The organism is Flavobacterium sp. MEB061 (assembly GCF_000834715.1).
GTDB classification, from domain to species: Bacteria; Bacteroidota; Bacteroidia; order Flavobacteriales; family Flavobacteriaceae; genus Flavobacterium; species Flavobacterium pectinovorum.
In genome coordinates, this window is record NZ_JXQR01000006.1 from 1 (window position 1) to 57,671 (window position 57,671).

49 protein-coding genes and 1 pseudogene are annotated in these 57,671 nt (G+C 32.7%); 22 read left to right on the forward strand and 28 right to left on the reverse strand.

What is annotated here, in order from left to right:
• Together RT99_RS02525 and RT99_RS02530 are read right to left on the reverse strand one after the other, a co-directional pair.
• Positions 1 to 485 (reverse strand): annotated as a pseudogene (locus tag RT99_RS02525) (SGNH/GDSL hydrolase family protein); the annotation flags it as partial.
• 250 nt (positions 486 to 735) lie between these two features.
• Positions 736 to 2,307: a murein L,D-transpeptidase gene (locus RT99_RS02530; protein ID WP_042563169.1), complete on the reverse strand. Its 1,572-nt coding sequence runs from the start codon at positions 2,305 to 2,307 to the stop codon at positions 736 to 738.
• Between the two features lie 342 nt (positions 2,308 to 2,649).
• Here RT99_RS02530 and RT99_RS02535 point away from each other — a divergent pair, with 342 nt between their 5' ends.
• The 3 genes from RT99_RS02535 (at position 2,650) to RT99_RS02545 (ending at position 9,127) form a co-directional block, all read left to right on the forward strand.
• Positions 2,650 to 6,090: a methylmalonyl-CoA mutase family protein gene (locus RT99_RS02535; RefSeq protein ID WP_042563170.1), complete on the forward strand. Its 3,441-nt coding sequence runs from the start codon at positions 2,650 to 2,652 to the stop codon at positions 6,088 to 6,090.
• Between the two features lie 146 nt (positions 6,091 to 6,236).
• Positions 6,237 to 8,228 carry an AAA family ATPase gene (locus RT99_RS02540; protein WP_042563171.1) on the forward strand — a complete coding sequence of 664 codons (1,992 nt, stop codon included), beginning with the start codon at positions 6,237 to 6,239 and terminating at the stop codon, positions 8,226 to 8,228.
• Positions 8,225 to 9,127, forward strand: coding sequence for a hypothetical protein (locus tag RT99_RS02545; protein WP_131494891.1), 903 nt, complete (start codon positions 8,225 to 8,227; stop codon positions 9,125 to 9,127). The genes RT99_RS02540 and RT99_RS02545 overlap by 4 nt, the downstream gene beginning before the upstream one ends.
• A gap of 193 nt (positions 9,128 to 9,320) precedes the next feature.
• On the opposite strand, the gene RT99_RS02550 is transcribed toward RT99_RS02545, so the two are convergent.
• Positions 9,321 to 9,644, reverse strand: coding sequence for a hypothetical protein (locus tag RT99_RS02550; protein ID WP_042563173.1), 324 nt, complete (start codon positions 9,642 to 9,644; stop codon positions 9,321 to 9,323).
• Between the two features lie 208 nt (positions 9,645 to 9,852).
• On the opposite strand from RT99_RS02550, the gene RT99_RS02555 reads away from it, so the two are divergent.
• Complete coding sequence (locus RT99_RS02555) at positions 9,853 to 10,260, forward strand: helix-turn-helix domain-containing protein (RefSeq protein ID WP_042563174.1); 408 nt, start codon at positions 9,853 to 9,855, stop codon at positions 10,258 to 10,260.
• A 77-nt stretch (positions 10,261 to 10,337) separates the two neighbouring features.
• Here the strand turns inward: RT99_RS02555 and RT99_RS02560 are convergent, their stop codons facing one another.
• The 4 genes from RT99_RS02560 to RT99_RS02575 all read right to left on the reverse strand — a co-directional run bounded on the left by RT99_RS02560 (position 10,338) and on the right by RT99_RS02575 (position 13,189).
• The gene (locus tag RT99_RS02560) at positions 10,338 to 10,730 is read right to left on the reverse strand and encodes a hypothetical protein (protein WP_042563175.1); all 393 of its coding nucleotides are present in this window, start codon (positions 10,728 to 10,730) and stop codon (positions 10,338 to 10,340) included.
• A gap of 360 nt (positions 10,731 to 11,090) precedes the next feature.
• On the reverse strand, positions 11,091 to 11,495 hold the full coding sequence (locus RT99_RS02565) for a T9SS type A sorting domain-containing protein (RefSeq protein ID WP_042563176.1): 405 nt from the start codon (positions 11,493 to 11,495) through the stop codon (positions 11,091 to 11,093).
• A gap of 443 nt (positions 11,496 to 11,938) precedes the next feature.
• On the reverse strand, positions 11,939 to 12,334 hold the full coding sequence (locus tag RT99_RS02570; protein WP_042563177.1) for a T9SS type A sorting domain-containing protein: 396 nt from the start codon (positions 12,332 to 12,334) through the stop codon (positions 11,939 to 11,941).
• Positions 12,335 to 12,790: 456 nt separating this feature from the next.
• Positions 12,791 to 13,189, reverse strand: a complete 399-nt coding sequence (locus RT99_RS02575; protein WP_042563178.1) for a T9SS type A sorting domain-containing protein — start codon at positions 13,187 to 13,189, stop codon at positions 12,791 to 12,793.
• Between the two features lie 451 nt (positions 13,190 to 13,640).
• On the opposite strand from RT99_RS02575, the gene RT99_RS02580 reads away from it, so the two are divergent.
• The 3 genes from RT99_RS02580 to RT99_RS02590 all read left to right on the forward strand — a co-directional run bounded on the left by RT99_RS02580 (position 13,641) and on the right by RT99_RS02590 (position 16,364).
• Positions 13,641 to 14,513, forward strand: coding sequence for an AraC family transcriptional regulator (locus RT99_RS02580; protein ID WP_042563179.1), 873 nt, complete (start codon positions 13,641 to 13,643; stop codon positions 14,511 to 14,513).
• A 370-nt stretch (positions 14,514 to 14,883) separates the two neighbouring features.
• On the forward strand, positions 14,884 to 15,753 hold the full coding sequence (locus tag RT99_RS02585) for an alpha/beta hydrolase family protein (protein WP_042563180.1): 870 nt from the start codon (positions 14,884 to 14,886) through the stop codon (positions 15,751 to 15,753).
• An 89-nt stretch (positions 15,754 to 15,842) separates the two neighbouring features.
• Positions 15,843 to 16,364 (forward strand): hypothetical protein, encoded by a 522-nt coding sequence (locus RT99_RS02590; RefSeq protein ID WP_052483516.1) that lies wholly within the window; start codon positions 15,843 to 15,845, stop codon positions 16,362 to 16,364.
• Between the two features lie 69 nt (positions 16,365 to 16,433).
• Here RT99_RS02590 and RT99_RS02595 read toward each other — a convergent pair whose 3' ends face one another.
• From RT99_RS02595 to RT99_RS02605, 3 genes are all read right to left on the reverse strand, one after another.
• Positions 16,434 to 18,269, reverse strand: coding sequence for a T9SS type A sorting domain-containing protein (locus RT99_RS02595; protein ID WP_042563181.1), 1,836 nt, complete (start codon positions 18,267 to 18,269; stop codon positions 16,434 to 16,436).
• 163 nt (positions 18,270 to 18,432) lie between these two features.
• The gene (locus RT99_RS02600; RefSeq protein WP_042563182.1) at positions 18,433 to 19,401 is read right to left on the reverse strand and encodes a TerC family protein; all 969 of its coding nucleotides are present in this window, start codon (positions 19,399 to 19,401) and stop codon (positions 18,433 to 18,435) included.
• Positions 19,402 to 19,826: 425 nt separating this feature from the next.
• Positions 19,827 to 20,840 carry a glutamine synthetase beta-grasp domain-containing protein gene (locus RT99_RS02605; protein ID WP_042563234.1) on the reverse strand — a complete coding sequence of 338 codons (1,014 nt, stop codon included), beginning with the start codon at positions 20,838 to 20,840 and terminating at the stop codon, positions 19,827 to 19,829.
• Positions 20,841 to 21,269: 429 nt separating this feature from the next.
• On the opposite strand from RT99_RS02605, the gene RT99_RS02610 reads away from it, so the two are divergent.
• The 5 genes from RT99_RS02610 to RT99_RS02630 all read left to right on the forward strand — a co-directional run bounded on the left by RT99_RS02610 (position 21,270) and on the right by RT99_RS02630 (position 26,589).
• A complete protein-coding gene (locus RT99_RS02610) occupies positions 21,270 to 23,459 on the forward strand; it encodes a glutamine synthetase III (RefSeq protein WP_042563183.1) in 2,190 nt (729 codons plus the stop codon).
• Positions 23,460 to 23,681: 222 nt separating this feature from the next.
• Entirely contained in the window at positions 23,682 to 24,860 is a 1,179-nt protein-coding gene (locus RT99_RS02615) for an AIR synthase related protein (RefSeq protein WP_042563184.1), read from the forward strand.
• Positions 24,861 to 25,051: 191 nt separating this feature from the next.
• On the forward strand, positions 25,052 to 25,408 hold the full coding sequence (locus RT99_RS02620; protein WP_042563235.1) for a hypothetical protein: 357 nt from the start codon (positions 25,052 to 25,054) through the stop codon (positions 25,406 to 25,408).
• Between the two features lie 20 nt (positions 25,409 to 25,428).
• Positions 25,429 to 25,980, forward strand: a complete 552-nt coding sequence (locus RT99_RS02625) for a hypothetical protein (RefSeq protein WP_042563185.1) — start codon at positions 25,429 to 25,431, stop codon at positions 25,978 to 25,980.
• Between the two features lie 3 nt (positions 25,981 to 25,983).
• Positions 25,984 to 26,589, forward strand: coding sequence for a GNAT family N-acetyltransferase (locus RT99_RS02630; protein ID WP_042563186.1), 606 nt, complete (start codon positions 25,984 to 25,986; stop codon positions 26,587 to 26,589).
• Between the two features lie 171 nt (positions 26,590 to 26,760).
• Here the strand turns inward: RT99_RS02630 and RT99_RS02635 are convergent, their stop codons facing one another.
• Entirely contained in the window at positions 26,761 to 27,378 is a 618-nt protein-coding gene (locus RT99_RS02635) for a M949_RS01915 family surface polysaccharide biosynthesis protein (protein WP_042563187.1), read from the reverse strand.
• Between the two features lie 145 nt (positions 27,379 to 27,523).
• Here RT99_RS02635 and RT99_RS02640 point away from each other — a divergent pair, with 145 nt between their 5' ends.
• Positions 27,524 to 29,857 carry a GH92 family glycosyl hydrolase gene (locus RT99_RS02640; RefSeq protein WP_042563188.1) on the forward strand — a complete coding sequence of 778 codons (2,334 nt, stop codon included), beginning with the start codon at positions 27,524 to 27,526 and terminating at the stop codon, positions 29,855 to 29,857.
• Positions 29,858 to 30,064: 207 nt separating this feature from the next.
• Positions 30,065 to 30,508: a hypothetical protein gene (locus tag RT99_RS02645; RefSeq protein WP_042563189.1), complete on the forward strand. Its 444-nt coding sequence runs from the start codon at positions 30,065 to 30,067 to the stop codon at positions 30,506 to 30,508.
• 103 nt (positions 30,509 to 30,611) lie between these two features.
• On the opposite strand, the gene RT99_RS02650 is transcribed toward RT99_RS02645, so the two are convergent.
• From RT99_RS02650 to RT99_RS02725, 15 genes are all read right to left on the reverse strand, one after another.
• A complete protein-coding gene (locus RT99_RS02650; protein WP_042563190.1) occupies positions 30,612 to 32,471 on the reverse strand; it encodes a peptidase M61 in 1,860 nt (619 codons plus the stop codon).
• A 98-nt stretch (positions 32,472 to 32,569) separates the two neighbouring features.
• Complete coding sequence (locus RT99_RS02655) at positions 32,570 to 32,848, reverse strand: DUF2805 domain-containing protein (RefSeq protein WP_042563191.1); 279 nt, start codon at positions 32,846 to 32,848, stop codon at positions 32,570 to 32,572.
• A 111-nt stretch (positions 32,849 to 32,959) separates the two neighbouring features.
• On the reverse strand, positions 32,960 to 33,796 hold the full coding sequence (locus tag RT99_RS02660; RefSeq protein ID WP_042563192.1) for a sterol desaturase family protein: 837 nt from the start codon (positions 33,794 to 33,796) through the stop codon (positions 32,960 to 32,962).
• A 133-nt stretch (positions 33,797 to 33,929) separates the two neighbouring features.
• Complete coding sequence (locus RT99_RS02665; protein ID WP_042563193.1) at positions 33,930 to 34,169, reverse strand: GlsB/YeaQ/YmgE family stress response membrane protein; 240 nt, start codon at positions 34,167 to 34,169, stop codon at positions 33,930 to 33,932.
• A gap of 32 nt (positions 34,170 to 34,201) precedes the next feature.
• Entirely contained in the window at positions 34,202 to 34,912 is a 711-nt protein-coding gene (gene aqpZ, locus RT99_RS02670; protein WP_042563194.1) for an aquaporin Z, read from the reverse strand.
• A gap of 30 nt (positions 34,913 to 34,942) precedes the next feature.
• A complete protein-coding gene (locus tag RT99_RS02675; RefSeq protein ID WP_042563195.1) occupies positions 34,943 to 35,299 on the reverse strand; it encodes a MauE/DoxX family redox-associated membrane protein in 357 nt (118 codons plus the stop codon).
• 85 nt (positions 35,300 to 35,384) lie between these two features.
• A complete protein-coding gene (locus RT99_RS02680) occupies positions 35,385 to 36,281 on the reverse strand; it encodes a DMT family transporter (RefSeq protein ID WP_042563196.1) in 897 nt (298 codons plus the stop codon).
• A 210-nt stretch (positions 36,282 to 36,491) separates the two neighbouring features.
• Positions 36,492 to 37,622 (reverse strand): peptidylprolyl isomerase, encoded by a 1,131-nt coding sequence (locus tag RT99_RS02685; protein ID WP_042563197.1) that lies wholly within the window; start codon positions 37,620 to 37,622, stop codon positions 36,492 to 36,494.
• Between the two features lie 50 nt (positions 37,623 to 37,672).
• Positions 37,673 to 38,746, reverse strand: coding sequence for a peptidylprolyl isomerase (locus tag RT99_RS02690; RefSeq protein ID WP_042563198.1), 1,074 nt, complete (start codon positions 38,744 to 38,746; stop codon positions 37,673 to 37,675).
• Positions 38,747 to 38,761: 15 nt separating this feature from the next.
• Positions 38,762 to 39,454, reverse strand: coding sequence for a gliding motility-associated peptidyl-prolyl isomerase GldI (gene gldI / locus RT99_RS02695; protein ID WP_042563199.1), 693 nt, complete (start codon positions 39,452 to 39,454; stop codon positions 38,762 to 38,764).
• A gap of 5 nt (positions 39,455 to 39,459) precedes the next feature.
• Entirely contained in the window at positions 39,460 to 40,464 is a 1,005-nt protein-coding gene (locus tag RT99_RS02700) for a bifunctional oligoribonuclease/PAP phosphatase NrnA (RefSeq protein WP_042563200.1), read from the reverse strand.
• Positions 40,465 to 40,859: 395 nt separating this feature from the next.
• Positions 40,860 to 42,119, reverse strand: a complete 1,260-nt coding sequence (locus RT99_RS02710) for a voltage-gated chloride channel family protein (protein ID WP_042563202.1) — start codon at positions 42,117 to 42,119, stop codon at positions 40,860 to 40,862.
• 108 nt (positions 42,120 to 42,227) lie between these two features.
• Positions 42,228 to 42,611, reverse strand: a complete 384-nt coding sequence (locus tag RT99_RS02715) for a RidA family protein (protein WP_042563203.1) — start codon at positions 42,609 to 42,611, stop codon at positions 42,228 to 42,230.
• Positions 42,612 to 42,776: 165 nt separating this feature from the next.
• Positions 42,777 to 43,082, reverse strand: a complete 306-nt coding sequence (locus RT99_RS02720) for a chaperone modulator CbpM (RefSeq protein ID WP_052483518.1) — start codon at positions 43,080 to 43,082, stop codon at positions 42,777 to 42,779.
• Positions 43,075 to 44,001 (reverse strand): DnaJ C-terminal domain-containing protein, encoded by a 927-nt coding sequence (locus tag RT99_RS02725; protein WP_042563205.1) that lies wholly within the window; start codon positions 43,999 to 44,001, stop codon positions 43,075 to 43,077. The genes RT99_RS02720 and RT99_RS02725 overlap by 8 nt, the downstream gene beginning before the upstream one ends.
• A gap of 248 nt (positions 44,002 to 44,249) precedes the next feature.
• On the opposite strand from RT99_RS02725, the gene RT99_RS02730 reads away from it, so the two are divergent.
• Positions 44,250 to 44,666 (forward strand): hypothetical protein, encoded by a 417-nt coding sequence (locus RT99_RS02730; protein ID WP_042563206.1) that lies wholly within the window; start codon positions 44,250 to 44,252, stop codon positions 44,664 to 44,666.
• Between the two features lie 230 nt (positions 44,667 to 44,896).
• Positions 44,897 to 45,604, forward strand: coding sequence for a hypothetical protein (locus RT99_RS02735; protein ID WP_042563207.1), 708 nt, complete (start codon positions 44,897 to 44,899; stop codon positions 45,602 to 45,604).
• A gap of 91 nt (positions 45,605 to 45,695) precedes the next feature.
• On the opposite strand, the gene RT99_RS02740 is transcribed toward RT99_RS02735, so the two are convergent.
• Both RT99_RS02740 and RT99_RS02745 read right to left on the reverse strand, forming a co-directional pair.
• A complete protein-coding gene (locus RT99_RS02740) occupies positions 45,696 to 47,432 on the reverse strand; it encodes a thiamine pyrophosphate-dependent enzyme (RefSeq protein WP_042563208.1) in 1,737 nt (578 codons plus the stop codon).
• Positions 47,433 to 47,636: 204 nt separating this feature from the next.
• Positions 47,637 to 48,164, reverse strand: a complete 528-nt coding sequence (locus tag RT99_RS02745) for a hypothetical protein (protein WP_042563236.1) — start codon at positions 48,162 to 48,164, stop codon at positions 47,637 to 47,639.
• A gap of 367 nt (positions 48,165 to 48,531) precedes the next feature.
• On the opposite strand from RT99_RS02745, the gene guaA reads away from it, so the two are divergent.
• The 6 genes from guaA (at position 48,532) to RT99_RS02775 (ending at position 57,351) form a co-directional block, all read left to right on the forward strand.
• Positions 48,532 to 50,061 (forward strand): glutamine-hydrolyzing GMP synthase, encoded by a 1,530-nt coding sequence (gene guaA, locus RT99_RS02750; RefSeq protein WP_042563209.1) that lies wholly within the window; start codon positions 48,532 to 48,534, stop codon positions 50,059 to 50,061.
• 62 nt (positions 50,062 to 50,123) lie between these two features.
• Complete coding sequence (locus RT99_RS02755; protein WP_042563210.1) at positions 50,124 to 52,034, forward strand: LysM peptidoglycan-binding domain-containing protein; 1,911 nt, start codon at positions 50,124 to 50,126, stop codon at positions 52,032 to 52,034.
• A 95-nt stretch (positions 52,035 to 52,129) separates the two neighbouring features.
• Complete coding sequence (locus tag RT99_RS02760; protein WP_042563211.1) at positions 52,130 to 54,214, forward strand: LysM peptidoglycan-binding domain-containing protein; 2,085 nt, start codon at positions 52,130 to 52,132, stop codon at positions 54,212 to 54,214.
• Positions 54,214 to 54,615 carry an OsmC family protein gene (locus tag RT99_RS02765; protein ID WP_042563212.1) on the forward strand — a complete coding sequence of 134 codons (402 nt, stop codon included), beginning with the start codon at positions 54,214 to 54,216 and terminating at the stop codon, positions 54,613 to 54,615. Before RT99_RS02760 ends, RT99_RS02765 begins: the two co-directional genes overlap by 1 nt.
• Positions 54,616 to 54,979: 364 nt before the next feature.
• Positions 54,980 to 56,908, forward strand: a complete 1,929-nt coding sequence (nagB, locus tag RT99_RS02770; protein ID WP_042563237.1) for a glucosamine-6-phosphate deaminase — start codon at positions 54,980 to 54,982, stop codon at positions 56,906 to 56,908.
• Positions 56,909 to 57,117: 209 nt separating this feature from the next.
• Positions 57,118 to 57,351 (forward strand): DUF3820 family protein, encoded by a 234-nt coding sequence (locus RT99_RS02775; protein WP_035631770.1) that lies wholly within the window; start codon positions 57,118 to 57,120, stop codon positions 57,349 to 57,351.
• The last annotated feature ends 320 nt before the right edge of the window (positions 57,352 to 57,671 follow it).

Genomic DNA, 57,671 nt, shown 5'->3' on the forward strand with positions numbered 1-57,671 from the left:
TAAGAGACAGGTGGAATTCCCTGATAAATATACACGGCGACATCTGGACTGTTTTTATGTATTTTTTCGACAATCATTTTTACATTCGCCTTATAATTTTCTATATCAGATAAGGCTATGTCAGTTGCCTCCTGAACAACTACATAATCGTAGTAATTGCCATCTTTATCTTTATTAGAAAATTTTTGATTAGCTTCTGTTTTGTTTGTAGTATAAACTTTTTGTAATGAAACGCCAACTGTAATTAATTGGTCAACATTCATTCGTTGATTATTGGCTCTGCAAAATTCTTCAAACATTATTGGAGCGCTTACAAAATATTCTGTTTGGCTGTTTCCTATAAACAATATACGTTGAGGCGCTTTTGTTTCTGGGGGTTTAGGATGTGGAATGTTTTTTTCAGATGTTGTTTTAGGTGAAGTATATTTATTGCAGGAAATAAAAAAAACAGCTGCAATGCTGAAAATTAATATGTGTTTTTTCATTTTTAAACCAATTAAAAGTACTTTCAAATATTTTGTAGAAAATACGTGCAAAGGTCTTTTTTATGGGTAGGATCAATTAGCTATAAAAGTTTTAAAGTTTGTGTTTTAAGACAATCTTTTATTCGATAAATAATTAAAAATAAAAACAACAAAAATAGCTTCTTGTTACCCTTCCAAAAAATCAATTTCTAAAAGGTGTAACAAAAAGCTATCTTTAGTTAAAACTTAAGTCTGTGCTGACTAATAAATATTATTTAATGCCAACGGCTTCTTCAGTATGCAAAATTTTGTCCAATTCATTATCTCTTTCATAAACATCCTGATAGAAACCAACTTCACCATTTTCATTTACCAATGAAGTAAAATAACTAATATAGATTGGCACTTTTTTAGATAATTTAAAACTGTTTTCTTTTTGGCCATCCATGGCTTTATCAATTTTAGCGGGAGTCCATTCCGGGTAATCGGCAAGCATTGCAACCGCTAATTCTTTTGCTTTTTGTACATTTATACAACCATGGCTGAAAGTTCTTTTTTCAAAATCAAATAAAGTTTTAGATGGTGTATCGTGCATATAGATATCATCAGGGTTTGGAAACATGAATTTTACCAATCCTAAAGAGTTGTCCGGACCTGGTTTTTGTCTTACCTGACCATTTACTATTTCCATATTTTTTTCAGCCAGATAATTTTTATCTTCAGCCATTTTACTTTTTAATTCATTGTTTACAATACTTTGCGGAATCGTCCAATATGGGCTAAAAACAATTCTGTCAATTTCACCATTAAAAATGGTTGTTTTAGTTAATGGCGCACCAACAAATACATTCGAGGTCAATTGTATCTTTCCATTTTTAACATAAATTAATTCGTACGAAGGAATATTTACTAAAACATACTCATCGCTGCTGGCAATTTGAGCCGAAATAGCGCGACATCTTTCCATGTTAAGTTTTAGCGTTTCCATTTTATCAGAAAGCGGCACATTCATTTCTTTAATATGTTCTTCTGCTAAAATATAGTTGGGTTTAAATCCGTTACGAACTTTATATTTCATTACGGCATCCATCAGTTCACGATCGTAAATATTACTTTTAGAATCATTTTTTAAATCTCCTAATAAATACAAACGAGTTCTCACTTGTGCTATAGTGCTGGAAACAGCATCGGGACGCAAATCTTTATAAGGCACTTCTTCCGGAACAATAGGTTTCCATTTATTTGATCGGTCTAATTTTTTATATTTTTTAAGAACATCTTGTAATTTGTAATATTGATCATACTCTACCTTAACATTTTCTGTTGTTGAAGCAGTTGCCTGTTCGATAGTGCTATAGTTAAGGAAATCTTTTAGCGTATCATTATAGGATATTTTTTTCTTAGAATCTGAATTATTTTTTTGAGTATAAATAACATATAAAGAACTCAAGAGCATATCAGCATCTATTTTGGATAGTTTTGTTTCAGATGAAGAAAAAAGCTCGTCAATTTCTTTTTGATAAGGGATATTCAAATCATTTGTTTTTTTAGCTTTTTCGTATAATACAGAACCAAATTCATTGATCTCATCTTCATCAAACCAAATGGTTCCCAAGGCTCTTTTTTTGTATAATGACATGATATCAGATTTATACTTTTTTAAATCCGAATATTTTTTAAAGAATTCTTTTGAAAGCTTCTCCAGATTATCAGTATCTGAATTGTAAACAGCTGCAATATTTGAAGCTTTTTTGGAAGAATGAATGTCATTTTCTGCAGTGTTAAAAGAAGATACTAAAAAACTTGCAGCTATAATTAGTGATAATGGATATAATGTTTTCATTGTGTTTAAAATTTTTACGTTAATTACTTGACGATAAAAGTTTTGGGTAAAAATTTGGGGATTTTTTTACATTGCTAAATTACTTCAGTGTGCTGGAAAACAGTTTGTTATATTAAATTTAAATCTTTCAAGATTGCCATGTTATTAACATTTTTATAAGACTTATATAAGATAAATACGATAGATATGAAAATTGTTACCCTTTGTGTGTGAAATGTTAAGTGTGAAATATGAAATGAAAGAAAATGAAGAGTGGATTTTTTTATTAACATAAAGCTTCAGGTATAAACAAATATTAAAATATTTTGTAAATTGCTCCCTTAAAATTATCATATTCATAAAATGGACCAACAAATACCATATATTCCTAAAAATAAAGTAAGAATTGTTACTGCTGCATCTCTTTTTGACGGACATGATGCTGCGATTAATATCATGCGACGCATTATTCAGTCCACCGGAGTCGAAGTTATTCACCTGGGACATGACAGAAGTGTTGAAGAAGTGGTGAATACCGCCATTCAGGAAGATGCAAATGCAATTGCTATGACATCTTACCAAGGCGGGCACAATGAATACTTTAAATATATGTATGACTTGCTTCATGAAAAAGGAGCGGGGCATATCAAGATTTTTGGCGGCGGAGGAGGAGTAATACTGCCAAGCGAAATTTCAGAATTACATGAATATGGAATTACCAGAATTTATTCTCCGGATGATGGCCGTTCTTTAGGTTTACAGGGAATGATCAATGACTTGGTTGAACGTTCTGATTTTCCGATAGGAGATAAACTAAACGGAGAAATTGATCATATCGAGAATAAAACACCAACGGCCATTGCAAGATTAATTTCGGCAGCAGAGAATTTCCCGGAAATTGCAAAACCTGTTTTTGATCAAATTCACGAAAATAATGCCGATTCTAAAATTCCTGTTTTGGGAATTACCGGAACGGGTGGAGCCGGAAAATCATCTTTGGTTGATGAATTGGTTCGTCGTTTTTTAATTGATTTTCCTGAAAAAACAATCGGATTGGTTTCTGTCGATCCTTCTAAAAGAAAAACTGGAGGAGCGCTTTTAGGAGACAGAATCCGTATGAATGCCATAAATAACCCTCGCGTTTATATGCGTTCGCTGGCAACACGTCAGTCGAATTTGGCTTTGTCTAAATATGTAGCTGAAGCAATTCAGGTTTTAAAAGCAGCAAAATACGATTTGATTATTCTGGAAACTTCAGGAATCGGGCAATCCGATACCGAAATTATGGATCATTCTGATGTGTCTTTATATGTAATGACGCCGGAATTTGGAGCCGCAACACAATTAGAAAAAATCGACATGCTTGATTTTGCTGATTTAGTGGCTTTGAATAAATTCGATAAAAGAGGTGCACTTGATGCGATTCGTGACGTTAAGAAACAATATCAGCGCAATCATAATTTATGGGATAAAAATCCAGACGAAATGCCGGTTTTTGGAACGATCGCTTCGCAGTTTAACGATCCTGGAATGAATACGCTTTACAAGGCGATTATGGATAAAATTGTCGAAAAAACAGATTCAAATCTAGTTTCGACTTTTGAAATCACGCGAGAAATGAGCGAGAAAATCTTTGTGATTCCGCCACACAGAACGCGTTATTTATCTGAAATTGCAGAAAATAACAGAAGTTATGATGAAAGTGCGCTTTCGCAGCAAAAAGTAGCGCAGAAATTATATGGAATCTTTAAAACGATAGAATCTGTTTCAGGAAAAATTCCACAAATTACAAAAGCTGGGATTGACGATTCAACAGTTTTGCCAACCGCAACCGAAGCACATGATGAAAATCGAATCTTTCTTAATCTTTTACTAAATCAGTTCGATAAAGTGAAAATGGATTTAGATCCGTACAATTGGGAAATTATCCTGAATTGGGACGAGAAAGTAAACAAATACAAAAATCCGGTTTACTCGTTTAAAGTTCGAGATAAAGAAATCAAAATCGCGACACATACCGAAAGTTTATCGCACCTTCAGATTCCGAAAATTGCATTGCCAAAATACGAAGCCTGGGGCGATATTTTACGTTGGAATTTACAAGAAAATGTTCCCGGAGAATTTCCGTTTGCTTCAGGATTATATCCGTTTAAACGTGAAGGCGAAGATCCGTCGAGAATGTTTGCGGGCGAGGGCGGACCGGAAAGAACCAACAAACGTTTTCATTATGTGAGCGCAGGATTGCCGGCAAAACGACTTTCGACCGCTTTTGACAGCGTAACTTTATACGGAAACGATCCGGATATTCGTCCTGATATTTACGGAAAAATTGGAAATGCCGGAGTTTCGATTTGTTGTCTGGATGATGCTAAAAAACTGTATTCAGGTTTTGATTTGGTTCATGCGTTAACCTCTGTAAGTATGACCATAAACGGGCCAGCGCCAATGTTGTTGGGCTTTTTTATGAACGCGGCAATCGATCAGCAATGTGAGTATTATATTAAGGAGAATGATTTAGAAAAAGAAGTTGAGGCGAAAATCAACAAAATATATAAAGAAAGCGGATTAGAGCGCCCTAAATATCAAGGTGATTTACCGGAAGGAAACAACGGTTTAGGATTAATGCTTTTGGGCGTTACCGGAGATCAGGTTTTGCCTTTGGAAGTTTATAATGAAATAAAAGCCAGAACATTATCACAAGTTCGTGGAACCGTCCAGGCTGATATTTTAAAAGAAGATCAGGCACAAAATACTTGTATTTTCTCAACTGAATTTGCGTTGCGATTAATGGGCGACGTTCAGGAATATTTTATCACCAAAAACGTTCGTAACTTTTATTCCGTTTCAATTTCAGGATATCATATTGCCGAGGCAGGAGCGAACCCAATTACGCAATTGGCTTTCACGCTTTCGAATGGTTTCACTTACGTGGAATATTACTTAAGCCGCGGAATGAGCATCAACGATTTTGGACCAAATTTATCATTCTTTTTCTCAAACGGAGTTGATCCTGAATATTCAGTTATTGGTCGTGTGGCACGTAAAATTTGGGCAAAAGCCATGAAAAACAAATACGGAGCCAACGAAAGAGCGCAAATGCTTAAATATCATATTCAGACTTCCGGGCGTTCGTTACACGCGCAGGAAATTGATTTTAATGATATTAGAACGACTTTGCAGGCTTTGTATGCAATTTACGACAACTGTAATTCATTGCACACCAATGCGTATGATGAAGCCATTACAACGCCAACGGAAGAATCGGTACGTAGAGCAATGGCGATTCAGTTAATTATTAATAAGGAATTAGGTTTGGCGAAAAACGAAAACCCAATTCAGGGATCGTTTATCATCGAAGAATTGACTGATTTAGTAGAAGCAGCCGTTTTACAGGAATTCGACCGAATCACAGAACGTGGCGGAGTTTTGGGCGCAATGGAAACGATGTATCAACGTTCTAAAATTCAGGAAGAAAGTTTGTATTACGAAACCTTAAAACACAACGGTGATTTCCCAATTGTGGGAGTTAACACTTTCTTGAGTTCAAAAGGTTCTCCAACGGTAATTCCGGCAGAAGTAATTCGCGCCACCGAAGAAGAAAAACAATATCAAATTACAATGCTGGATAATTTACACCAGTTTCACGAAGCAAAAGTAAACGAGCATTTAAATAAATTACAAGAAGCCGCCATTAAAAACGAAAACTTATTCGATCATTTAATGGAAGCTACAAAGGTTTGTTCGTTAGGACAGATTACTTCGGCTTTGTTTGAAGTTGGTGGGCAGTATAGAAGGAATATGTAGAATTTTATTGTTATATAGATTTAGGAAACCTCTCAGAAATGGGAGGTTTTTTTGTTTTGTAATTTGGAAATTTTAGCACTTTACGGGATTCCTCAAAACTAAAGAATAATGTTTCTATATATTAGCTGAAATAAATTATATTAAATATGAGATTAGCTGCGATATATATTGATGCACATGAGTATTTATTTGAAAATCCTCAAGTTATAAATCTGGGAGGAGAATTTATATATTCATTTAATAAGAAAGATTCTGTTATATATATTTCTCGAAAAAAAAACGATGACTTTCTTGAGGGCTTTTTTGATAAAACCAATCTTGATTGTAAATTATTAACAGTAAACGCAATTGTAGGGCAAAATGGAACAGGAAAGTCATCTATATTAGATTCTATACGAAGTCTTTTTATCGAAAACTCTTCTGCACTTCCTATTAATAACACTTTTTTATTTTTTGAAACAGAAAATAAAGATGAAATTAAAATTGTTAGTTCCATATATGATAGAAAAGGTGCTACTGTAGTTAAATCTTCTCAGAATGATTTAATAATTCCACAAACCAGATCAAATAGTGACTATCAAACTATTTATTATTCGCCTCATTTTGATTTTAAGCATAATCCGAATTTTGATAATATAGATAATTTTGATATATCTTTTGATAAGTTTTTGGAAGAGGACTTGGAGGATCTAAGTAATAAAAAAAGCGCTCAATCTGGATGGAATTATTCTCCTAGTCAAGAGCTTCTATTTAAAAACTCAATAAGACAAATTCTATTTTTAGCTTCCGATTTAGTTAATAAAGAAAAAATTTTTCATGATCTTTTTAATTTCCCTCAGTTTGGAGATGCAAGATTAGTAATAAGAGGACATAAAGAAGAAAAAGAATGGAATACTCCATCTTCTTTTAGACCCGGTTTAGCGGTAATTAAGAAAAAGCTTAAGGAAGAATTAGGTGACTGGCATAAAGTAAGAAAGTTTAAGAGTCAGGGCAGGGTTTCAAACCAAATAGATGTAAATAAATATATTTTAAAGAGAAATATAATAGGAGATTTAATATCTGTTTTAGAACGGCAAATGGAAAAACAGAATACTTACTTGTCGCAAGGAAGATTTGAATACGAAAATTTTGAACGAGATAGCCTTCGTGAAAATGCTCATGATTCTTTTTTAATGTTTATTGATAGTTGTTATTTAAGTGAGGGGGCAAATAAAATTAAAGCATTTGATTATGAAATTATAAAACAACTAATTCATGAACTTTACTCTTCAATTGATAAAATAGAAATTGAAAGAAATGTTGAAAATGAAGGTTTAGTTGTAAACAGTGAGGATGCAATTAAAATATTACAATTACAAAGAGATTTCATTCATAGTTTATTTAACTATTATGATTTTTTTTATGAGAATAAAAAAATAAATTCACTGGAAAAAAATAATAGGATTGACGGATTTATTAATTACATGCCAACAACTAAAAGATTAAGTTCTGGAGAAAATGCTCTTTTAAATCTTTTTTCGAGATTGTACGATTTTTTAAATTCAAAATTATCTGGAGTCACTCAACAATTAAATCAAACAAAAAATTATATTCTTCTATTGGATGAGGCAGATTTAGGTTTTCATCCTGTTTGGAAAAAGAAATTTGTTAATTCAATTATAAAAACTATTCCTTATTTTTTTAATATGATTGAAAGCAAGCCAACAATTCAAATATTATTTACAACTCATGATCCTTTAACTCTATCTGATTTACCCAATAAAAATATAGTTTATTTATATAAAGATTCGGAATCAAGTGAAACTAAGATTTTGGACTATGAAGATTTGTTACGTCCTAATAAGTCTTTTGCTGCAAATATTACTGATTTGCTTGCCGATTCTTTTTACATTGAAGATGGATTGATTGGTGATTTTGCAAAGGAAAAACTTAAAGATATAATTACATGGCTAGATAATAAGGATGAAATTCAAAATGCAGAAAAATATAAAAGTATTATTAAAATTATTGATGAACCAATAGTGCAAAGGAAATTAGCTGAAATGTATGATTCTAAAATGGAAGATATTATTCAAATAAGTGTGATTGAAAAACAAATAAAGGATCTTGAAAATTTAAAAAAACGAATTCAAAAATGATTTATATAAATCCCACTAATTCGAAAATTGTCCTCGCAAGAAATTTGTATTTAGAGAAGATGTTACCTCTTATTTTTGAAAGAATTGATAAATTAACCGATCGAATTGCGATTAATTATTTTGATAGGTTAATTAATGATTATTTGGAGGATATTTTGAGTGGAACACCTGAGTTATTAGCTAAATTAAATGAAGAATTAACTCCATATGATTCAGCAGTTTTGAAAGCCATAAAATATGTTTTTAATTATGATTGGTTTACTGACAAATGTGTAAAAAGATATGATGCTTATGATTTGGCTTATGATTTGGATGTTATAACTTGTATATATTGCAATCGTTTGTATACTAATACTGTAATTACTAAAAATAAGCAAAAAATAATAAGACCTCAATTTGATCATTTTTTTGATAAAGATTCTAATCCATTATTGGCTCTGTCTTTTTTTAATTTAATTCCAAGCTGTTCAATTTGTAACTCTAATATTAAGCATGGAAAAAAATTTCAATTAAAAACACATGTACATCCTTATAGAGATTATATAATAGATGATTTCAATTTCACATATGACTATACTTCTGAAAATAAAAGTGGCTTAAGGATTTTGATAAATTCAGAAACAGGTTCTAAAATTGAAAAAACTTTTGAAGATATGTTTTTAGAAACCGTCTATAATTCTCATATTAGCGAACTAAAGGATTTACTTGAATTAAAATCTAGGTTTTCTGACAGATATCTTTCAATTTTATCATCTAATATTTTAGGACCCTCAATTCCGATTTCTCAAGAAGAGTTGTATCGATTAGCTTTTGGGGTTGAGTTAGCAAAAGAAGATTTTTATAAGCGACCTTTTAGTAAATTTAAAAATGATATTTTGAAAGAACTAAATGTAATTTAACAACCCCCAGCTCTTCAAAGTCTTCATTCATAAAATTTGATGATCGCTGTGCGAAGTCTGCCGACTTAGTACCCGCTCCAATAATCTACAAATAAAATAAAAAATAAATTTGTCACGGAATATAGCAACATGTACGAAGTCAGGAGACTTCGTACAGCAAATGCGAATACTTAATTTTAGAAGAGTTTTCCGTTCACTCAAAATCCACACCAAGCATCTCATTAATTTCAGTTATCAATTCAAATTCATCCGTAGGAAACATTTCTAAAACCATTTCTAAAATTAGCCCGACATTAATAGGTGAATATTTTGTAGTTTCTGGTTTATGTGCATCATAATCTAATGCTATAATGCATAACTTTAGAATTTCGGTAATTGTTGCTGCAAGTTCATAATAATTTAGCATGTTTATTTTAGCCGTGTAAGTTCCTTTTTTGTCAGGAGATGGCGTTAATGTATTGCAATATCGGGCAGCTAATATTTTAAGATTTTCTAGTTTTTTAATTTCATTTTCCATGGCGTGTATGTTTTTAAATTGTATCGATTAATCATTTTACAATTTTACTTTCAAAATATATTATAGAAAGAAAAATCGTACTTTTGTTTGACTCGGCGAAGAAAGCGATAGATTGTACGGTAGCAAATCATTTTTTGCTGTATTGTACGGCGCTAAATATGTTTTTTACATTTTGCCAGTTATGACACTTAATTATTATCTTTGAATTATGAGCACACTAACAAAACCAAATCATATAGGGCGAAAAATAAGCCGTATTCGTGAACTTCGAGATATGAAACAGGAAGCTTTGGCACAAGCTTTAGGAACGAACCAACAAGCAATTTCGGCTATAGAAAATAGCGAAACAATTGATGAAGAAAAATTGATTGAAGTGGCAAAAGCACTTGGTGTAACGGTGGAAGCAATTAAGAATTTTTCGGAAGAAGGAGTGATTAATTATTTCAATACTTTTAATGAAAGTCCTAATAATTATTTTGGACTTAATAATTGTACATTCAATCCATTAGATAAATTAATGGAAACGGTAGAAGAAAATAAAAACCTTTACGAACGTTTGCTTCAGGCAGAAAAAGATAAAATCGAATATTTAGAAAAATTACTAAAAGGAAAATAATATTCTTTTAACGATTATTCATTAAAATAAAAAAGCATCAGCCGCGGCTGATGCTTTACGTTTGAGGCAAACAACGATTAACGACGAAATGCAGGACTTTCGTTTACTGACTCATCTAACACAACTGTTTTTACCTTTTTTGTTGAAACTGTAATTTTGTGTTTTACTACTTTACCATTTTCGTTCAATTGTAAATAATAAGTTCCGGCTGGATAAGCCTCTAAACTTAAAGTTTTTGAAACCTCTAAATTGTCTTCATCAGAAGATGGAACTCCTGCATACAACAAAGTATTGTTTTCGTCTAAAATTGAAAAATTTGCTTTTTCAACGGTATTTAAAGTAAAGCTTACTACTTTTCCATTTCCGGTTTTTATATACAAGATATAATCACCTTTTCCGTCAATTGCATAAGTAAAGATAGTTGTTAAAAATACGGCAACAACTAGGCCCATTTTGGTAAATTTTGTCATGTTTTTTTAAATTAATTATTAATCGTGGATGTGTAAAACTAACAAATACAATTTGAATTTTATGCAAAAAAATCTATTTTTTAAAGACATAAGTTGCTGAATTAAAACTCTTTCTGTGCTTTGTTTGAACTATGTACGTATTTGTTGGGGTTCTGGATGTTTTGTCCTGAACTTTTTTTTATGCCTCTTACGAGGCCTGTATTCATTTATTAAGAATAGTTTTTCAAAAAAAAAGCGAGTTGATTTTTTCACTAACATTTAGGCATAAAAAAACAGCCCAATATCCACAATGAGCTGTTTTTTAAAACAATATCTTCAAATTAACTTCACAATTTTATACTCTATATAAGTATAACTTTTTTAGCGTGTGGCAACGCTGGTATTTTTGGCAGAAAAACCTGCTTTATAAACTGATGAAACTGCTTTTGATGATAAAACATAAGTTCCGTCATTAATTGTAATTTCATGTCTCACTTTTTTTACATTGTCTTCAATTTCTAAGAAGTAAGTTCCTTCCGGAAATTCTTCTAAACTAAAAGTTCTCAAAATTCCATCTTTACCAGAAGCAGTTTCAGAATAAATAAGAGTACCGTCTGTATCATAAATTGCTAATTTTGCTTTTTGTACTTTATTAAGGGCAAACGTAATTAGCTTTCCATTTCCTTTTAATACATGAAGATTAAAATCCTCATTTCCATCAATTGCATAAGTACTCATTCCTGTAAAAAGTACTGCACATACTAAACTTAATTTTAAATTTTTCATAACATCAGTTTTTTAGTTTATTAGCTTTAATTCTCTGATGCTAAATTACTTATGTAGTTACTTTTTTCTCACAACTCTATTGGCTAATTTCGATGCTATATTCTCATTTACGAAACCGTTATAGGTTAAAATTTGAATTATATTTATTGTTTTTGTTAATATGATTAATATTATATAACATTTTGTTTAAAATGAAGCAGGTTGTATTTTGGTTTTTTCTTACAATTTTAGAATGTCTGAAATAACCAAATTGAATACAAAATCAAAAAATTACAAAGCGTCGAATAAATAAAAAACTTTGTGCCTTCGTGTCTTCGTGGCAAAATAAAAAGCATAAAAAAACAGGTCAATAACCACAAAGACCTGTTTTAAAACAATCACGTTTTTTACTTTACTAACTATCTAACCTCATTTTTATACTGTATGTAGAGTATAAAAGTTTTTTAGCGTACTGCTACGCTAGTATTTTTATCTGATGATTTGTATACTGTAGAAATTGCTTTTGAAGATAAAGTAGTAATCGAATTGTTTACAACAATTTCGTATCTCACTTTTTTTGCATTGTCTTCAACTTCAAGGAAATAAACTCCATCAGGAAAATCCTCTAAACTAAAAGTTCTTAAGATTCCTTCTTTACCTGAAGCAGTTTCAGAATAGAACTGATTTCCGTCCTGATCATAAATTGCAAGGTTTGCTTTTTGCACCTGATTAAGACCAAACGTTATTAATTTTCCATTTTTTAACACATGAAGGTTAAAATCGGCATTTCCATCAATTGCGTAAGTACTAATTCCTGAAAGAAGCACTGCGCATACTAAACTTAATTTTAAATTTTTCATTGTATTAGTTTTTTTAAATTAATAGTTCTAATTCTATGATGTAAAATTACTTTAGTATTACAGATTTTATCACAACTCTATTTGCTGATTTCGATGCTATATTCTCATTTACGAAACCGTTATAGGTTAAAATTTAAATTATATTTATCGTTTTTGTTAATATGGTTATTATTTTTTAATGTTTTGTTTAAATCATGGGAATGTAAATTTATTGTGATTTCTTACAAAAATATATTTGAGATTTTACCGCAAAGAACGCAAAGATTTACGCATCCCGAAGCCTCGGGACGCAAAGCTTAATAATTAAACTTTGTGTCTTAGTGCCTTCGTGACAAAAAAAGTATAAAACAAAAAAAACAGCTCAATAACCACAAAGAGCTGTTTCAAAACAAAAAATTGTTTTTTACTTTACTAACTATCTAACCTCATTTTTATACTGTAAAAGTATAAACTCTTTTAGCGTACTGCTACGCTTGTATTTTTATCTGATGACTTGTAAACTGAAGAAATTGCTTTTGGAGATAAAGTAGTAACATTATCATTTACAGTAATTTCATATCTTACTTTTTTTGCATTGTCTTGAATTTCCAAGAAATAAGTTCCGTTAGGAAAATCCTGCAGACTGAAAGTTCTTAAAATTCCATCTTTACCTGAAGCATTTTCAGAATAGAATAATGTACCTTCTTTATCGTATATAGCTAAACTAGCTTTTTGAGTTTGGTTTAAACCAAATGTAATTACTTTTCCGTTTTTCAATACATGAAGGTTAAAATCTTCATTTCCATCAATTGCATAAGTACTGATTCCTGAAAAAAGTACTGCGCATACTAAACTTAATTTTATAATCTTTTTCATGATTGTCTTTCTTTTAAATTATTAGTTCATTTCTGTGATGTAAAATTACTTCAGTTATCTGTTTTTTATCACAACTCTATTTTCCAATTTATGTGCTATATTCTCATTTACGAAACCGTTATAGGTTAAAATTTGAATTATTTTAGGTGTTTTAGTTAATTCAGCTATTATTTTTCAATGTTTTTAAAAAATTAACATTTCTGCACAACATGTAAAATTCTTACAATAATAGTGTATATGTATTAAAAGATGGAATTAAATACGATATATTAAAAAAAAAGTCAATAAAAATATGGGTAGTGGAAAAAATGGCTAAAAGCTGATAATTTCAAGTTTTATAACAAAGTTGTTTTAATGCAATATTCGCAGTTACGAAACCGTTATAGGTTAAAATATGAATTATTGTAGGTGTTTTTGTTAAATTTGCTATTATTTTTTAAAGACTTTTATCATGAAGACAATCGCCCCAGCTCTAGAAGTGATATCCAACTCATACGGAAGTTCTTTTACGTATACCAAACATGCTGAAAAGACGAACGTTAAGTCTCATTTGTGGCATTATCACCCCGAAATTGAATTGGTTTATATTAATGGTGGCGCAGGAAAAAGACAAATAGGAAGCCATGTTTCTTATTATACAAATGGTAGTTTGATTCTGATAGGTTCTAATTTACCTCATTGTGGTTTTACAAACGAACAAACAGGAAATGTAAATGAAACCGTGATTCATATTAAACCTGATTTTTTGGGTAGTGGATTTTTTGCAGCACCGGAAATGAAAAAGGTTCAGAATATTTTGGCTCAGTCTAAAGGTGGAATTGCTTTTGGCGGAGAAACCAAAAAGAGAATAGGTAAAAAAATCGAGATGATGGATGATCAGCTTCCGTTTGAACGTTTGCTGACACTCCTGAGTATTTTAGATGAATTAGATTCATCAGAAGAGTACACAATATTAAATGCCGATGGTTTTGCGATCGAATTAAATACGCAGGATAGTGATCGAATTAATGTGGTTTTTAATTACGTAAAAGATCATTTTCAGGAATCTATTGCTATAGATGAAGTTTCGAGTTTGGTGAGTATGACAACGCCTTCGTTTTGCCGATATTTCAAAAAAATATCAAATAAAACATTCACAGAGTTTGTTAATGAATATCGTTTGGTTCACGCCTCAAAACTTCTGGCCGAAAAACCAATAACAATCAACGAAGTTTGCTACGAAAGTGGTTTTAATAATTTTAGCCACTTTAGTAAATCGTTTAAACAATATACCGGTAAAAGCGCTTCGCAATACCGTAACGAGCACAAGATTATAATTAAATAATTTTTTTTTGTTTGCCACGAATTTCACGAATTTTCACTAATTATCTGTAGTGAGTAATTTTAAACACAGTAGGAACATAGATTTTTTCTTTGTATAAATAAGTTAAAAAAGCGTTTCACTTTGTAATAACACACATAGCAATGTGCTTATATGCAAGTGGAACGCTTTTTTTGGTATTTTATAATTCTATCTTTCTAATGTGTTAAAAAAAGACAACAACATTAAATTCGGGAAAATTAGTGCAATTCGTGGCAACAAAAATATAGACTAAAGTTGATAGCTAAACATGTTGATAAACTGGTCGGATTTTTCATATATTTTATTCGGAAAAAGGTATATTTACAATCCCTAATCAGAAAAAAATATCAATATGAAAAACTTTAAATTCCTTGTATTTGCTATATTCCTATGCATTTCTTCTATGAGTTATGCTGCAAAAGTAGATACATTACAAATTGCCAGTACAGCAATGAGTAAAACCTATAAAGCTGCCGTTGTATTGCCAAATTCTTATAGCAAAAGTAAAACTGCTTTTCCGGTAATGTATTTATTACATGGTGCTTACGGTCATTTTAGTGATTGGTTAAAAAATACTCCAAACAAAAAATTGGTTCAAAGCTTATCAGATCAATACAACATAATTATCGTAATGCCCGAAGGAGAAACTTTTAGTTTTTACTTAGACAGTCCGGTGAATAAAGGGAGTCAGTTTGAAACTTTTATTACTCAGGAAGTGATTCAGAAAGTCGATAAAACATACAGAACAATTAATAATAGAAACGGGAGAGTTATAACCGGACTTTCTATGGGCGGGCACGGTGCGTTGTATTTATCTGCCAAACATCCTGATTTGTTTTGCGCTGCCGGAAGTATGAGTGGAGCAGTAGATATGAGTGTAATGTTAAACAGAGATTCATCTGCGCAAGTCGTGAAACTTATGCAGCCCGTTTTTGGAGACAAAAGTGATAGTTCTGAAATGTATGAGCGTTATGCCGTTATCAATATGCTCGACAAAATAAAAGCAAACAAATTACCTTTAATAATAGATTGCGGAGTAGATGATTTTTTAATAGAACCCAATAAAGAATTACATCGAAGATTGGTATATAATAAGGTAGAACATGATTACACAGAAAGACCAGGTTCTCATACTTGGGATTACTGGGAAAATTCATTGCCATATCATGTATTATTTTTTAATAAAATTCTGCTTAAGAATCAGTTGGTTGCGAAAAAATAAGGGAATTTTTAACAAAGAATGATGTAAATATTTTTTTTGGTTTGATTTTTGAAATACCTTTATGTATATAACCATAAAAAATAAAAATTATGAAAAAGATATTTATACTTTTCGCAGCTGTTGGATTAGTTGCATTTTCGAGCTGTGAAGGACCAGAAGGGCCTCCGGGAGAACCAGGAGTTAATACTGTTGCTCAAGTTATTGATGTCAATAATGTTAATTTTGCTTTAAATGGAGACGGAGAGGTGATAAATTTTGGTTTTACCCTTTATCCTGGTGATGTAGTTTTGGCTTACAGAGCGACTGGAGTATCAAATGGAAGTACTGTTTGGTCTCAAATTCCAGAATCACATTATTATGACGACGGGACTTTATTTTTTACTTATAAATTTAATTTTAGCCGAGTAGATTTCGAACTCTATCTAGAGGGATTTGAATTAAATACTGTACCAACTGATTTAAGAACTAATCAAAAGTTTCGTATTGTAATTGTTCCGGGTGAAGATCCTAGTATTAGCAACAAATCAGTTAATAAGGTAGATTACTCTGATTACAATGCTGTAATTAAAAAGTATAACATTGATGATACTAATGTTAAACAATTAAAGTAATTTTTTCGTTAATAAATGTAAATAGAAAAAGGAAATCGTAAGATTTCCTTTTTCTATTTACAGGATTTATTAATTATTCTTAATGAATGTTAATTGAGTATTTCTATTACTACCTCCAGTTTGAATATTTATAAAATAAGTTCCTATAGTTAGATTTGAAATATTTATACTTATTAAATTTGGATTTATGACTGAGAAATTGTTTGAGTTTACTATAACTCCTAGTGTATTTACAATATTTATTTGAGTATTGGCTAATATGTAATCTGTTCCTTTGTTCTCAATATTTATAACTGAAGAAGCTGGATTAGGATAAACGGTTAATGTTGGAGATGTATATGTGGAATTAGAAGAGATTACACTTGCTTCGTTACTATAAGATTTCGTGTTTCCTTTTACTAATTGACCATTATTTGTAATTTGATAATTTATTACGGCTAGTCGTCTATAATTGTAAGTAGTTTGAATTATTAAACTGCCTCTTGGATTTGTTACAAATTTGAGAGGTGATGGAAGATAATCTTTAGACGTTGCTCCTGAAATATCAGACCAACTTCCGTATTCTCTATTAGTTATTGGCTGATTTTGCCATTGATATGATACGGTGTAAATTAAATTTGTTCCATTCATTGTTGTCTCGTCTATAAATGGAGTTGAACCAATTATTGTGTTTGGAGAGTCAACAACTCCTGGTGAAGGAATGTTTAATATTTGATCGCAACAAATATTGTTATTGTTTCGGACTGTTCTAAGTAATATTTTTAATGAGTTACTTGCTCTCTTTATGTTTTGATAAATAGCAATTCTTCTAACTAGATAATAATTATCTTCGTCACTTACTCCGTCAGATGGATTAAAGAAATCTAATGAAGATGAATTTTCGCCTTCAATGGTTTTCCAATATCTAATTCCGCCTAATGCAATATTTGTTTTAGTATATTCCCATGCATATCTTTCAATAGTTGTAATATTATCGCCTCTTTGAGGGATATGAAATGGATTTTGTAAAATATTTAAATTTACTGAAGCGTCAGATCTACCGCCAATAATGGATTTTGGATTTGTATTTGTTATTTCTGTAAAATCGTCCGTTATTGGTGTGTTGATAATAGAGATTTCATTTGAAATTATTGGAGAAGGAACAACTGTAATTGTTATAGTATTACTTTTATTTGGAAATTGTCCGCCATAGCTGTAACCTAATTCCCTTGTAACTGTTAGATTTTTTAATTCTGTAACATAATCTATATCTAGAATTTTGTTTGCATCATCTAAACTTATAGTTGTGCCATTAGCGACACTCCATTTGCTATTAACTCCATAAGGAAGTCCTTTGTAAGGATTTAAGTATTGAGATCCAGTTATTGGTGCTGGTTTATCACCTTGTCTAATAGTTTGATTACAACATAATGTATTTGCAATATTTGATGGGTTTGGAGCATCTGCAGGAGGGTTTAGGGTTGTTCCTCCAGTCATTGTTGTGTTTTTGATAACAGGAATATTTGAACTCACATAAGAGGTACCACTTCTATATTCAGCGAATATAAATCCTCCGGAGGTTAAAAAATCGTTCCAATTTAGGTTAATAACAAAACTTTTGACAGCCACATTGCCTCCGCCAAAATAAAGGGTACCGCCGTCGCCGCTAATAGCAACATTAGCTCCTAATGCAGCTCCTTTTGAATAGTAAATTTTTATTGTGCCATTATCTCCGGGTGCAGCAGTGGCCGGCATTTCTACTTTAACGCCAAGTGAAATTGTAGAATATGGAACCGATGCTAAATTAATAGGTCCAGCGCTAAAATTTGCTCCATTCACTACTGTTGGAGTAAGTGTAACTTTTTGCCCAAAAACTGAAATGTGTAATAAAAGCAGTAAAACGAGGTAAATGTAATTTTTTCTCATGATAAAATTTTAAAATTATAATGAGATAAACATAATAATAAATTAAGTATAAGCTTACTTTTAAAAGTTAAATTATAGGTATATTTTTATTTCTATTGGTGATTTAATAAAAAAAGGAAATCGCAAGATTTCCTTTTTTTTTATGAATATATGTCTCAAAAAATTATTCCTGATCCAAATCTGTTAATTCTTTTTCTTCTCCAAATTTAAGAGAAACCAAAATTCCAACTAAAAGAGATAGCGCGATGAATCCTAAAGAAGCCCATTCCGGAACGTGAATCCAATCGTGAAGCAACATTTTTAATCCAACGAAACTTAAAATTGCGATTAAGCTGTATTCTAAATAACTGAATTTTGCCAACATATTTGCCAGGAAAAAGTACATAGAACGCAAACCAAGAATAGCAAAAATATTCGAACTAAATACTAAAAAAGGGTCTGAGGTAATAGCCAGAATTGCCGGAACACTGTCTACAGCAAAAAGCACATCCATGACTTCAATTACAATCAAAGCAACGAAAAGTGGAGTAGCCGCTTTTTTTCCTTTTTCGGTTAAAATGAAAAATCTCTCTTTATCAAATTCAGAAGTAATCGGAATCACTTTTCCTAAAGCTTTATAGATAAAAGAATCTTTTGGATGAAAATCTTCATCATCGCCAGAAAACAACATTTTTATTGCTGTAAATAATAAGAATGCACCAAATAAATAGGTTGTCCATGTAAATTTATTGATCAGCATAACTCCGAAGAAAATCATTAAACCGCGAAAAACTACGGCACCAATAATTCCCCAGAATAAAACGCGGTGCTGGTATTTTTGTGGTATTTTGAAAGAAGCGAAAATAATAGCAATAACAAAAATATTATCAACACTTAAAGAAAGTTCAATTAAATAACCTGTAATAAACTTCATAGAAGCAACGGCAGGTTTTAATCCGTCAGGGTTTGCAATATAATCTGTAGTATAAAGCCAGTAGATTACTCCGGAAAATAAAAATGAAAGTGTAACCCAAATAAGGGTCCATTTGCTTGCTTCTTTGGTACTAATAATATGAGGGTTTTTATTGAAAACTCCCAAATCTAAAGCAAGAATAAGTACAACGCCTACTAAAAATAAAATCCAAACCATTATAAGATAATTTTTAAATGATTTACAAAGATAAGTTTTGATGTTTAACTTAAAAATTAATTATTAGAAAATTACTTTCAATTTTAGTTAAGATTTAGGTGCTTTATGTCGCAATGGGTTTGTGAAGCTAAACCCGACAGGTTTTAAAAACCTGTCGGGTTTAATTGCGCGTAAATCTTTGTCGATCAACTAGTGTGATTTCTCGTTCCTCGCAATGACAAAATCAGCAAAAACATCCTTATGAAAACGATTGCCCTAGCCCCGATAGAAGAGGAAATCCTTTTGTGGCGGGGTTCGCCACAAAAGATTGGAACGGATAGCGGGATTAGCTCCTGAAAAAATTATAGAAATCGGGATAGTTAAACTATACGTCAAAAAAAAATGCCATCAATTAAGATGGCACTTTCTAATATAATTTAAGCTTCGAATTACAATGCTGATTTTACAGTTTTGATAATTCTTGCAGCGATTTTGTATGGATCACCGTTTGAAGCTGGTCTTCTGTCTTCTAACCAACCTTTCCATCCTTTTTGAACAGTCATTAAAGGAATTCTGATAGAACATCCTCTGTCTGAAACTCCGTAAGAGAAATCGTGGATAGAAGCAGTTTCGTGTTTACCAGTTAAACGTTGGTCGTTGTAAGCTCCGTAAACTGCGATATGCTCAGCAGTAACAGGACGGAAAGCCTCACAAATTCTTTCGTAAGTAGCTTGGTCTCCACATGTTCTTAACACCTCGTTAGAGAAGTTAGCGTGCATTCCAGAACCATTCCAATCAGTATCTCCTAGTGGTTTTGGGTGATATTCGATATAGTAACCATATTTTTCAGTCAAACGATCTAATAAATAACGAGCAACCCAAATTTCGTCTCCGGCTTTTTTAGCACCTTTAGCGAATAATTGGAATTCCCATTGTCCGCAAGCAACCTCTTGGTTAATACCTTCAAAGTTAATTCCGGCAGCGATACATAAGTCAGCATGTTCTTCTACTAATTTTCTTCCGTGAGTGTTTTTTCCACCTACAGAGCAGTAGTACATACCTTGTGGAGCAGGATAACCTCCAACAGGGAAACCTAATGGCAATAAAGTTTTAGTATCCATGATGAAATATTCTTGTTCGAAACCAAACCAGAAATCACCATCATCATCAATAGTAGCTCTACCGTTAGAAGAGTGAGGAGTACCATCAGCATACATAACTTCAGTCATTACCAACCATCCGTTAATACGTGTTGGATCAGGGTAAATTGCAACAGGAACTAATAAACAGTCAGATGAACCACCTTCGGCTTGTTTTGTTGATGAACCATCAAATGACCAGTTTCCAAGTTCTTCTAATGTTCCTTTGAAATTTTCGTGTTCTTCAACTTTAGTTTTACTTCTAAGATTTTGAGTTGGTTCATATCCATCTAACCAAATGTACTCTAACTTAATTTTAGCCATAATAATATAAATTTTATTTTTTTTGTTTTTTCGCTGGGTCAAATATAGATTTATTTTTTTAGTCCTAAAAATTAGGGGGCTATTTTGTTGGGTGGACTATAATTTTTTAGAGAAGCGCAATTTTGATAGGGGTATATTTTGAAAAAAGTAATTTTTAACACCTTAAAAAAATAAATTCGTAAAAATAACGTGCTTTTTCTGAGTTTAAAGGTTATGTAATTATGAAAAAATGTTTATTTAATGAATAATACTGAGTTAATTTGTTATATTTCTTCAATTCATATTAATTATTCTTTATAAAATTGATTATCTATTGAAAAATCCTTGTATAAAAATCTACTATTTATCTTTCAAACAGGCTTTTTTATTGATTATATTTGTCCTTCTTTTTTCAATAAAAATAATTACGAATTTTTAAAAATTATATACATGTCAACATTACGTTTCCAAGCTTTAAAAGAAGCTTCTACAAGAAAGCCGGTACATTTTGAAGAAATTGATAGAAAATCTAACATTTTTGGTTCAAATGTGTTTAATGAGAAAGCAATGAAGCAGTTTTTAACTTCTGATGCTTTAAAAGGAGTTAGAGATGCCATTCAGCACGGAACTAAAATAGACAGAAAGCTGGCAGATTATATTGCCATGGGAATGAAAGAATGGGCTTTATCAAAAGGTGTAACGCATTATACACACTGGTTTCAGCCACTTACGGGAACAACTGCAGAAAAACACGATGCTTTTTTTGAAACTTCGTATGACGGAAGTGATCCTGTAGAGAAATTTGGCGGAGCGCAATTGGTTCAGCAAGAACCGGATGCATCTAGTTTTCCTAATGGCGGAATCAGAAATACATTCGAAGCCAGAGGTTACACGGCTTGGGATCCAACTTCTCCGGCATTTATTTACGGAACAACCTTATGTATTCCAACAGTTTTTATTGCTTACACAGGTGAAGCTTTAGATAATAAAATTCCATTACTAAGAGCATTATCTGCAATGGATGAAGCAGCAACGGAAGTTTGTAGATACTTTGATAAAAACGTAAAAAAAGTAACCGCAACTTTAGGCTGGGAACAAGAATACTTTTTGATTGATAAAGCGTTGGCAAACTCACGTCCGGATTTAATGATGACGGGAAGAACCTTATTAGGACACACATCTGCAAAAGGACAACAACTTGATGATCATTATTTTGGATCTATTCCAACTCGTGCATTAACGTACATGAGAGATTTGGAGCAAGAATGTATGTTGCTTGGAATTCCGGTAAAAACGCGTCATAATGAAGTAGCGCCAAATCAGTTTGAATTGGCACCGATATTTGAAGAAACCAATCTTGCAGTAGATCACAACTCCTTATTAATGGATGTGATGCAAAGAGTGGCAGAGCGTCATGATTTTAAAGTATTATTTCACGAAAAACCATTTAAAGGAGTAAACGGATCAGGAAAACACAACAACTGGTCGTTGGCAACAGATACCGGAGTTAACTTATTGAGTCCGAGTAAAACGCCAATGAGCAATTTGCAGTTTTTGACATTCTTTATTAATACTATAAAAGCGGTAAACGATTACGAAACTTTATTAAGAGCTTCTATCGCAACGGCAAGTAACGATCACAGATTAGGAGCAAATGAAGCACCACCGGCTATTATTTCGGTTTTCATTGGTGCGCAGTTAACCAAAGTTTTGTCTGAATTAGAAAGCGTTACAACAGGTAAATTATCTCCGGAAGAAAAAACAGATTTAAAACTAAATGTAGTTGGAAAAATTCCGGATGTACTTTTAGACAATACAGACAGAAACAGAACTTCGCCTTTTGCCTTTACAGGAAATAAATTTGAGTTCAGAGCCGTTGGTTCAAATGCGAACTGTTCTAACGCGATGACAACTTTAAATGCGATTGTAGCCAAACAATTAAAAGATTTTAAATTAGAAGTAGATACTTTAATCGAGTCGAAAGACATGAAAAAAGACGATGCAATTTTTAATGTTTTAAGAGAATACATCAAACAATCGAAAAAGATCCTTTTTGAAGGTGACGGTTATTCTGATGCCTGGGAACAAGAAGCTGCTAAAAGAGGTTTAAGTAATTTTAAAACTACACCCGAAGCGATTAAAGCTAAAATTTCTAAACAAGCACTAGATTTATTTGATGAATTAGGAATTTTGAATCATGTTGAAGCAGAAGCGCGTTACGAAATCGAATTGGAAGAATACACTAAAAAAATTCAGATTGAAGGAAGAGTTTTAGGTGATATTGCCAGAAATCATGTAATTCCGACAGCGATTCGTTATCAAAATACATTGATTGAAAACGTAAAAGGACTTAAAGAAATCTTCGGAAAAGAGTTTGAAACTATTGCAAAAGAGCAAATCGTTTTAATTAAAGAAATCTCTGGTCATATAGAAGGAATCAATTCTAAAGTATTGGCAATGACCAATGAAAGAAGAATTGCAAATCACTTAACCGATGCTCAAAAAATGGCAGAGGCGTATTGCAATAAAGTAAAACCCTATTTTGAAGATATTCGTAATCACTGTGATAAATTAGAATTATTAGTAGACGACGAAAGCTGGACACTTACTAAATACAGAGAATTATTGTTTACTAAATAGTTTTTAAACACGAATTACACTAATTTTCACGAATTCTTTTTTCATTAATAAATGAAAATCTAAATACTCAAAAATCATCCGCTAAGGATGATTTTTGCTTTATAAAAATTTGTGCTAATTTGTGTAATTTGTGGTAAATAATTCTACGCAATCTTTAATAAATAAACCCAAGAATTAAAAAAAGGGATTATCTTTGCACCACATCAACACAAACTAATTTTCATGAGTTCAGATTCTAGCAAAAGGTACGCACAAAGAGGTGTTTCGGCATCAAAAGAAGACGTACACAACGCCATAAAAAATATTGACAAAGGTTTATTTCCTCAGGCATTCTGTAAAATTGTTCCCGATTATCTTACCCAGGATTCAGAACATTGCTTAATTATGCACGCTGACGGAGCCGGTACAAAATCGTCTTTGGCGTATATGTACTGGAAAGAAACCGGAGATATTTCTGTTTGGAAAGGAATCGCGCAAGATGCGTTAATCATGAATATTGATGATTTATTGTGTGTTGGAGCAACAGATAATATCTTGCTTTCATCAACAATTGGTAGAAATAAAAACTTAATTCCTGCAGAAGTTATTTCGGCAATCATTAACGGAACCGAAGAATTAATCAACGAATTAAAAACTTTCGGAGTAACCATTCATTCAACAGGAGGAGAAACTGCCGATGTTGGAGATGTTGTTCGTACTATTATTGTAGATTCTACTGTAACAGCTCGTATGAAACGCAGTGATGTTGTTGATAATGCCAATATTAAAGCAGGAGACGTAATTGTCGGTTTGGCTTCTTTTGGTCAGGCAACTTACGAGAAAAGCTATAATGGCGGAATGGGAAGTAACGGATTAACATCGGCACGTCATGATGTTTTCGGAAAATATTTAGCTAAAAAATACCCTGAAAGTTTCGATGCTCTTGTTCCGGAAGAATTGATTTATTCTGGTCAGGTAAACCTAACGGATGAAGTTGAAAATAGTCCAATTAATGCAGGTCAGTTGGTACTTTCTCCAACCAGAACTTACGCGCCAATTATCAAGAAAATTTTAGATAAATATACGCCAAAGGATATTCACGGAATGGTCCATTGCAGTGGTGGAGCGCAGACTAAGATTCTACATTTCGTTCAGAATTTACATATTATAAAAGATAATTTATTCCCGGTTCCACCATTGTTCAAGTTAATTCAAGAACAATCAAAAACCGATTGGAAAGAAATGTATCAGGTTTTTAATTGCGGTCACCGTATGGAAATTTATGTTCCCGAAAATATCGCTCAGGATATTATTGCGATTTCAAAATCATTCAATGTCGATGCACAAATCGTGGGTAGAGTAGAAGCAGCAGATGCTAAGAAATTGACGATTACGAGTGAATACGGAACATTCGAATATTAATTTTTTTTAAGTTACAAAGGTTCAGAGGTTCTGAGTTGCAAAGGTTTTTTATACTGGAGTTTCAACGGGACCTTTTTTATTAATAATTAGTTTTTTTTAGGAGCTAATCCCGCTATCCGTTACAATCTTTTGTGCCGAACCCCGGCACAAAAGGATTTCCACTGCTATCGGGGCTAAAAACCACCAGAGTCATGTACGAGCTACTTTTTTGGAGATATTTAGATGAGATTTATTTAAATCATCACGAAGTTTACGAAGCACTTCTTGAAAAAGAGGAAGTTGAAGGATTAGAAATACTTCCTGTAGAAGTAATTTTTAACCGAATAGCTTCTGTATTTTCTGATTGGGAAAAAGTCGATGAAAATAGTTGGCAAAATACTAAAGGAAAGGGTGCTTTTCAAGTAATTTCAACTCCACAAAGCATTAAAATTGACTGTTATGGAACCGAAGGGAAAACCATGAATAAATTAGTCAGTTTAATGGAAGAATTCAAATGTCCGTTGTATGATCCGCAAGTTCCGGAACGTTATGATGAAATGAGTGAGTAATATTTTGTAAACGAATATCCATGAAATACATACTATTTAGTTTAATTTTCTTTGTATTAAATTGTAATATATTCGCTCAGCGAATTGCATTAAATGAAATTGATAAATTTACAGATGAAAAAATCTATAAGGTTGATGTTTCTGAAGGAAAAAGATGGAAAACATCCGATAATGTTGCTAAAGGTTTACTTAATAATGTTTTCATTTCAACAAAAATTGTTAATACTGAAAAAAGAAAAAATGTTCTTTTGAATTTTAATCTACAATTAGGCAGAACTTTATGTGTTAATCCAAATGATGGAAAAGTTATTCTTTTATTTTCTGATAATTCTAAAATAACTTTAAATCAACACACGGAAATAAATTGCCAATCAATTTTGAATGTGGATTATTTCATTGGCGAAAATCAAAGTGAAATTGAAAGTAATCTTCTAAATTTAACTACTAAAAGCATATCTAGTTTTAGAATTTATTTTACTGATAATTTTGCTGATTTTGATGTGAAAGAAGATAAAAAAGAATTAATAAAAAATCATTTTAAATTGATACAAAAAGAATTTGAAAAAATATAAGCAATGACAAAATCAAATTTCAATTTCTCAGACAACATTATTTTAGAAGACGATTTGGTTTTATTGCGTCCTTTGCAGGAATCAGATTTCGATAATTTATTGGAATTTTCTATAAATGAACCAGAAACCTGGAAATACTCTTTAGTTGGTGCAGATGGAAAAGAAAATCTGATCAATTATATTAAGTCTGCTATAAAAGCAAGAGAAGATAAAAAAGAATTCCCATTTATTGTTTTCGATAAAAAATCTCAAAAATACGCTGGCTCAACACGTTTTTACGATATTCAGCTTGAATATAAAACCGTGCAATTAGGATATACCTGGTACGGATCGGCGTTTAGAGGAACAGGACTTAACAAACATTGCAAATTTTTATTGCTTCAATTTGCTTTTGAAACTCTTGGAATGGAACGTGTAGAATTTCGCGCTGATAATAATAACGACAGAAGTATCGCTGCAATGAAAAGCATAGGCTGTAAAGTTGAAGGTGTTTTGCGAAGCCACATGCCAACAGCAAATAGAGAAGTGCGCCGTGATTCGATTGTTTTAAGTATCCTAAAAGAAGAATGGTTTGCCGAGGTAAAAGAAAATTTAAAGCGAAAACTTTAAAAGATGCCAACGGCAAAAAGAGCCATAGGCTCGACCAATATTGTAGGGCTGTCCCGACGCTTCGGGATTAATCCAGTTTAACCAAACAAGCAGATATATTGAATTTCAGTTTTGAAAAAATGCTATTGAATTTTGACATTGAAATTGAAATTGATATTGATATTTAAAACATTACCCATCTTTCAATAATAAATCTTGTTCTTTTCGTAGTTTTACGACCAATTGATCAACGTAAAGTTTTATTTTTTGAGGTAAAGAATTCCAGTTTGAGTCTTTCTTAAAACTTCTGCAAATATCAAGATCACATTCTACAGCACGAACTACATATTTCTTGTTTTTATACACGGTAATAATTTTAACCCGTCTTATTTCATCATTTTCATTTCTTGTTCCATATACAATAACAGGTTCTATATAGCCATCGCCATCAATATCTTTGATGCTGCAATATTTTGTCCAGAACCAAATATTGGTTTCTTTAGGCTCGTAATCTTCAAGTAAATCATTAATTCTCCATTTTTCAAGAAAACCGCCGTGATCGTTCATACCGCAAATCGCCTGGATTTTTGTATTTAATGTATCTTTTTTATTTGTTTGATTTTCGCATAAAACCAATTCAAAAACGCCGCCTTTATCCTGATATTCATATGCTCTGTAAATAGGGAAATCAGAAAGGTTCTCTAATTCTCTTTGTTTTATTTGTTCTTTATCTAAAATAGAACTTTCTGTTTTTTGCGAAAAACCAAAGATTGAATATAAAAGGAAAAGGAATGAAATAAATCGTTTCATGTGGTATATAAATTATAAATCAAAGATATCTAAAAGCTTTTCAGTTTACGAACATTTATATTTTTTAAATTCCATTTTTGTCGTAATTTCCTAACGTGAAATTGAAATTGATTCAGTTTTACAAATAATATTTAAATACACATCAATGAATATTGTAAAAACAAAACATCTTCTTTTTGGATTATCAGTTTTGCTATTTGGTTTTACGAATGAAGTAAATGCTCAAAAGAAAGCAGACAACTTAAAAAATTTAATTCAATACGTTGACCCAATGATTGGTACAGCCAAAATGGGACATACGTATCCAGGCGCAACAGTTCCGTTTGGGAGTGTACAATTAAGTCCTGAAACAGATACAATTGCTTACAGTTTAAACGGAAAATACAATGGTGAAGTTTACAAATATTGCGCAGGATATCAATACGAAGATAAAACCATTGTAGGTTTTAGCCATACCCATTTTAGTGGGACAGGACATTCTGATCTTGGTGATTTTTTAATTATGCCAACAACGGGAAAATTACAACTGAACCCCGGAGTCGCTTCAAAACCTTTATCCGGATATCGATCTGCGTTTTTGCATTCGACAGAAAAAGCAGAACCGGCTTATTACAGCGTTCTTCTTGAAGATCATAATATTAAAGCTGAACTAACGGCAACAACGCGTGTAGGAATGCATCAATACACCTTTCCAAAATCTGATGAAGCACATATTATTCTCGATTTAACTTCAGGCATTTACAACTATGATAAAAAGAATGTCTGGACATTTGTTCGTGTAGAAAACGATACTTTAATTACCGGATATCGCCAGACAAATGGCTGGGCAAGAACGAGAACCGTTTATTTTGCAATGTCTTTCAGCAAACCAATTAAAAGCTACGGTCAGGCGGCGCAGGAAAAAAGTGTGTACAGAGGTTTTTGGGGAAGATTTGATCAAACCAAAAATTTTCCGGAAATGGCAGGTCAAAACCTAAAACTGTTTTTTGATTTTAATACTGAAGAAGGAGAGAAGATCAAAATTAAAATGGCGCTTTCTCCCGTAAGTTTTGCAGGCGCATTAGAAAATATGAAAAAAGAAGTTCCGGGTTGGGATTTTGAAAAAGTAAAAAAACAAAGTCAGGAAATTTGGAACAAAGAATTGAATAAAATTCAGATCGAAACCATTCAGAAAGAGGATTTAGTGAATTTCTACACCGCAATGTATCACGCCTTTTTAGGTCCAACAGAATACATGGATCTTGACGGAAACTACAAAGGTCTGGATATGAATGTTCATAAAGCCGAAAACTTTAAAAATTACACAAGCTATTCTTTATGGGATACATATAGAGCTTTACATCCATTGTTTAATATTGTTCAGCCTTCGAGAAACTCAGATATGATTAGTTCGATGTTGGCACATTCAGATCAAAGTGTACATAAAATGCTGCCAATCTGGTCGCATTATGCTAATGAAAATTGGTGTATGATTGGTTATCATTCTGTATCTGTAGTGGCAGATGCGATTGTAAAAGGCAACACCAATTTTGATCCTGAAAAAGCACTTCAGGCATGTGTGAATATTGCGAAAGTTTCTTATTACGATGGATTGGAATATTATATGAAAAAAGGATACGTTCCTGAAGATAAAAATGGATCTTCGGTTTCTAAAACTTTAGAATATGCTTATGATGATTGGGCAATTGCGCAGGCAGCCAAAAAATTAGGCAAAACTGAAATCTATAATGAATTTATTGAAAGGTCTAAAAACTATAAAAACGTTTACGATGAAAAAACAGGTTTTATGCGCCCGAAACTAAACGACGGAACTTTCAAAAAAGAATTTGATCCGTTAGACACGCACGGACAAGGTTTTATAGAAGGAAATTCATGGAACTATAGTTTGTATGTTCCGCAGGATCCTGCCGAAATGATTAAAATGATGGGCGGTAACGAGAAATTTAATGTTCGCTTAGATTCATTATTCAACATGCATTTGCCGGATAAATATTTTGAAAATACAGAAGATATTACAAGAGAAGGAATTATAGGGAATTATGTGCACGGAAACGAACCTTCGCATCACGTCGTTTATTTGTACAACTGGACAAATTCTCCGTGGAAAGCACAGGACAAAATTAGAATGATCCTAAAAAAAATGTACCGAAATGGAGCCGACGGTTTAGGAGGAAATGACGATTTCGGACAAATGAGCGCCTGGTATATTTTTAGCAGTTTAGGATTTTATCCAGTTGCGCCGGGTTCTGATGAATATGCTTTGGGTAGTCCGTTGGTTAAAAATGCGATTTTCAATTTAGAAAATGGTAAAACTTTTGAAGTAGAAACTGTAAATCAATCGGATAAGAATGTTTTTGTGAGTAAAGTGCTTTTGAATGGAAAACAATTAGACAAACCTTTCTTAAAACATGCTGATGTTATGAATGGAGGGAAAATTACGTTTTACATGAGTGCTAAACCGAATAAGAAGAATTACTAGGTTGTGTTAAAATTAGGATTGATTTTGACTTCCTGCAAGGTTTTCAAAACCTTGTAGGTCTATTTTGATGATGGATATAAAATACCTACAAGGTTTTGAAAACCTTGCAGGATTCGTGGCGAAAAAATACAGCAAACAAAAACTCTAAACATAACAAACTTTGCAAAAACTTCACGAAATTTGCACCTCAAATAAAAGACACGTATTATGAAAATAAATCTAAAATCAGGAATTGATAAATTGCTTTTCGGAATGAAGCAAAACGATGTAACAGCTGCTTTAGGAAAACCTGATAAAAATTATAAAGACGAAGATGATAATGTGATTTTTGTATATAATGCACATAAAATCAGGTTGACATTTTATGAGGAAGAAGAATTGAAATTGGGTTATTTAGTAGCGTCAAGTAATGATTTAGAAGTTTTTGGATTCAAATTAATTGGAAGAAAAATTGCCGATGTAAAGAAAGATTTTGCTGCAAAAGGCATTACAAAATATACTCAGGAAACTTTTGATACTTTCGAAAATTATTTCAATGAAGACAATTGGTTTATTCTTCAAACAGAATTTGATGAAGTTGTGAAGTTTGAAGTAGGAGCGATCATTAATGATAAAGATGAATTTGACTGGAAGTTTCCGGCGAAGAAATAACAGCTAAAACCTTTTTTAAACTTTGAAAAAGGTATAGCCGCAAAGACATAAAAAAAACCGACAAGTGATTGTCGGTTTTTTTTTATACTATCAATTAAAGAAATTATCCTTTCAACCACGCAGTTTTAAGTTTCTCTTTTGAAGCATCTGTAGCTTTAAAAGTTTCTTTTTCTTCGTATGGAAGTTTCACAGTTCCTTTTATAGTTTGCTCTTTACCATCACGTTTTATTTGAAGCGTAATAGGATCATTTTCTTTCCAGTTTTCACTTTCTGTAATCAAATCGTAGATGTTGTCAAGATTGTAAGTTTTGCCATTTACAGTTGATATACCATCCCCGGCTTTAAGATTTAAATTTGTAAAAAACACATTTAAGTCAACATCCTTGCGAATACTTATTGCTTTAGTCGCTTTGTCAACACCAATATAAGGCTGCTGTCCTTTAATGAAAATTGTTCCGGGTGCTTTTTCAACAGATTTTGTTACGCCTACTTTTGCTAAATAAGTTTCATAAGGAATAGGAGTAGTTCCGGCAACATAAGTTTTTAAGAATTCACCAACTTCAGGATATGTCAATTGAGTAATTTTTGCAAAAAGCTCATTATCGTTAAATGGTTTTTCAACGCCATATTCACTGGATAATTTATGCATTAAGTCAAGAATTCCTCTTTCACCATTACTTTTTTCTCTAATAATAATGTCTATGCACATACCAATTAAGGCTCCTTTTTGGTATACATTTAAGTATTGGTCTTTGTAAGGTGGCTCTAAAACATTTTTGCTCATTACCGTAAACGACATGGTATCGTTTAAACCTTTTGCCTGTTCTATTTTATCAGCGATACGTGTGTAAAATTCAGCTTCGTCAATTAAACCCTGATTAATTTGAAAAAGGTTTGCAAAGTATTCAGTTACACCTTCATACATCCATAAATGTTCTGACATTTTTGGTGCATTATAATCAAAATACTGAATTTCTTTTGAATGAACAGTTAGCGGAGTTACAATATGGAAAAACTCATGAGAAACTACATCTTTCATAGATTCAACCAATTTTTCTTTTGGCATTGATTCCGGCAAAACAACTGTTGTAGCAGTAGGGTGTTCTAAGGCACCAAAACCGTGTGCATCATCTTTTGCCATGCTTGATAAATACAATAAAACAGTATATTTTTTAGTCGCATTTACTTTTCCTAAAAAGTTTTTTTGCGCTGTCATCATTGTTTTCATTTCCGGTGTAATACTTTCGGCTGTAAATTTTCCTGTTGGAGAATAAACGGCGATTAAAATATCCATTCCGTTTACATTGAAAGTTGTATAGTCCGGTTTAGAATACATAATTGGATTTTCAACCAAAACAGCATACCGTGGCGTAGTAAAAACGTCACTTGTTTTGCTTGCATCTTCATCATTCATAGAAGTTGCTCCCCAAAGTGTTTCAGGATGCGTAATGGTAACTTTATACGGAACATCTAATTTATCCTGAAAATACCCGACAAAACCGTGTGTATTGACCATGAAATTGATTCCTGCGTTGATATTAGTTCCTGCTGGCGAGAAAACGTCATCATTACCAAAGCCGGTTCCTTTTTCAGTATCAAAAGTATCACCAACTAAATAAGTTATTTTTGTTAATGTTTTGGCATTTGAAATGGACCATGAATTATCGTCGATTCTTTTTACTGTTAAAGCGTTTCCTTTAGCATCAAAAGCTTTAAAATCATCAGAATATTTACCGTAATTATCTGTAGAATAAGTTCCGGGAACTGTTTTCGGAATACTGTAAATAATTTCATCTGTTTTTATTTCCGGCGGAGTAACGGTTACCAAAACTTTATCGTCTTTTACATCGACAAGATTAATAGTAACGGCCACGGTATTACTTTTTGCAGCTCCGGAACCCGTACCGGTTTTACAGCTCCAAAACGTTACCGCAAGAGCTAATGTGTAAAGTATTTTTTTCATTTGTTTATGTTTAGTTATGTGTATTTGACTTATAAAATGTAATAATGTTACATAAAATTAAAAATAAAAAAAAACTCCCGATTCACAGGAGTTTTATGCTAGTCAAGTTTGTTCTTTATGTAATATTTTCCATCCAAATCTTCATCAAAATCATCTATTTTAACGGGTTTTGGTTTTGGTTTATTTGCGATCGCCTTCTTTTTCCACATTTCAAATTTTTCGAGTGGCATTTTCTTTTTCATGATTTCCAGAACTTCTTTTTCTGCCAATCCAAATTCTTTTTTTATAATTTCAAATGGATTTCTTTCTTCCAATGCCAACGAAACAAGTTTTTCCGTTTGTTCCCAGCTCAACTCTTTGCGGTTACTCTTTTTCATCACGTGAAAATTAATTCAAAATAGGGGTTAATGATTAATAGATTGATTTTCAATTTAAGTATCAATATTAATAAAAAAAATAATTAGTTGGTTCGATCGGGTGTGTTTTTTTTAATGATTTTGCTTGTTTTTTTTGGATCTTGATTTTTGAAACGGAATTTTTAATAAATTTTTCAATTTGTTATGCTCATCTGCTGTCATGTGAGTATCTACTCCGTATATTAATTCTTCTTTTGGTAAAGTTGTAAAAGTGCCAAAAAGCCGATCCCAAACAGAAAAAATGTTTCCATAATTGCTATCAGTGTAAGGTAAAACATAATGATGATGTACTTTGTGCATATTAGGAGAAACGATAAAATAACTCAGAATATTGTCTAATTTAGGAGGCAGCGAAATATTAGCATGATTGAATTGAGAAGCTATGACAGATAATGATTGATAAAGAAAAACCATCCACATCGGACTTCCCACTATTAAAACGCCTGCAGTTGTAAATAAAAAACGAATGATGCTTTCTCCCGGATGATGTCGATTTGCCGTTGTAGTATCAATCCAGGTATCTGTATGATGAATTAAATGAAAACGCCATAAAAATTTTATTTTATGTTCGATAAAATGCGCCAAATAAGCACCAATTAAATCTAATAAAAGCAAACCAATAAGGATATAAAGCCAAATTGGAATTTTTGGGAGCCATTGCAAAATTCCAAAATTATTTTCGGTTGTCCAGGCAGCAGTTTTAATTAGTATAAAAGCTAAAATGAAATTTACGATAATAGTAGTAATCGTAAAAAAGATATTTATTCCTGCGTGATGCCATTTTCTATATTGCATCCGGAATAGTGGAAATGTATTTTCGATAAGCCAAAAAATAGTTATTCCTCCAACCAAAATTAAACTTCGGTGTGAAGATGGAATCGTACTGAAATAAGCAATGATTTCATTCATAATAAACTATAGAATAAACTTTGTTACTTAAAAAGTGTATTAAAGTTACTGATATTTAACAAAAAAAAGAGAAAATCAAATATAAATATATAAGATTTTCTCTTTTAGAATAAATTATCTTACTGAAGATTTATTACTTTTTGATAAGACTGATGATAAATAGTAAAACCCAGGCTCCTCCAACGGCGATTAGTATTTGCCATAAAAGGCCACCTCCTCCAATTCCAAGTTTACCGGCAATCCATCCACCGATGAATCCACCAATAATTCCAACGATGATATTACCAATTAATCCAAAGCCGGCACCTTTCCAAACCTGACCTGCTAACCATCCCGAAATTGCTCCAATAAGTAAGAAATATAAAAATTCCATATTTTAAGTTTTAATGTTATTTGTAAATAATACTATTCTGTATCGTCTTGTTTTTGTAATAATGTTTTATAAATAAATCCGGCAACAATAGCCCCTAAAATTGGTGCAACCCAAAATAGCCAGACTTGCGTAAGTGGTTCTCCACCCACAAAAATTGCCTGAGACAATGATCTTGCAGGATTAACAGAAGTATTTGTGATTGGAATGCTTATTAAATGAATTAATGTCAGGGCCAAACCAATTGCAATACCAGCAAAAGAGCTGTTTGCAAATTTATCTGTGGCGCCTAAAATGATTAATAAGAAAAACAAGGTAAGCACAAATTCAGCAATAAAAGCTGCCGCTAAAGAATATCCATCCGGAGAAAAAGCTCCAAAACCATTTGATGCAAATGCTCCCGCTTTGGTTGCATCAATTACAAAACCTGCTTTTCCTGAAGCAATGGTATATAATGTACCTGCTGCTGCAATTGCACCGATACATTGTGCGATTATATAAGGGATCAAATCTTTTGCAGGGAATCTTCCTCCGGCCCATAAACCAAACGAAACTGCGGGATTAAAATGTCCGCCTGAAATATGACCAACAGCATATGCCATTGTTAATACCGTTAAACCAAAAGCCAATGCAACACCTGCAAAACCAATCCCCAATTCAGGATATCCTGCCGCAAAAAGTGCACTTCCACAACCACCAAAAACCAGCCAATAAGTTCCGAAGAACTCAGCAAATAACTTTTTCATAGTAAATAAATTTAATTAATAGTTTGTTTGTTAAAGGGTATATTTGTATGCCCATAAAATCAATACAATTTGTAAGGGCAAACGTATTAATAAAATAATTTTTAACAAAGAAAAACCTCCTTTTTTCTTACAAAACATATTAACATTTGCAGGAAAAACAGCAATTAATAATGCTATAATTCCCCAGGCAGCCAATTTTGTTGTAAAAGGAACTATTAGCAGCATGCCTAAAATAATTTCGGCGACTCCACTTAAAATATTTAATAATTTGGGGTTTGGCAGATAAGAAGGAATGATCTTAATGTACATTCCCGGATTTTTGAAATGATTAATTCCCGCAATTATATAAAGAAAAGCCATTAAATATAAATGCCAGGGTAGGTTCATGATATAATTATTTATCACGAAATTATAAAAAAAATTAACAAAAATTGATTTACAATTACTTTATTTTTAATAGAACGTAAATTTGTTAATTTTTGCGTTTGAAATTTACATTCATTATAATAATGGCAAGAATAATTAAAACAATTCCAACCCATTGTAAAAAGATAACTTTTTCATTTAATAAAACATATGCCATCATTACTGAAACTGGTAATTCGAGAGCAGAAACAATGCTTCCTAAACCAATTCCCGTTAACGGAAACCCTGCATTCATAAGCATCGGAGGAATTATTGTTCCAAATAAAGATAAAATGATTCCCCATTTCATGAAAATGGCAAGATTAAAAGCAGTTGTCTGAGTCGCAAATGCAAATGAAAACACAATTACTGCTCCTCCTAATAGCATATACAAACTACGCTGTGCAGATGAAATTTCAGTCGCAACACGATTTGCAGTAAACATAGTTGTCGTAAAAGATGCTGCAGCCATAATTCCCCATGCAATACCTCTCCAATCTAATTTTATATCATTATTGATAATATTGGTCGCCAAAACAGTTCCAATCAAAACAATAAATACGGCAATAACTTTTTGTTTTGAAGGTAATTTTTTTTCCAGAATCATTTCCAGCAAAACACCCATCCAGACGGTTTGCATTAATAAAACGATACCAATAGAAACCGGAATATACTTTACAGCCAGATAATAGAATAAACTGGTCATTCCTAATGAAGTCCCCGCAAGCATTAAGCTAAATATGTTTTTTGGTGTTGCTTTTACAACATTATCTTTATGCTTTATTTTTTGAAATGTATTAATTAATAAGATACCAATAATTCCCAATACAAATTGAGATGTTGTTACTTCTGCAGTAGTATATCCTTCAGAATAAGCCATTTTTACAAAAGTAGCCAGCATTCCATAAGTTGTAGCACCAATTGCAACTAAAAATACTCCCTTTAATACATTGTTTTGTGACATCTTAAATTGTTTTAATTAAAAATAAAAGCCGGCAAAGGTAAGCTATTTTGTTTAGGATTTAATAGAAAACAGTTGTAAACATTATTAGTGTTGTGATTTCAGATTTAATTTTAGACGTAAAATTGTGAATTTGTTAGATTTATGTTAGATTTAATAAAATAAAAAACCCATCAATAATGATGGGTTTTTATATCTAAAATTTAAAATAAATTATTTTAAAGCTGGTTGATTTTGATAAGTTTCGATTTCAAAAACCAAAGTTGCGTTTGGCGGAATTACCCCTCCTGCACCTTTTTCTCCGTAAGCTAAATTTGAAGGAAGAAAGAAAATTGCTTTTTCTCCATCAGTCATCATACCTAATGCTTCTAAGAAACCAGGAATCATTCCGTCTTTTTTACCAACTGTAAAAGGAAAAGCCTGATATCCTTTTTGAGCATCTCTGTTAGCATCATATTTACCATATGCTTTTGCTACCTGAGACATGCTGCTGTCAAAAAGATTTCCGTCTTCAAAATATCCTGCATAGTGAAAATAAATTGTAGATCCGTCAGCTCCTTTTACCCCGGTTCCTTTTTGTGTAATAACATATTGTAGACCAGATGGTGTTGCAGTTGCTTTGGCTTTAGTAGCAGCAAAATAAGCTGCTTTTTCAGCAATTACTTTCTTACTTTCCGCTTTTTTAGCTTCATCTTTTTTTGCATCATCAGCTATAACTTTTAAAGCATCAAATTTTTTAGCCGCAGCACCTTTACGAGTAATAGTAATTTTTGTCATGATATCGTCCTGAACAATTTTATTTACATTGTCCATTCCTGAAACTACGTGACCAAAAATAGTATGTTTTCCATTTAACCAAGGCGTTTCTTTATGTGTGATAAAAAACTGGCTTCCGTTTGTTGCCGGACCTGAATTTGCCATGGCTAAAACACCGCCTTTTTCAAATTTTAATTCTTCAACAAATTCATCTTTAAATGAATATCCCGGACCTCCGGAACCGTTTCCATCAGGATCTCCACCCTGAATCATAAAATCATTGATAACTCTGTGAAATTTCAAGCCGTCATAAAATGGCTTTCCTTTTAGTCTTTCTACTTTTACATTAGGATTTGTACCTTCTGCCAAAGAAATAAAATTAGCCACAGTAACTGGCGCTTTTACATATTCTAAAGACAAAACAATATCACCTTTAGTTGTAGAAATAGTGGCAAAAATTCCCTCATTAGGATTGGCCTGTGCAACTGCTTTTGCTGTAGCTGGTTTTTTTGCAGTAGTTTTTTTTGTTGCTTGTGCCTGAACATTGATTATTGCAAGGCAAAATAAAAATAGAAATTTAAATTTCATCGTGTTTTAGAATTTAAGTCTGTAATAATGTTTCAAAAATAAGAATATTATTACGGTTTTTCCAGTAATTGTACTTCAAAAATAATATTAGCATTTGGAGGAATAACTCCACCAGCTCCCGCAGCTCCGTAAGCTAAATGAGAAGGGATAAAAAGAACAGCTTTATCACCAAAAGAAAGCTTTTCAATACCCTCAATAAATCCGGGAATCATACCGTCTTTTTTACCTGCCTGAAAAGGAATTGGCGAATATGCTTTTGCTTCAGCTCTTGCAGGATCAAATTTTCCAAAAGTTTTGGCAACGTCTTCAATACTTGTGTCAAACAAAGTCCCGTCTTCTAAAAATCCAGCGTAGTGAATGTATAACTGAGTTCCAATTGCAGGTTTTTTACCGGCTCCTTTTTCAGTAATTACATATTCTAAACCTGTTGAAGTTTTAGTTGCTTTTGCTTTTTGAGCAGCATAATAGTCAGTTTTTTCTTTTTGAACTCCTGCAAATTTGCTTTTTTCTTTTGCTATATCTGAAAAATAATCATTAAAAACTTTTACTGCATCAAACTTTTTAGCAGCTTCTCCATTTCTGATAATAGTAACAGAAACGATAGTATCATCTTGTTTTACCTGATTAACAACTTCTTGTCCTTTTTCAACCACATGACCAAAAATAGTATGTTTTCCGTTTAACCATGGCGTTTCAACATGAGTAATAAAAAACTGACTGCTGTTTGTTCCCGGACCATTGTTTGCCATTGCCAAAACACCTGCTTTGTCAAATTTTAGATCAGTGAATTCGTCTTTAAATTTATATCCTGTATCACCAGAGCCTGTTCCTTCAGGATCTCCTGTCTGAATCATGAAATCTTCGATAACTCTGTGAAACTTTAATCCGTTGTAAAACGGTTTTCCTTTTAGGTAATCTTTGGTTACAAATTCATTTTTCCCTTCGGCCAAAGTCACAAAATTAGCAACCGTAACCGGTGCTTTTTTATAATCTAATTCAACAATAATATGACCTTTGTTGGTTTCAATATCTGCATATAAACCATCAGGCAAATTGCTATGCTCGTCTTTACAAGAATAAAATGAGGAAACGGCTAATAGTAATAATAAAATACTTTTTTTCATTTTTAAAATATTGTTTTATGGTTTTACAGTGTCTTTTTTAGTTTCAGTGGCTGCTTTTTTAACTGCCGGTTTTGTTGGTTGAACCGCTGGATTTTTTGTTGCAGCTGCAGTTGTTGTACCTGTAGTTGCAGGAGTTGCTGTTGAAGTTGTTGCAACGGCCGGATCCGGAACAAAATTTCTTAGCGTAACAGTACAAATCAACGATTCATTGGTTCCGATTTTTTTATTATCGCCATGATACCCGTATGCAATATGTGATGGAAATAAAAATGTAACGGTTTCATTTTTATGCATTAGCTTAATACCGTCGCGTAATCCCATCATGATATCTTGTTTGTCAACATAATAAGTTTGCGGGCCAAGCTCTGCTTCAGAATAAATAATTTTACCTTCAATATCTTTTATTTCTAAATTAAAATAAGCGATATCTCCTTTTTTGGGAGTTTGTGTATCGGTTAGATTTTTTTCATCATATGAAAGCCAGTAACCTTTTCTGGTTGCATAATATTTTACTTTCGGATTGCTTTTGATGATTTTTTTAATAACATCTTCTTCGCTTGCAACCAGTTTTTTATTGCGGTCAGCCGATTTTTTCATAAAAGAACCTGAAGATCTCGAAATAGGTCTTCTTGCTTCTTCGTGTTGTTTACAGCTAACCAATAAAACAGCAAAAAGTAGGGTGTAAATGCTTAGTTTTAAGTAGTTCATTTGGGTTATATTTTTAGTTTTGTTACTAAATCTTCAAATTTTTTCACCGTTTCTTCCATAGAAACTTCAGATCTTCCTCCGGCGGCGTTGCTGTGGCCTCCTCCATTAAAATGATCTCTGGCGAATTGATTTACGTCAAATCCTCCTTGCGAACGGAAAGATATTTTAATAATATTTTCGTCTTTATTTTCTATAAAAATAGCAGTAAAACAGATGCCTTTTATGCTTAATCCGTAATTAACAATTCCTTCTGTATCGCCTTTTACATAGTGAAATGCATCTAATTCTTCTTGGGTAAGTGTTGTATAAGAAGCTTTGTACTCTTCAAAAACTTTCATGTTTTGCAAAGCGCGACCTAATAACTGCAAACGACTATAAGAACTATTATCAAACAAAAGAACCGGAATTTGGGTATTTTCGACTCCTAAATCTATCAATTCGGCAATAATTCGGTGTGTATTTCCTGTTGTTCCGGGAAAACGAAATGATCCGGAATCAGTTAATATTCCCGTATAAATGCAAGTTGCGATGGTTTTGTCTAAATCTTGTTTTTTATCTAAAAAAGAAATGAAATTATACACCATTTCGCAGGTAGAACCAAACGCTGTGTCAGAGTACATATAAGTGGCATAATCATCAGGTTTTTGATGATGATCGATCATGATAAATGGCGCAGTTAGTTTTGCCAAAGTATGTTCCATTTCGCCTGTACGATGAAAAGCATTAAAGTCAAGAGTAAAAATTAACTCGGCTTCTTCTAATATTTTGGTACAGTTTTCAGTGTCTTTTTCGAATATTTTTACGGTTTCAGAACCCGGTAACCAGGCTAGGAAATCAGGAAAATCATTAGGCGCAATCACCGTTGGCTGATGATTGTTTTTTAATAAAAAGTGGTACAAACCTAACGTAGATCCCATGGCATCGCCATCTGGACCTCTGTGCGGAATTATGGCGATTTTCTTTGGGGTTGCGAGCAACAATTGTATCGCTTGAATATCTTGTATTTTCATAGTGTGCGAATTTACATTTTTTTAATGTAATGCTGAAATCATTTTATATTTTAAGTTAGATGTTACGGGTTATTGATTAAAAGTTTTTTAAATTGGTTAATTCTTGGTTTGAATTCCGAAAAATTGAACGCGGATGAAACGGATTCGCTAAAGCGAAAACGCGGATTTAAGCAGATTTATTCTAGATTGAAATTTCACAAAGATTCTCAAAGAATTCACAGAGATTCACGAATTTTTTGGAATTTGGAATTTATTTTTTGGAATTTAATTGAAACGCGGATGAAACTGATTCGCTAAAGCGAAAACGCGGATTTAAGCAGATTTATTTAGATTGAAATTTCGCAGAGATTCTCAAAGGATTCACAGAGATTCACGAAAATTTTGGAATTTGGAATTTAATTTTTGGAATTTTCGTTTGCTATTGGATTTTGGAATTTAAAAAATTGGAATTTATTTTTCGAGACAATTTGAGATTTATAAATTCCAACAGAACCCGAAGAAAAATAAGCAACTATACAAGCAACTGCAATAAAAATTCCGGGTTGAAGACCAAATAATTCCAGCCCCATAATGGTGCAGGTAATAGGAGTGTGGGTCGCGCCCGAAAATACGGCTACGAATCCTAAACCTGCCAAAAGTGCAATTGGCATCGGAATAATTACAGATAAAGCACTTCCTAAAGTAGCACCTACAAAGAATAACGGAGTTACTTCTCCGCCTTTAAACCCGGCTCCTAACGTAAATCCGGTAAATAATATCTTGAGTAAAAAGTCATACCATTGGTTTTGATTTGAAAATGAATCCACAATTTCCGGAACTCCTAATCCTGAGAATTTTGTAAATCCAAAACCTGCTATTGCTATGGCTAAAATGATTCCGCCAATGAAAGGTCTTAAAGGTGGATATTTAATTTTTGAAAAAAGTGAACCCCAAAAGTGCGTACTTCTCGAAAATAATAAAGCAGCAAGTCCGGATAAAACGCCAATGATAATGGTATAAAATATGGTGGAAATTGAAATTTGTGGAATCTCAGGAATACTGTAATGTGTATGTTTTACCTGCCAGAATTCTACCGTAAAATAAGCGACATAAGCTACTAAAAAGGATAAAAGGATACTTTTGAGATTTATTTTACTGAAATATAAAACTTCTAAAGCAAATATAGCGCCCGCCAACGGTGTTCCAAAAACAGATGCAAAACCAGCGCTGATACCGAGAATAATTAAGATTTTGCGTTCGGAGTTGTCTAGTTTGAAAATTTTCGTGAATTGATCTGCAATTGCGCCGCCCATTTGTACAGCCGTGCCTTCCCGGCCTGCAGAACCTCCGAATAAATGAGTAATTAAAGTTCCAAAAAGAACTAACGGAGCCATTTTAAACGGAATTATTTTTTGCGGATTTTCGTATTCTTCCAGCAATAAATTATTGCCTTTTACAACCGATTCTCCCCAATAATAATAACTCAGTCCGACTAATAATCCGCCGAAAGGCAAAAACCAGACAATCCAGTCGTGATGAATTCTAAATTGAGTAACAAATTCTAATGAAACTAAAAAAAATGCCGACGCAGATCCTGAAAAAATACCTATCAAAACGCAGATCAAAATCCATTTGAAAGTGGTAAGGAATATTTCTTTTGGTTTTTGAGAAGTCATTAATGTAAATGCGGGCAGATTTTTCGCCACGAATTCACGAATTTAGAAAAAAATATCTGTTTTGATCTTTTTAGAATAGTAATTCGTGAATTCGTGGCTAAAAAAATATTATTGTATCACAGCTGTAAATTCAATTTCAACTAAATATTCAGGAGCAACCAGTTTGCTGATTTCATAAAAACCGGTTGTAGGTTTTACATCTTTAAAGAAAGCAGAATGTGCTCTTGCAACATCTTCAAAAGTTGAAATGTTGGTTGTAAAAATACGGGTTCTGATTACATCTTTCATTCCAACATTCAAATCTTCAAGAACTTTTTCAACACGTTCCAAAATATTATACGTTTGAGCATAAGCATCGTCAGCTTTTACTTTTTCGCCATCAACAATTGCCACAGTTCCTGAAACTTCGATAATATTACCAATTCTTACAGCACGGCAATATCCCATTTTATCTTCCCATGGTGATCCTGTCAAGATGTTTTCTCTTTTCATTTTGTTAGTTTTTCTGAATCGTTTTTGTCAGTTTTAAAAACAAATTCGGGTTAATTAATTCTGCTGCAATTTATAAAATATGTAGCTGAAAAGGAGTTTTTTTATTTAAAATCCATCTGTAAATTATTGTTTTTTGTGATATTTTGGATCGAAAAATTGATATGATTATTCTATTTGATGCTGTTCAAAAAGACGCAATTTATTTTGCGTCGCCGTTAAGTTTTGCTGTAAAGTTTCAATTTTATTCAGCAAATGATAAATAGCATCAATTCCTTCCAGATTGATTTTAAGATCATAATGCATTCGTATCATTTTTTCTATTGCAGGCAATTGTTCCGGCTGTAAATATTCATCTTCTTCCTGAATAATAATTTCAACTAAACCATAATTATTCAGCTCTGTTATAAAAGTATTTTCAATTTCGTGATACAGGCAAAATTGTTTTATCTGGATTAAATTTTTACTATTCATGATTTCTGATTTTAGCTAATTCTGCGAATAATTCTTTTTCTTTCTGAGATAATTTTGTTGGTGTTTTTACATTATAAGTGATGTATAAATCGCCAAATTGATTGTCTTTTTTATACACCGGAAATCCTTTTCCTTTCAGTTTCACCTTCGTTCCGGTTTGGGTTTCGGCAGGAACTTTAATTTTTACTTTTCCATCAAAAGTATTCACGAAAAATTCTCCGCCTAAAATTGCGGTATATAAATCGAGATCAACATCTGAATATAAATTATTTCCCTCTCGTTTAAAATCAGAATTGTTTTCGATATTAAAAGTAATATACAAATCACCATTCGGACCACCGTTTGCACCGGGTCCGCCATGACCGGGAATTTTTATAATCTGACCATTTTCGACACCTGCCGGAATTGTGATTCGGATATTTTTTCCGTTTACAGCCAGATTTTGTTTGTGAGTGGTATATGCCGAGGCTAAATCTAATTGTAATTCGGCATTAAAATCCTGGCCTCGATATTTTGCCTGACCTCTGGAACTTCTTCCTGCAGATCCGTACATGGAATTGAAGAAATCTGAAAAATCACTTCCCGAAAAATCGCCACCAAAACCAGAAAAGTCTCCGCCCGAAAAATCAGAACTGCTTTGTTGTCCTGATCGCTGTTGATTTGGGTTGTAACCCGCTTTCTCAAATTCGTCTGCATGTTGCCAGTCTTTTCCGTATTTGTCGTATTTTTTTCGGTTTTCGGGATTGCTTAAAACCTCATTCGCTTCGTTGATTTCCTTGAATTTTTTCTCCGCTTCTTTATCATTCGGATTCAAATCAGGATGGTATTTTCTGGCCAGTTTTCGATACGCTTTTTTAATCTCAGTTTCTGTGGCTGATTTTGAAACATCTAATGTTTTATAATAGTCTATATAATCCATTTTCTGTGTTTTTTTAGTGGAATAATTAAGGTATTGAAGTTAGGAATAAGTTGATGATTTTCAAAATTTTATTTTGGTACTTTCTTATAAAAAAATAATTTCTCATTACGTTAAAATAAAATAATTCTTACAATTTAGTTTTATTAATATAGGATTTTGTCTATTATTGCAAAATAATATAGACTATTGTCTATTTCTTTAAGGCAATTAAAAAATTATAAAGAAAAATAAAATCTAATATTTTAACTATGAGAAAATTATCTTTTCAAAAACCAATTTGGAATGTTGTGCTATTAGTTACAATGTCGTTATTATTTATTAATTGCAGTTCAAGCCATTATGACGAAGTTATTCCATCAAATAATGCAGCGTTTAATGTAGCCGATTTTTCTTTGAACATAACAAGAAAACAGCTTTATGGTGATTATCTCGCCATAGATTTTGATGTAAAAAACATTTCAAAAACATCATATAGTGTTTATGAACAAGGAACATTCTCTGTAAAATTCACTGCTAAAAGTACTGATGGTGAGGTGTTTCAACGAACTACGTATGTAGATTATTTGGAAACCGGAGTTACTTATTCTGATTATGTTCATCTGGCTTTTAGTGCAAATAAAACCTTAGATGTTTCTACGCTTACAGCCGTAATTGTTAAAGATTAAAGCAAAATAACAAATCCGACTTATGAAAATGAGTCGGATTTTTTTATTTATATAATTTGAGAGAGTAAAATTACGATCGCTTTTTTTGGCAGGTTTTTTGATTCTAAAAATTAGCCTAATATATTGTTATAAAAATCTTAAAGCTGTAGTGCCTAACTAAATTATGCTATTTTTGTGAAGCTACTTTTTGGGTTTAAAATTTTAAAAGTCGATTCGATAATACTATTTCAATGAAACATATTTTATTTTTCATATTATTTTTTACTGTCGCAGCAATGTCGGCACAAACTGAATTTAGTACTAAATACAAAAGTATTCCTGCACCAAAGTTTAGTGCAAAACCAAAGAAAATTCCTGAAGTAAAAGATCCTCAGGGAGAAAATTCAGATATTCCGAGTATAAAAACACCCAACGTTTTTGAGAATACAAGTATAACTCCAAAATCAAAATTTCAGATTGGAGAAGAAAAAAGTAAATTCACCATGTCTACAGAAACTGATTTTGCCAATCCCGGCGATCGTTATGTGCCTAAAATGGAGAAAGAACTGGATAAAGCTTTAAAAGATGCCGGACTAAAAGAAGGAAGGGGAGAATTGGTTAAGAAAAACATTTCCCTTGGAGATTTTAGAACCAAATCAGAATATTTTATTGTAAAATTCAGGGATTTTGGTGCCATCGATGGAGATTTGGTCAGAGTTTCATCCAATGATAGAGTTATTGCAAATCAATTATTTTTGGATGCCAGCTTTAAACAGGTAAAAATCGACCTTGTTAATGGTTTTAATAAACTCGATTTTGAAGCCTTAAACATTGGAACATTGGGAGGAAATACCGCAGAAATCCAGGTTTACGATGATAAAGGAGCCTTAATAACCAATGATTATTGGAACAATCTTGCTGCAGGTTTTAAAGCTTCGATTGTTGTTACGAAAGAGTGACTTTTGGGGTACAAAGCAACAAAGGTTCAAAGGGACAAAGTTACTATACTTTGAAACCTCTGAAACCTTTGTTGCTTTGCAACTTTGAGCCTTATAAACCTTCTTTCAAATGTTTATAATTTGATTTAACGGTATCTAAAACTTCATCCATTTTACCGCCCAGCATTAATTTTGTCATAGATTTTGCCATACCCACAACTTGTTCCCATTCTACTTTTGGAGGCATTGCCAGCGCATTCGGATTCGTAAAAATATTTAGCAAAATAGGACCATTATGTCGGAATGCATTTTCTATTGCTCCTTCAACTTCTTCGGGTTTATGTACGTTTACACCCTGAAAACCCATCGCCTGAGCTATTAAAGCAAAGTCAGGATTAGTCATATCCGTTTCGTTATCCGGCAATCCCTGAACTTCCATTTCGAGTTTTACCATTCCCAAAGCGCGATTATTAAAAACAATAATTTTGATCGGAATATTATATTGATGAATGGTTGCCAAATCACCCAATAACATAGACAAACCGCCATCGCCACACATGGCAATAACTTGTCTTTCAGGATGTGCGAGAGCTGCACCAATAGCCATTGGCATTGCATTGGCCATTGATCCGTGATTAAAAGAACCCAGCATTTTTCGTTCTCCGGTTCCTTTAATAAAACGAGCTCCCCACACACAGGTCATTCCCGTATCTACGGTAAAAATCGCATCGTTATTGGCTAATTTATCGATGATATGAGCGACGTATTCGGGTTGAATCGTGTCTTCTCCGCCATTGTCATCGATATAAATGTTCATGTTTTCTTTTACACTTGCATAAAATTTAAGCTGAGCCTGTAAAAAACTGTCGTCTGTTTTGTTTTCCAGCAAGGGCAGCAAAGCTTCTATTGTATCGGCAACATCACCGCATAATCCCATATAAAGATTGGCTCTTCGGCCTAAACGTTCGGTGCTTGTGTCGATTTGAATGATTTTATTATCAGTAGGCATGAATTTATCATACGGAAAATCAGTTCCTAATAATAAAACTAAGTGTGATTCGTGCATACTATGATATGCTGAAGGCTGACCAAGTAAACCTGTCATTCCTATTTCGTTAGGATTATTGGGCTGAATGCTCATTTTTCCTCTAAAAGAATATCCTACAGGAGCCTTAATATGTTGTGATAATTGTACCACCTGATCGTGTGCTTTTTCAGCTCCAATTCCGCAGAATAAAGTGATTTTTGTACTCTCATTTATGGCTTTTGCCAACTGCTGTAATTCATTATCAGAAGGGCGGATAACGGGATTACAATGAAAAAACTGAGTCGATATATTACTTTCAACGGCTTTTGATTCAGAAACGTCGCCGGGCAGACCAATAACAGCAACGCCTTTTTTGCCTAAAGCGTGTTGTATGGCAGTTTGTATGATTCTTGGAGCTTGTTCAGCCGTCATAATCATTTGATTATAACAACTGCAATCATCAAAAAGTTTGATGGTATTGGTTTCCTGAAAATAATCCATCCCCATTTCTCCTGTATTTATTGTGGATGCAATGGCTAACAAAGGCACATGTGAGCGATGTGCATCATATAATCCATTAATTAAATGAACATGTCCCGGGCCGCAACTTCCTGCACAAACAGCAAAACCGTCTAATTCGGCTTCGGCAGCGGCGGCATAAGCACCTACTTCTTCATGACGAACATGAATCCATTTTATTTTTCCGTTTCTTCGTATCGCATCATTAAAATGATTTAAGCTATCACCGGTAACTGCGTAAACACGTTTTACTCCGGCTTCTACCAACATTTCAACTAATTGTTCTGCAACTATTTTACTCATCGAATGTGTTTTTTAGAATTCCTCTTAAAGGTAACACTCATTTCGATTGGGTTTGTTTTATATTTAAAGAATTATATTTTATAATCTACATTAATTTAGGTTCAAAGTGGCAAAGGTTCAAAGGTTCAAAGGAACAAAGCCGTAAAAGCCACTACACTTTTAAAAACTCTGAACCTTTGTCGCTTTGTAACTTTGTACCTTTTTCTAAAACGGATCCGCAGTCACTCCAAACTTCATATCTGCTTTTACGGTTACATCTTTTGTAAGTGTTTCTTTTAAGGTAACTTGTGTTCTAATTTTATATTGATCAGCTTTTATGTATTTGTCTAATTTGGCGTTGGTGCTAATTAGTTCAATCATATTCGTTGTTTCGGTGATATTATCCTGATACGCCAATTCTATTTCATCAGAATCTGTAGTTGAAATATAAAGGTGAATAGATTTTAGAAATGTAAAAGTTTTTCCGTCAGGATTTGTGATCGTTAGGTTGAGCGATTTTAGTTTTACATCTTTCACTAAACCCGCTTCCGTTTTATTGTTTTTAAATTCTGCCGATGAATTTGTTGTAACATCCGGCGTAATAATTTCCGTAGGTAAATTAATAGGCGAAGTACTTTTTATCTGAATTGAGGCTTCGTTTGAAATTGTAAATGACAATAAATCGTCAATAGCATCGCAGGAAGTGAAAAATAAGGATAATAAAAGGGTTGAGGCAATTAGTTTTGATTTCATACTTGAATGGTTTTTTGCATAGATACGAAGTTTTGGGATTATTGGATTTTTGTTTTTTAGATACAAAGTTTCAAAGACACAAAGGTTTAAAGGAAAAATCCTTCAAATCATAAATTTTAAAATCTTCCAACCTTTGTAAATCAGATTCTTTCAATTTAAAATTGAAAATAAAAGAAATATATATTTTAAGGCAAAAAGATTAAAATTAATAAAGAGATAAAGAAAAATCTTTCAAATTATCAGATTTAAAACCTCTGAACCTTTGAATCTCAGAACCTTTGAACCTAAAATCGGAACTGTGAAAAAAAAATATTTTTTTTTCACAGTTCCGATTTTTCAATTTCGAATATAAAAAGTATTTTTGCGCATGCAACACAACGTACTTATTTTAGATTTCGGATCGCAATATACACAGCTTATTGCGCGTAGAGTTCGCGAATTAAATATATTCTGCGAAATTTTTCCTTACAATCACTTTCCTAGTGATTTATCACCTTATAAAGCCGTAATTTTAGGAGGAAGCCCATTTTCTGTTCGTGCAGAAGATGCTCCACATCCTGATTTATCTCAAATTCGAGGCAAATTGCCAATGTTGGCAGTTTGTTACGGAGCACAATACTTAGCGCATTTTAGCGGAGGTGAAGTAGCAGCTTCAAACACCAGAGAATATGGGAGAGCTAATTTGTCTTATATTAAAGACAATGAAACTTTCTTTGAAGGCGTTTCAGAAAACAGTCAGGTTTGGATGAGCCATAGCGATAGTATCAAAGCTTTGCCAACCAATGCTGTGAAATTGGCCAGCACTCACGATGTAGAATATGCAGCTTATAAAATTGATGGCGAAACTACTTATGCAATTCAATACCATCCAGAGGTTTTCCATTCTACAGATGGATCAAAAATGCTGGAAAACTTTTTAGTAAAAATTGCCGAAGTTCCTCAAAACTTTACACCAAATGCTTTCGTAGAAGAAATGGTGGGAGAATTAAAAGAGAAATTAGGAAACGATAAAGTTGTTTTAGGACTTTCTGGCGGAGTAGATTCTACTGTTGCTGCAGTTTTATTACACCAGGCAATTGGAAAAAACCTGTATTGTATTTTTGTGAATAACGGTTTACTTCGTAAAAACGAATTCCAAAATGTATTAGATCAATACAAAGGAATGGGATTGAACGTAAAAGGAGTAGATGCCGGAGATCGTTTTCTTGGTGAATTAGCCGGAATTAGCGATCCTGAAACCAAACGTAAAACAATTGGTCGTGTATTTATCGAAGTTTTTGATGATGAATCACACTTGATCGAAGATGTAAAATGGTTGGCACAAGGAACTATTTATCCAGACGTTATCGAATCGGTTTCTGTAAAAGGACCATCGGCAACTATTAAATCGCACCACAATGTGGGTGGATTGCCGGATTATATGAAATTGAAAATTGTAGAGCCGCTTAGAATGTTGTTTAAAGACGAAGTTCGAAGAGTTGGTGCTACTTTAGGAATAGATCCTGAATTATTAGGAAGACACCCTTTTCCGGGACCAGGATTATCAATTAGAATTCTTGGAGATATTACTCCGGAGAAAGTTCAGATTTTGCAAGATGTTGACGCCGTTTTTATTGACGGATTAAAATCTTGGGGATTATATGATAAAGTTTGGCAGGCAGGAGCAATCTTGCTTCCTGTAAATTCTGTTGGTGTGATGGGCGATGAGCGTACTTATGAAAAAGTAGTAGCGCTTAGAGCTGTTGAATCTACAGACGGAATGACTGCTGACTGGGTTCATTTACCTTATGAATTCCTGATGAAGGTCTCAAATGATATTATCAACAAGGTAAAAGGCGTGAATCGTGTAGTTTACGATATAAGTTCAAAACCACCTGCAACAATTGAGTGGGAATAGTACCATTTTTAAAATTAAGGTCTTACATTTGTAAGGCCTTAATTTTTTATAACCTACTATTTATGAGAGAACTTTTAACGATTTCTCTTGTGTTTATTTTGTCTTTTAACAAAATAACTGCACAAGATTCAATTATTGAACACAAAATTCAAAAAGGAGAAACGGCTTATTTTATTGCCCAAAAATATAAGGTTTCTGTTGATGAAATTTACAAACTCAACCCCGAATCGCAAAGCGGAATAAAAGACAACCAAATTCTTAAAATTCCGGTTCATGCTGCAGAAAAACCAAACCAAAACCAAACTACTCATATTGTTGGTGCAAAAGAAACTCTTTTTGGTTTATCAAAACAATACGGGATTTCTGTAGAAGCGCTTCAAAATGCAAATCCAATTCTTGCCAACGGACTTCAGATTGGTCAGGAATTAGTTATTCCGCAAAATGCTTCAAATACTTCAAAAACTGAATTTACAAGTTCTTCAAAAGCAACCCATTTGGTTGTGGCAAAAGAGTCGTTATTTAGCATTGCCAGACAATACAATGTTTCGGTTCAGGATTTAGAAACCTTAAATAAAGATTTACTACAAAACGGATTGCAGATTGGTCAGACAATTGCAATTCCGAATAAAAGAAAAACCCTCGACGGCAGAGTTCGCGTAATTAATCAGGAAACTGTTTTTCATGTGGTTGAACCAAAGGAAACCAAATTTTCGATTACTAAAAAATACGGAATTTCTATTGATCAGTTAGAATCTCAAAATCCCGAAATTGTAAACGGATTGGTTGTTGGCAATAAATTGGCCATCAATACAAAAGAAATAAAACCGGCAAACGAGAGTGAAGAATTAATGCTGGCTCTTGCCGAAAAACAAGTTGTTGTCGAAAAAACAAAAGCCAAAACCGTTGAAATTGATGATTTAAAAGACAGATTGGTTGTTCAGAAAGAAATGAATCAGAAAATTATAAAAATTAATGATTTGAAACTAAATCTGGATGATATGAGTGGTTCTAAAGATAATTCGGTCGAAAAACTGAGATTGGTTTTAGAAGCGAATAAAAATGTTCAGGATATTTTAATGGGAAAATTAGATTCTTTGGTTAATACAATGAACAATGATTTGGTTGAATTGAAAAGAATGGATGTTTTAAATATTGACCAATCAAAACGATTAGAAAAACAATCGTATGAAAGCATCGGAAAAACAAACGAATTATCTTCTCAATTAAAGAAAGAACTGGCTGAAAATAGAAAAGCATACGCCGGTTTAATGAATAAAGTAGAAAGAATCGCTGTCGAGGAAAATCAGGAGTATAAGAAGAAAATCCGCGAAAACGAAAAAAATAACAGCAAAACAGGGTTACAGCAACGACTTTCGCTTGACGAAATAAAAAGATATAAAATTGAGCAGGAAAAAGGCGATGCACAAAATCAATTGCTGATTTCTAAAATTGATTCTTTGGATACTCAAAAAACAATCGAAATAAAACGTCATATCAGTAAAGCCTCTTATTATAGTATGGAAGCCAGAAAATTTGATGATAAAGTAGCTTTGATTAAACTGAAAAAATATCAGGATGAAGCAATTAAAAATCAGAATAAAGATAATTCGGCTTTAGTTTCTAAATCAGTTTCAATAGAAGAAATGAGACGAGAATTGAAAGAAAACCCGCTGAAAAATGCAAAAAATGTAAAGATTGAAGTTTTTGATAATCTTAAAGAAGTTTCAAATGGCTATTACTTAGTTTTAGGTATATTTACCGATGCAGCGCCAAGAGATAAGTTTATTATGCAACTTATTGATTCGGGTGATTTTAATGCTAGTTTTTTCTTTAATATAAACAGTCTTTCCTATTATGTTTACTCAGATAAGTATCAAAATATGGAAGAAGTTTTATATCAATGCAAGAAAAGAGAAGAAGATGAGTTATATAAAAACATCATTATTGCTAAGGCCGAAATAGATCTTAGATAATTATTGTGTAAAAATTAACACTGGCCCGAATCTTGCTTTAAGCAAAATTAGTATCTTGTTTTTTGAATTAAAAATTAAATTGTTTTAGCCATATTATGAAATATTATTTAGCATTATTATCTCTTGTTTTTTTTATCAATACTTCTGCCTTTTCGCAGGAGAAAGTGGTAAAATATAAAGTTTCTGCTGGAGAAACCATCAATCAGATTGCAGAGAAATTTAAGGTTACACCTTATGATATTTATTCATTAAATCCTGATGCCCGCACCGGAATTTCGCCAAATTCTGTTTTGTTGATTCCAACGAAAGCAGGAAAAACAGTAGCTAAAGCAGAATCTGTTTCTAAAAATGTTGTTTCAGAAAATGGTAAAACGCACGAAGTTCAGCCAAAAGAAACATTATTTGGAATTGAAAAAAAATATGGTGTTTCTGATGAAGCTTTAAAAGCAGCGAATCCGTTCCTGGTTACAAATGGTTTGCAAATTGGGCAAACGCTGGTGATTCCTTCAAAAGGTTCAGCAGCAAAAACAGTAACTGCAAAAACAGAAAAACCGGCGAAATCGTCTGAAAAATATGTTTATCACGATGTTGTGGCAAAAGAAACGAAGTATTCTATTGCTAAACAATATAAAACCACAGTTGAGGATTTAGAAAAACGTAATCCCGAAATTGTAACAAGTTTGCCAGTTGGCTACCGCTTAACGATAAAAGGTACGGCACCAAAAACAGAAACTTCAGCTTCGGCTGTAACTACTGTTTCGAAACCTTCTGAAACTGCTAAAAAAGGGACCACTTACATGGATTATCAGGTAAAACCAAAGGAAACTTTTTATAGTTTAACACATACATTTCACATTACTCAGGAAGAATTAACGGAATTAAACCCATCGCTTTCTGAAGGTGTTAAAGAAGGAATGGTTTTAAAAGTACCATCTGGCTATGTGGCTCCAGTGCCAATTATTGCACAACAGCAGCCAGTAATTGAAAAATCGGTTGAAAAAACTGCTGATAAGCCAGTTGAAAATACAGGCGGAGGAATCAGAATTCTTGAAAAAGTAAAATCTGAAGAAGTTTCTGTTAATCCGGAAGTAGTTGAGTTAACTAAAAAAAGAGGACAAACGGAACGTCAAAAATTGGTTTTACTGCTGCCATTTAATATTGCTAAAATGCAAAATGACACAACAAGTACAGCAACTCGCCTGAAAAAAGATAAGTTTTTGAATATGACACTTGATTTTTATTCGGGAGCTATGATGGCAATCGATTCGGCGAAAGTTTTAAAATTACCAATTGATGTTGCTATATACGATTCGCAGGAAACAAAAAACACGTCGAATATTTCGAGCCTGATTTCACAAAATAAACTTCAAAATGCAAATGCTGTTATCGGACCATTTTATCAAAGTAATGCCGAAGCTACAGCTAATTCATTGCGTTTGTATAATGTGCCTGTAATTTCGCCTTTATCAAAAGATACGGCAAACCCAATTGATAATTTATATCAGTCAATACCAACAAATGATGTAGTTAGAAACGCTATTTTTGACTATATGCGCAATAAAAACGGAAACATTGTTGCTGTTGTAGATAAGAAGAAAGAATCGGTTATAAATTATATCAAGCAAAATCAAAAAGGAGTTGTATTTGCAGCTTTGTCTGAAACCGGAGGTTTGGATGTGGCGAATTTAAAAAGTCTATTATTGCCAAACAGGCTTAATTATGTTGTAATGGAAACAGCAAATACAGCGATGATTAAAACGACTATAAAAGCTTTAATCGATGCTCAAAAAACCTGTCAGGTTCAATTGGTTATTTTAGAACCAAACAGCACACTTGATACAGATGAAATTAGTTTTGATAATTTGGTAAAATTAAATTTAATGTATCCTTCTGTAACTCGTGAAAGTGATGAGCAGCCAGTTTTAATTTTTGAAAAAGAATACAGACTGAAAAATAAAGTGAATCCAAATTCGTATGCCACCCGTGGTTTTGATGTTACTTTTGATACGATGATGCGTTTGGTACAAGGAAAAACGTATCAGGAAACGACAGATTTAATGACAACGGAACAGGTTGACAATAAATTTCAATACTATAAAAAAGATGATGGCGGACACGCAAACAAAGGTGTCTACATTTTATATTACGACTCAGACTTAACTTTAAAAGTAGCAAATTAATGACATCGAAAGTAACCTATTTAGGCGATTTAAGAACAAAATCAATTCATGTGCAATCAGGAAGCGAAATTATTTCGGATGCACCATTAGATAATAACGGAAAAGGAGAAGCTTTTTCTCCAACAGATACAGTTGCCAATGCTTTAGCAAGCTGCATGTTTACAATTATGGGAATTAAAGCCCGTGATATGAACATTGATTTACAGGATTCTACAGCAGAAGTAACTAAAATAATGAATGCGGAACCAAGAAGAATTGGTGCAATCGAAATTGTTTTTGAATTGAAAGGCGCAGCTGATCAAAAAGACAGAACTATTCTTGAACGTGCAGGGATGACTTGTCCGGTATTTTTAAGTTTAAATCCGGATATTGAAAAACGAATTACCTTCAACTGGAAATAATATCATAAATACAATTTAAAAGCCGTCAAGAAATTGACGGTTTTTTTATGACAATAGATTTTTTTTTGTTTTTCAGCTGAGAAATCAAGAATTAACAAAATTTTCATTGCCGGATATTAGTTATAAAGAACTAATTGGAGTAATTTTGTTATGCAAAAAAAATGCAGATTAATGCGTAAAAAATGCAAATTATACACTTATTATTTTTTTAAGTTATCATGCTCTCTCACAATGATTTACTTAAAAAAGTCAGATAATAATCTTTTTGTTATTCAAATTTAAAGATGTTATCTTTATATGGAATTGATTATAAGTGTTTTATCTTAAAATAAACGACCAAAAAAGAATTAAAAAAAACTATATCATGTTAAAAAGTAAAATCGACAAAGCAACAGGATTCGAAAAACGATTCGAAAACATCAATACTGTTGTTTTTGAAAATTCAACAGATGCCTCAAAAGCAGTTGCACAGGAAATTGCAGCATTAATTCAGGAAAAACAAAAAGAAAATAAACCTTGTATTTTAGGTTTAGCGACAGGATCTTCTCCAAAAGGATTGTATGCTGAATTGGTGCGTTTGCATAAAGAGGAAGGTTTGAGTTTTAAGAACGTAATTAGTTTCAATCTGGATGAATATTATCCAATGGAACCAAACTCAATCAACAGTTATGTTCGTTTTATGAAAGAATTACTGTTTGATCATGTCGATATTTTACCTGAAAATTACCATGTTCCGGACGGGCTTTTAACTAAAGAACAAATTGCCGATTATTGTCACGATTATGAAGCTAAAATTGAAGCTCTTGGCGGAATTGATCTTCAAATTCTTGGAATTGGTGGTAACGGACACATTGGTTTTAATGAATCTGGATCACTTCAAAATTCAAAAACACGTTTGGTAGCTTTAGATCATATTACAAGAGTAGCAGCGAGCAAAGATTTCTTCGGATTGAGCAATACGCCAAGAACGGCAATCACTCTTGGAGTGAAAAAAATCATGGAAGCCAAACAAGTTATTCTTTTGGCTTGGGGTGAAGGTAAAGCAAATATTGTAAAAAAATCTGTAGAAGATGAAGTTACGAATCGTGTACCAGCGTCATTTTTGCAGGAACATAATAATGCCGTTTTTGTTTTAGATAAAGAAGCTTCTTCCAAACTAACCAGAATCAATAAACCGTGGTTGGTAGAAAAAGTAACATGGACAGATAAACTTAGCCGTAAAGCGGTTTTAGGATTAGCACTTCAGCTTAAAAAACCAATTTTAATGTTGACAGATGCTGATTATATCGAACACGGAATGAGCGATTTATTAGCAGATTCAGGTCCGGCATACGACATCAATATAAAAATATTCAATAAGTTACAAAACACAATTACGGGCTGGCCAGGCGGAAAACCAAATGCTGATGATTCAAACAGACCAGAGAGAGCAGAGCCTGCTAAAAAACGTGTCTTGATTTTTAGTCCGCATCCTGATGATGATATTATTAGTATGGGAGGAACTTTTATGCGTTTGCAGGAACAAGGCCATGAAGTGCATGTTGCATATCAAACCTCTGGAAATATAGCTGTTGCGGATGATGAAGCATTGCGTTTTGCAAGATTCGTAATTGATTATAATGAGAAATTCGGAATCAAAAGTGCAGAAGCCGATAACATTTACCAAAAAGCACAAACGTTTTTAGAGAACAAAAAGAACAGTGAAATTGATATTCCTGAAGTTCGTTACATCAAAGGATTAATCAGAAAAGGAGAGGCGAGAGCTACAAGTCATTTTGTTGGTTTGAGCGATGATCAGATTCATTTTATGGAATTGCCTTTTTATGAAACCGGAACAATTGAGAAGAAACCTATTGGACCAGAAGATATTCAGTTAACAGTTGATTTAATTGAAAAGATAAAACCACACCAAATATATGCGGCCGGAGATTTGGCAGATCCGCACGGAACGCACAAAGTTTGTCTGGATGCTATTTTTGAAGCTGTAAAAGTATTGAAACCAAAATCGTTTATGGATGATTGCTGGTTATGGTTGTACAGAGGAGCTTGGCAGGAATGGGGAATTGACGAAGTCGAAATGGCTGTACCAATGAGTCCGGATCAGGTTTTAGCTAAACGTCATGGAATTTTCAAACATCAATCTCAAAAAGATGGTGTTGTTTTTCAGGGAACCGACGCCAGAGAATTTTGGCAAAGAGCCGAAGACAGAAATGCAGAAACTGCTGATTTGTACCAACAATTAGGTTTGGCAACGTATGCAGCGATGGAGGCTTTTGTAAGATGGCATTACTAAGGCACTGAGGTTCTAAGATACTAAGATTCTAAGTTTTTATATTCACTACGAATTCACGAATTGATTTAAATATAATTCGTGAATTCGTAGTGAAATCTTTTTAATCTGTAGTAAAAAAAATAAAAAATTAGAATAGCTTTGCAATAATTTAGAAGCAAGAAAGAGAATAAATCTATATTCTTTTCTCTTGCTTCTTTCTTCTTACGAAAATGGAACAAGACAAAAAACTTCTCATAAAATTAGCACACACCAAAATGCCTTTCGGGAAATACGAAGGACGTTTTTTAATCGATTTACCAGAATATTATGTGGTTTGGTATCACAACAAAGGTTTTCCTAAAGGAGAATTAGGCCAGCAATTACAGCTTATTTACGAGTTAAAATTGAATGGATTGGAAGAATTGATTCGGAATATTAAGAAACAATATCCAAAACCAAATTAAATAGTAAGAAAAATCTTTTGTTATTTAATTTTTTTGTATATATTTGAAGTACAAAATATTATAATTTCCAAAAACAAAGTGATACCACAGAATTCAAGACTGAATTTATTAATGTGTACAAGTCAGTGTTTTGAAATTACAGTATATAAATAAAAAATATTATAATTTTTAAAAACAAATTGGCACCACAGAATTCAAGACTGAATTTATAAATGTGTACAAGTCGATGTTTTAAAATTATAATATTTTTTTTATGCTTAAGCTTTCCTGTATGACTTATAATTTTGACAGAAAGTGAAATTGTTTTTCAATTATTAGTA

Coding starts and splice junctions, on each gene's coding strand:
- RT99_RS02530 (WP_042563169.1), bottom strand. CDS start 2,307: ATGAAAACATTATATCCATTATCACTAATTATAGCTGCAAGTTTTTTA.
- RT99_RS02535 (WP_042563170.1), top strand. CDS start 2,650: ATGGACCAACAAATACCATATATTCCTAAAAATAAAGTAAGAATTGTT.
- RT99_RS02540 (WP_042563171.1), top strand. CDS start 6,237: ATGAGATTAGCTGCGATATATATTGATGCACATGAGTATTTATTTGAA.
- RT99_RS02545 (WP_131494891.1), top strand. CDS start 8,225: ATGATTTATATAAATCCCACTAATTCGAAAATTGTCCTCGCAAGAAAT.
- RT99_RS02550 (WP_042563173.1), bottom strand. CDS start 9,644: ATGGAAAATGAAATTAAAAAACTAGAAAATCTTAAAATATTAGCTGCC.
- RT99_RS02555 (WP_042563174.1), top strand. CDS start 9,853: ATGAGCACACTAACAAAACCAAATCATATAGGGCGAAAAATAAGCCGT.
- RT99_RS02560 (WP_042563175.1), bottom strand. CDS start 10,730: ATGACAAAATTTACCAAAATGGGCCTAGTTGTTGCCGTATTTTTAACA.
- RT99_RS02565 (WP_042563176.1), bottom strand. CDS start 11,495: ATGAAAAATTTAAAATTAAGTTTAGTATGTGCAGTACTTTTTACAGGA.
- RT99_RS02570 (WP_042563177.1), bottom strand. CDS start 12,334: ATGAAAAATTTAAAATTAAGTTTAGTATGCGCAGTGCTTCTTTCAGGA.
- RT99_RS02575 (WP_042563178.1), bottom strand. CDS start 13,189: ATGAAAAAGATTATAAAATTAAGTTTAGTATGCGCAGTACTTTTTTCA.
- RT99_RS02580 (WP_042563179.1), top strand. CDS start 13,641: ATGAAGACAATCGCCCCAGCTCTAGAAGTGATATCCAACTCATACGGA.
- RT99_RS02585 (WP_042563180.1), top strand. CDS start 14,884: ATGAAAAACTTTAAATTCCTTGTATTTGCTATATTCCTATGCATTTCT.
- RT99_RS02590 (WP_052483516.1), top strand. CDS start 15,843: ATGAAAAAGATATTTATACTTTTCGCAGCTGTTGGATTAGTTGCATTT.
- RT99_RS02595 (WP_042563181.1), bottom strand. CDS start 18,269: ATGAGAAAAAATTACATTTACCTCGTTTTACTGCTTTTATTACACATT.
- RT99_RS02605 (WP_042563234.1), bottom strand. CDS start 20,840: ATGGCTAAAATTAAGTTAGAGTACATTTGGTTAGATGGATATGAACCA.
- RT99_RS02610 (WP_042563183.1), top strand. CDS start 21,270: ATGTCAACATTACGTTTCCAAGCTTTAAAAGAAGCTTCTACAAGAAAG.
- RT99_RS02615 (WP_042563184.1), top strand. CDS start 23,682: ATGAGTTCAGATTCTAGCAAAAGGTACGCACAAAGAGGTGTTTCGGCA.
- RT99_RS02620 (WP_042563235.1), top strand. CDS start 25,052: ATGTACGAGCTACTTTTTTGGAGATATTTAGATGAGATTTATTTAAAT.
- RT99_RS02625 (WP_042563185.1), top strand. CDS start 25,429: ATGAAATACATACTATTTAGTTTAATTTTCTTTGTATTAAATTGTAAT.
- RT99_RS02630 (WP_042563186.1), top strand. CDS start 25,984: ATGACAAAATCAAATTTCAATTTCTCAGACAACATTATTTTAGAAGAC.
- RT99_RS02635 (WP_042563187.1), bottom strand. CDS start 27,378: ATGAAACGATTTATTTCATTCCTTTTCCTTTTATATTCAATCTTTGGT.
- RT99_RS02640 (WP_042563188.1), top strand. CDS start 27,524: ATGAATATTGTAAAAACAAAACATCTTCTTTTTGGATTATCAGTTTTG.
- RT99_RS02645 (WP_042563189.1), top strand. CDS start 30,065: ATGAAAATAAATCTAAAATCAGGAATTGATAAATTGCTTTTCGGAATG.
- RT99_RS02650 (WP_042563190.1), bottom strand. CDS start 32,471: ATGAAAAAAATACTTTACACATTAGCTCTTGCGGTAACGTTTTGGAGC.
- RT99_RS02655 (WP_042563191.1), bottom strand. CDS start 32,848: ATGAAAAAGAGTAACCGCAAAGAGTTGAGCTGGGAACAAACGGAAAAA.
- RT99_RS02660 (WP_042563192.1), bottom strand. CDS start 33,796: ATGAATGAAATCATTGCTTATTTCAGTACGATTCCATCTTCACACCGA.
- RT99_RS02665 (WP_042563193.1), bottom strand. CDS start 34,169: ATGGAATTTTTATATTTCTTACTTATTGGAGCAATTTCGGGATGGTTA.
- aqpZ (WP_042563194.1), bottom strand. CDS start 34,912: ATGAAAAAGTTATTTGCTGAGTTCTTCGGAACTTATTGGCTGGTTTTT.
- RT99_RS02675 (WP_042563195.1), bottom strand. CDS start 35,299: ATGAACCTACCCTGGCATTTATATTTAATGGCTTTTCTTTATATAATT.
- RT99_RS02680 (WP_042563196.1), bottom strand. CDS start 36,281: ATGTCACAAAACAATGTATTAAAGGGAGTATTTTTAGTTGCAATTGGT.
- RT99_RS02685 (WP_042563197.1), bottom strand. CDS start 37,622: ATGAAATTTAAATTTCTATTTTTATTTTGCCTTGCAATAATCAATGTT.
- RT99_RS02690 (WP_042563198.1), bottom strand. CDS start 38,746: ATGAAAAAAAGTATTTTATTATTACTATTAGCCGTTTCCTCATTTTAT.
- gldI (WP_042563199.1), bottom strand. CDS start 39,454: ATGAACTACTTAAAACTAAGCATTTACACCCTACTTTTTGCTGTTTTA.
- RT99_RS02700 (WP_042563200.1), bottom strand. CDS start 40,464: ATGAAAATACAAGATATTCAAGCGATACAATTGTTGCTCGCAACCCCA.
- RT99_RS02710 (WP_042563202.1), bottom strand. CDS start 42,119: ATGACTTCTCAAAAACCAAAAGAAATATTCCTTACCACTTTCAAATGG.
- RT99_RS02715 (WP_042563203.1), bottom strand. CDS start 42,611: ATGAAAAGAGAAAACATCTTGACAGGATCACCATGGGAAGATAAAATG.
- RT99_RS02720 (WP_052483518.1), bottom strand. CDS start 43,082: ATGAATAGTAAAAATTTAATCCAGATAAAACAATTTTGCCTGTATCAC.
- RT99_RS02725 (WP_042563205.1), bottom strand. CDS start 44,001: ATGGATTATATAGACTATTATAAAACATTAGATGTTTCAAAATCAGCC.
- RT99_RS02730 (WP_042563206.1), top strand. CDS start 44,250: ATGAGAAAATTATCTTTTCAAAAACCAATTTGGAATGTTGTGCTATTA.
- RT99_RS02735 (WP_042563207.1), top strand. CDS start 44,897: ATGAAACATATTTTATTTTTCATATTATTTTTTACTGTCGCAGCAATG.
- RT99_RS02740 (WP_042563208.1), bottom strand. CDS start 47,432: ATGAGTAAAATAGTTGCAGAACAATTAGTTGAAATGTTGGTAGAAGCC.
- RT99_RS02745 (WP_042563236.1), bottom strand. CDS start 48,164: ATGAAATCAAAACTAATTGCCTCAACCCTTTTATTATCCTTATTTTTC.
- guaA (WP_042563209.1), top strand. CDS start 48,532: ATGCAACACAACGTACTTATTTTAGATTTCGGATCGCAATATACACAG.
- RT99_RS02755 (WP_042563210.1), top strand. CDS start 50,124: ATGAGAGAACTTTTAACGATTTCTCTTGTGTTTATTTTGTCTTTTAAC.
- RT99_RS02760 (WP_042563211.1), top strand. CDS start 52,130: ATGAAATATTATTTAGCATTATTATCTCTTGTTTTTTTTATCAATACT.
- RT99_RS02765 (WP_042563212.1), top strand. CDS start 54,214: ATGACATCGAAAGTAACCTATTTAGGCGATTTAAGAACAAAATCAATT.
- nagB (WP_042563237.1), top strand. CDS start 54,980: ATGTTAAAAAGTAAAATCGACAAAGCAACAGGATTCGAAAAACGATTC.
- RT99_RS02775 (WP_035631770.1), top strand. CDS start 57,118: ATGGAACAAGACAAAAAACTTCTCATAAAATTAGCACACACCAAAATG.